59 protein-coding genes, 2 tRNA genes and 2 pseudogenes (1 of these 63 cut by a window edge) are annotated in these 53,488 nt (G+C 70.6%); 36 read left to right on the forward strand and 27 right to left on the reverse strand.

Annotation, left to right across the window (positions count from 1 at the left end; genetic code table 11):
- On the reverse strand, window positions 1-380 hold a 380-nt coding region (locus EXE45_RS05685; protein WP_137693772.1), incomplete at its 3' end, for a hypothetical protein.
- 132 nt (window positions 381-512) lie between these two features.
- Between EXE45_RS05685 and EXE45_RS05690 the strand changes: the two genes are divergently transcribed.
- The 6 genes from EXE45_RS05690 (at window position 513) to EXE45_RS05715 (ending at window position 5,029) form a co-directional block, all read left to right on the forward strand.
- Complete coding sequence (locus EXE45_RS05690) at window positions 513-1,382, forward strand: CbiX/SirB N-terminal domain-containing protein (protein ID WP_137693773.1); 870 nt, start codon at window positions 513-515, stop codon at window positions 1,380-1,382.
- A gap of 2 nt (window positions 1,383-1,384) precedes the next feature.
- Complete coding sequence (locus EXE45_RS05695; RefSeq protein WP_137693774.1) at window positions 1,385-2,614, forward strand: DR2241 family protein; 1,230 nt, start codon at window positions 1,385-1,387, stop codon at window positions 2,612-2,614.
- Window positions 2,615-2,714: 100 nt separating this feature from the next.
- Window positions 2,715-3,521: a prephenate dehydratase gene (pheA, locus tag EXE45_RS05700; protein WP_092920876.1), complete on the forward strand. Its 807-nt coding sequence runs from the start codon at window positions 2,715-2,717 to the stop codon at window positions 3,519-3,521.
- Between the two features lie 170 nt (window positions 3,522-3,691).
- Complete coding sequence (locus EXE45_RS05705; protein ID WP_137693775.1) at window positions 3,692-4,186, forward strand: fasciclin domain-containing protein; 495 nt, start codon at window positions 3,692-3,694, stop codon at window positions 4,184-4,186.
- Window positions 4,187-4,284: 98 nt separating this feature from the next.
- Window positions 4,285-4,560 (forward strand): winged helix-turn-helix domain-containing protein, encoded by a 276-nt coding sequence (locus EXE45_RS05710; RefSeq protein ID WP_092920878.1) that lies wholly within the window; start codon window positions 4,285-4,287, stop codon window positions 4,558-4,560.
- A 55-nt stretch (window positions 4,561-4,615) separates the two neighbouring features.
- Window positions 4,616-5,029, forward strand: coding sequence for a hypothetical protein (locus EXE45_RS05715; protein ID WP_394348145.1), 414 nt, complete (start codon window positions 4,616-4,618; stop codon window positions 5,027-5,029).
- A gap of 28 nt (window positions 5,030-5,057) precedes the next feature.
- Here EXE45_RS05715 and cysS read toward each other — a convergent pair whose 3' ends face one another.
- The 3 genes from cysS to EXE45_RS05730 all read right to left on the reverse strand — a co-directional run bounded on the left by cysS (window position 5,058) and on the right by EXE45_RS05730 (window position 9,795).
- A complete protein-coding gene (gene cysS, locus EXE45_RS05720; RefSeq protein WP_137693776.1) occupies window positions 5,058-6,578 on the reverse strand; it encodes a cysteine--tRNA ligase in 1,521 nt (506 codons plus the stop codon).
- A 484-nt stretch (window positions 6,579-7,062) separates the two neighbouring features.
- Window positions 7,063-8,325: a threonine ammonia-lyase gene (gene ilvA / locus EXE45_RS05725; protein ID WP_137693777.1), complete on the reverse strand. Its 1,263-nt coding sequence runs from the start codon at window positions 8,323-8,325 to the stop codon at window positions 7,063-7,065.
- An 84-nt stretch (window positions 8,326-8,409) separates the two neighbouring features.
- Complete coding sequence (locus EXE45_RS05730) at window positions 8,410-9,795, reverse strand: deoxyribodipyrimidine photo-lyase (RefSeq protein ID WP_137693778.1); 1,386 nt, start codon at window positions 9,793-9,795, stop codon at window positions 8,410-8,412.
- Window positions 9,796-9,906: 111 nt separating this feature from the next.
- On the opposite strand from EXE45_RS05730, the gene EXE45_RS05735 reads away from it, so the two are divergent.
- The 3 genes from EXE45_RS05735 to EXE45_RS05745 all read left to right on the forward strand — a co-directional run bounded on the left by EXE45_RS05735 (window position 9,907) and on the right by EXE45_RS05745 (window position 12,015).
- Complete coding sequence (locus EXE45_RS05735) at window positions 9,907-10,440, forward strand: Hsp20/alpha crystallin family protein (protein ID WP_092920882.1); 534 nt, start codon at window positions 9,907-9,909, stop codon at window positions 10,438-10,440.
- A gap of 62 nt (window positions 10,441-10,502) precedes the next feature.
- Entirely contained in the window at window positions 10,503-11,135 is a 633-nt protein-coding gene (locus EXE45_RS05740; RefSeq protein ID WP_137693779.1) for a protein-L-isoaspartate(D-aspartate) O-methyltransferase, read from the forward strand.
- 76 nt (window positions 11,136-11,211) lie between these two features.
- The gene (locus tag EXE45_RS05745; protein ID WP_092920884.1) at window positions 11,212-12,015 is read left to right on the forward strand and encodes a protein-L-isoaspartate O-methyltransferase; all 804 of its coding nucleotides are present in this window, start codon (window positions 11,212-11,214) and stop codon (window positions 12,013-12,015) included.
- A gap of 33 nt (window positions 12,016-12,048) precedes the next feature.
- On the opposite strand, the gene EXE45_RS05750 is transcribed toward EXE45_RS05745, so the two are convergent.
- On the reverse strand, window positions 12,049-12,525 hold the full coding sequence (locus EXE45_RS05750) for an Ig domain-containing protein group 1 domain-containing protein (protein ID WP_092920885.1): 477 nt from the start codon (window positions 12,523-12,525) through the stop codon (window positions 12,049-12,051).
- Between the two features lie 133 nt (window positions 12,526-12,658).
- Here EXE45_RS05750 and EXE45_RS05755 point away from each other — a divergent pair, with 133 nt between their 5' ends.
- The 4 genes from EXE45_RS05755 (at window position 12,659) to EXE45_RS05770 (ending at window position 15,124) form a co-directional block, all read left to right on the forward strand.
- Window positions 12,659-13,897 (forward strand): ATP-binding protein, encoded by a 1,239-nt coding sequence (locus EXE45_RS05755; protein ID WP_394348146.1) that lies wholly within the window; start codon window positions 12,659-12,661, stop codon window positions 13,895-13,897.
- Window positions 13,898-13,958: 61 nt separating this feature from the next.
- Window positions 13,959-14,363 (forward strand): CrcB family protein, encoded by a 405-nt coding sequence (locus EXE45_RS05760; RefSeq protein ID WP_137693781.1) that lies wholly within the window; start codon window positions 13,959-13,961, stop codon window positions 14,361-14,363.
- Window positions 14,360-14,722: a CrcB family protein gene (locus EXE45_RS05765; RefSeq protein WP_137693782.1), complete on the forward strand. Its 363-nt coding sequence runs from the start codon at window positions 14,360-14,362 to the stop codon at window positions 14,720-14,722. The genes EXE45_RS05760 and EXE45_RS05765 overlap by 4 nt, the downstream gene beginning before the upstream one ends.
- An 87-nt stretch (window positions 14,723-14,809) precedes the next feature.
- Entirely contained in the window at window positions 14,810-15,124 is a 315-nt protein-coding gene (locus EXE45_RS05770; RefSeq protein WP_167603376.1) for a hypothetical protein, read from the forward strand.
- Between the two features lie 48 nt (window positions 15,125-15,172).
- Here the strand turns inward: EXE45_RS05770 and cca are convergent, their stop codons facing one another.
- Window positions 15,173-16,603: a CCA tRNA nucleotidyltransferase gene (gene cca, locus EXE45_RS05775; protein ID WP_137693783.1), complete on the reverse strand. Its 1,431-nt coding sequence runs from the start codon at window positions 16,601-16,603 to the stop codon at window positions 15,173-15,175.
- 159 nt (window positions 16,604-16,762) lie between these two features.
- Here cca and EXE45_RS05780 point away from each other — a divergent pair.
- Window positions 16,763-16,835 (forward strand) — tRNA-Asn (locus EXE45_RS05780).
- A 68-nt stretch (window positions 16,836-16,903) separates the two neighbouring features.
- Window positions 16,904-16,978 (forward strand) — tRNA-Ile (locus EXE45_RS05785).
- A 79-nt stretch (window positions 16,979-17,057) separates the two neighbouring features.
- Here the strand turns inward: EXE45_RS05785 and EXE45_RS21220 are convergent.
- The 4 genes and pseudogenes from EXE45_RS21220 to EXE45_RS05800 all read right to left on the reverse strand — a co-directional run.
- Window positions 17,058-17,333, reverse strand: a pseudogene (locus EXE45_RS21220) (OsmC family protein); the annotation flags it as partial.
- A gap of 15 nt (window positions 17,334-17,348) precedes the next feature.
- The gene (locus EXE45_RS21225) at window positions 17,349-17,516 is read right to left on the reverse strand and encodes an OsmC family protein (protein ID WP_241989428.1); all 168 of its coding nucleotides are present in this window, start codon (window positions 17,514-17,516) and stop codon (window positions 17,349-17,351) included.
- A 243-nt stretch (window positions 17,517-17,759) separates the two neighbouring features.
- Entirely contained in the window at window positions 17,760-18,623 is an 864-nt protein-coding gene (locus tag EXE45_RS05795; protein ID WP_092920891.1) for a TIGR01548 family HAD-type hydrolase, read from the reverse strand.
- 88 nt (window positions 18,624-18,711) lie between these two features.
- Window positions 18,712-19,188: a UPF0146 family protein gene (locus EXE45_RS05800; protein ID WP_092920892.1), complete on the reverse strand. Its 477-nt coding sequence runs from the start codon at window positions 19,186-19,188 to the stop codon at window positions 18,712-18,714.
- 39 nt (window positions 19,189-19,227) lie between these two features.
- On the opposite strand from EXE45_RS05800, the gene EXE45_RS05805 reads away from it, so the two are divergent.
- The 3 genes from EXE45_RS05805 (at window position 19,228) to EXE45_RS05815 (ending at window position 21,324) form a co-directional block, all read left to right on the forward strand.
- The gene (locus EXE45_RS05805) at window positions 19,228-19,749 is read left to right on the forward strand and encodes an archaemetzincin family Zn-dependent metalloprotease (protein ID WP_092920893.1); all 522 of its coding nucleotides are present in this window, start codon (window positions 19,228-19,230) and stop codon (window positions 19,747-19,749) included.
- Between the two features lie 70 nt (window positions 19,750-19,819).
- Window positions 19,820-20,119 carry a DUF6432 family protein gene (locus tag EXE45_RS05810; RefSeq protein ID WP_092920894.1) on the forward strand — a complete coding sequence of 100 codons (300 nt, stop codon included), beginning with the start codon at window positions 19,820-19,822 and terminating at the stop codon, window positions 20,117-20,119.
- A gap of 47 nt (window positions 20,120-20,166) precedes the next feature.
- Complete coding sequence (locus tag EXE45_RS05815; protein ID WP_092920895.1) at window positions 20,167-21,324, forward strand: aminomethyltransferase family protein; 1,158 nt, start codon at window positions 20,167-20,169, stop codon at window positions 21,322-21,324.
- A 36-nt stretch (window positions 21,325-21,360) separates the two neighbouring features.
- Here the strand turns inward: EXE45_RS05815 and EXE45_RS05820 are convergent, their stop codons facing one another.
- From EXE45_RS05820 to EXE45_RS05850, 7 genes are all read right to left on the reverse strand, one after another.
- Window positions 21,361-22,536 carry an inorganic phosphate transporter gene (locus EXE45_RS05820; RefSeq protein WP_092920896.1) on the reverse strand — a complete coding sequence of 392 codons (1,176 nt, stop codon included), beginning with the start codon at window positions 22,534-22,536 and terminating at the stop codon, window positions 21,361-21,363.
- Window positions 22,536-22,664 (reverse strand): hypothetical protein, encoded by a 129-nt coding sequence (locus EXE45_RS21670; protein ID WP_255510253.1) that lies wholly within the window; start codon window positions 22,662-22,664, stop codon window positions 22,536-22,538. The genes EXE45_RS05820 and EXE45_RS21670 overlap by 1 nt, the downstream gene beginning before the upstream one ends.
- 456 nt (window positions 22,665-23,120) lie before the next feature.
- Entirely contained in the window at window positions 23,121-23,654 is a 534-nt protein-coding gene (locus EXE45_RS05825) for a metallophosphoesterase (RefSeq protein ID WP_137693784.1), read from the reverse strand.
- 377 nt (window positions 23,655-24,031) lie between these two features.
- Window positions 24,032-25,015 carry a replication factor C small subunit gene (locus EXE45_RS05835; RefSeq protein ID WP_137693786.1) on the reverse strand — a complete coding sequence of 328 codons (984 nt, stop codon included), beginning with the start codon at window positions 25,013-25,015 and terminating at the stop codon, window positions 24,032-24,034.
- 92 nt (window positions 25,016-25,107) lie between these two features.
- On the reverse strand, window positions 25,108-26,055 hold the full coding sequence (locus EXE45_RS05840) for an electron transfer flavoprotein subunit alpha/FixB family protein (RefSeq protein ID WP_092920899.1): 948 nt from the start codon (window positions 26,053-26,055) through the stop codon (window positions 25,108-25,110).
- Window positions 26,055-26,843, reverse strand: a complete 789-nt coding sequence (locus EXE45_RS05845; RefSeq protein WP_092920900.1) for an electron transfer flavoprotein subunit beta/FixA family protein — start codon at window positions 26,841-26,843, stop codon at window positions 26,055-26,057. The genes EXE45_RS05840 and EXE45_RS05845 overlap by 1 nt, the downstream gene beginning before the upstream one ends.
- A gap of 152 nt (window positions 26,844-26,995) precedes the next feature.
- Window positions 26,996-28,291, reverse strand: coding sequence for a hypothetical protein (locus tag EXE45_RS05850; RefSeq protein ID WP_137693787.1), 1,296 nt, complete (start codon window positions 28,289-28,291; stop codon window positions 26,996-26,998).
- 179 nt (window positions 28,292-28,470) lie between these two features.
- Between EXE45_RS05850 and EXE45_RS05855 the strand changes: the two genes are divergently transcribed.
- Together EXE45_RS05855 and EXE45_RS05860 are read left to right on the forward strand one after the other, a co-directional pair.
- A complete protein-coding gene (locus tag EXE45_RS05855) occupies window positions 28,471-29,811 on the forward strand; it encodes a hypothetical protein (RefSeq protein WP_137693788.1) in 1,341 nt (446 codons plus the stop codon).
- 144 nt (window positions 29,812-29,955) lie between these two features.
- Window positions 29,956-30,402 carry a type IV pilin gene (locus EXE45_RS05860; protein ID WP_092921349.1) on the forward strand — a complete coding sequence of 149 codons (447 nt, stop codon included), beginning with the start codon at window positions 29,956-29,958 and terminating at the stop codon, window positions 30,400-30,402.
- 52 nt (window positions 30,403-30,454) lie between these two features.
- Here the strand turns inward: EXE45_RS05860 and EXE45_RS05865 are convergent, their stop codons facing one another.
- A complete protein-coding gene (locus EXE45_RS05865) occupies window positions 30,455-31,144 on the reverse strand; it encodes a methyltransferase domain-containing protein (RefSeq protein ID WP_092920903.1) in 690 nt (229 codons plus the stop codon).
- 113 nt (window positions 31,145-31,257) lie between these two features.
- On the opposite strand from EXE45_RS05865, the gene EXE45_RS05870 reads away from it, so the two are divergent.
- Entirely contained in the window at window positions 31,258-32,178 is a 921-nt protein-coding gene (locus tag EXE45_RS05870) for a DUF6663 family protein (RefSeq protein ID WP_137693789.1), read from the forward strand.
- 32 nt (window positions 32,179-32,210) lie between these two features.
- Here the strand turns inward: EXE45_RS05870 and EXE45_RS05875 are convergent, their stop codons facing one another.
- A complete protein-coding gene (locus EXE45_RS05875; protein WP_137693790.1) occupies window positions 32,211-33,185 on the reverse strand; it encodes a C-terminal binding protein in 975 nt (324 codons plus the stop codon).
- Between the two features lie 168 nt (window positions 33,186-33,353).
- Between EXE45_RS05875 and EXE45_RS05880 the strand changes: the two genes are divergently transcribed.
- Window positions 33,354-33,632: a hypothetical protein gene (locus EXE45_RS05880; RefSeq protein ID WP_092921351.1), complete on the forward strand. Its 279-nt coding sequence runs from the start codon at window positions 33,354-33,356 to the stop codon at window positions 33,630-33,632.
- 75 nt (window positions 33,633-33,707) lie between these two features.
- Here EXE45_RS05880 and EXE45_RS05885 read toward each other — a convergent pair whose 3' ends face one another.
- The gene (locus tag EXE45_RS05885) at window positions 33,708-33,989 is read right to left on the reverse strand and encodes a helix-turn-helix domain-containing protein (protein ID WP_092920906.1); all 282 of its coding nucleotides are present in this window, start codon (window positions 33,987-33,989) and stop codon (window positions 33,708-33,710) included.
- Window positions 33,990-34,284: 295 nt separating this feature from the next.
- Between EXE45_RS05885 and EXE45_RS05890 the strand changes: the two genes are divergently transcribed.
- From EXE45_RS05890 to EXE45_RS05905, 4 genes are all read left to right on the forward strand, one after another.
- A complete protein-coding gene (locus tag EXE45_RS05890; RefSeq protein WP_092920907.1) occupies window positions 34,285-34,593 on the forward strand; it encodes a hypothetical protein in 309 nt (102 codons plus the stop codon).
- Between the two features lies 1 nt (window position 34,594).
- Entirely contained in the window at window positions 34,595-36,415 is a 1,821-nt protein-coding gene (locus EXE45_RS05895; RefSeq protein WP_137693791.1) for a ribosome biogenesis/translation initiation ATPase RLI, read from the forward strand.
- A gap of 96 nt (window positions 36,416-36,511) precedes the next feature.
- Window positions 36,512-37,255, forward strand: coding sequence for a creatininase family protein (locus EXE45_RS05900; RefSeq protein ID WP_137693792.1), 744 nt, complete (start codon window positions 36,512-36,514; stop codon window positions 37,253-37,255).
- A 65-nt stretch (window positions 37,256-37,320) separates the two neighbouring features.
- Window positions 37,321-37,587, forward strand: a complete 267-nt coding sequence (locus tag EXE45_RS05905; RefSeq protein ID WP_092920910.1) for an HAH_0734 family protein — start codon at window positions 37,321-37,323, stop codon at window positions 37,585-37,587.
- Between the two features lie 27 nt (window positions 37,588-37,614).
- Here EXE45_RS05905 and EXE45_RS05910 read toward each other — a convergent pair whose 3' ends face one another.
- The 3 genes and pseudogenes from EXE45_RS05910 to EXE45_RS05920 form a co-directional block, all read right to left on the reverse strand.
- Complete coding sequence (locus tag EXE45_RS05910) at window positions 37,615-38,244, reverse strand: L-threonylcarbamoyladenylate synthase (protein ID WP_137693793.1); 630 nt, start codon at window positions 38,242-38,244, stop codon at window positions 37,615-37,617.
- Between the two features lie 72 nt (window positions 38,245-38,316).
- Window positions 38,317-38,826, reverse strand: coding sequence for a redoxin domain-containing protein (locus EXE45_RS05915; protein WP_137693794.1), 510 nt, complete (start codon window positions 38,824-38,826; stop codon window positions 38,317-38,319).
- Between the two features lie 115 nt (window positions 38,827-38,941).
- Window positions 38,942-39,190 (reverse strand): annotated as a pseudogene (locus EXE45_RS05920) (glutaredoxin family protein); the annotation flags it as partial.
- A 166-nt stretch (window positions 39,191-39,356) separates the two neighbouring features.
- Here EXE45_RS05920 and EXE45_RS05925 point away from each other — a divergent pair.
- Window positions 39,357-40,781, forward strand: coding sequence for a hemolysin family protein (locus tag EXE45_RS05925; protein WP_092920914.1), 1,425 nt, complete (start codon window positions 39,357-39,359; stop codon window positions 40,779-40,781).
- 309 nt (window positions 40,782-41,090) lie between these two features.
- Here the strand turns inward: EXE45_RS05925 and EXE45_RS05930 are convergent, their stop codons facing one another.
- On the reverse strand, window positions 41,091-41,822 hold the full coding sequence (locus tag EXE45_RS05930) for a DUF5781 family protein (protein WP_092920915.1): 732 nt from the start codon (window positions 41,820-41,822) through the stop codon (window positions 41,091-41,093).
- Window positions 41,823-41,969: 147 nt separating this feature from the next.
- Between EXE45_RS05930 and EXE45_RS05935 the strand changes: the two genes are divergently transcribed.
- Window positions 41,970-43,034, forward strand: a complete 1,065-nt coding sequence (locus EXE45_RS05935) for a hypothetical protein (RefSeq protein WP_137693795.1) — start codon at window positions 41,970-41,972, stop codon at window positions 43,032-43,034.
- A 45-nt stretch (window positions 43,035-43,079) separates the two neighbouring features.
- Here the strand turns inward: EXE45_RS05935 and EXE45_RS05940 are convergent, their stop codons facing one another.
- Together EXE45_RS05940 and EXE45_RS05945 are read right to left on the reverse strand one after the other, a co-directional pair.
- Window positions 43,080-43,799: a queuosine precursor transporter gene (locus EXE45_RS05940; protein WP_137693796.1), complete on the reverse strand. Its 720-nt coding sequence runs from the start codon at window positions 43,797-43,799 to the stop codon at window positions 43,080-43,082.
- Window positions 43,792-44,007, reverse strand: coding sequence for a ribbon-helix-helix domain-containing protein (locus tag EXE45_RS05945; protein WP_096393831.1), 216 nt, complete (start codon window positions 44,005-44,007; stop codon window positions 43,792-43,794). The genes EXE45_RS05940 and EXE45_RS05945 overlap by 8 nt, the downstream gene beginning before the upstream one ends.
- Window positions 44,008-44,153: 146 nt before the next feature.
- Here EXE45_RS05945 and EXE45_RS05950 point away from each other — a divergent pair, with 146 nt between their 5' ends.
- The 4 genes from EXE45_RS05950 to EXE45_RS05965 all read left to right on the forward strand — a co-directional run bounded on the left by EXE45_RS05950 (window position 44,154) and on the right by EXE45_RS05965 (window position 48,538).
- Window positions 44,154-44,735, forward strand: a complete 582-nt coding sequence (locus EXE45_RS05950) for a biotin transporter BioY (RefSeq protein ID WP_092920919.1) — start codon at window positions 44,154-44,156, stop codon at window positions 44,733-44,735.
- A 30-nt stretch (window positions 44,736-44,765) separates the two neighbouring features.
- On the forward strand, window positions 44,766-45,524 hold the full coding sequence (locus EXE45_RS05955) for an energy-coupling factor ABC transporter ATP-binding protein (RefSeq protein ID WP_092920920.1): 759 nt from the start codon (window positions 44,766-44,768) through the stop codon (window positions 45,522-45,524).
- Entirely contained in the window at window positions 45,521-46,234 is a 714-nt protein-coding gene (locus EXE45_RS05960) for an energy-coupling factor transporter transmembrane protein EcfT (protein ID WP_137693797.1), read from the forward strand. The genes EXE45_RS05955 and EXE45_RS05960 overlap by 4 nt, the downstream gene beginning before the upstream one ends.
- A gap of 123 nt (window positions 46,235-46,357) precedes the next feature.
- On the forward strand, window positions 46,358-48,538 hold the full coding sequence (locus tag EXE45_RS05965; protein ID WP_137693798.1) for a (Fe-S)-binding protein: 2,181 nt from the start codon (window positions 46,358-46,360) through the stop codon (window positions 48,536-48,538).
- 34 nt (window positions 48,539-48,572) lie between these two features.
- Here the strand turns inward: EXE45_RS05965 and EXE45_RS05970 are convergent, their stop codons facing one another.
- Window positions 48,573-48,869 carry a hypothetical protein gene (locus EXE45_RS05970; protein WP_092920923.1) on the reverse strand — a complete coding sequence of 99 codons (297 nt, stop codon included), beginning with the start codon at window positions 48,867-48,869 and terminating at the stop codon, window positions 48,573-48,575.
- 230 nt (window positions 48,870-49,099) lie between these two features.
- Here EXE45_RS05970 and EXE45_RS05975 point away from each other — a divergent pair, with 230 nt between their 5' ends.
- The 4 genes in view from EXE45_RS05975 to pstB are tightly spaced (at most 48 nt apart) and all read left to right on the forward strand, a layout consistent with a single transcriptional unit that may run on beyond the window.
- The gene (locus EXE45_RS05975; RefSeq protein WP_137693799.1) at window positions 49,100-50,125 is read left to right on the forward strand and encodes a PstS family phosphate ABC transporter substrate-binding protein; all 1,026 of its coding nucleotides are present in this window, start codon (window positions 49,100-49,102) and stop codon (window positions 50,123-50,125) included.
- Window positions 50,126-50,173: 48 nt separating this feature from the next.
- Window positions 50,174-51,175 (forward strand): phosphate ABC transporter permease subunit PstC, encoded by a 1,002-nt coding sequence (gene pstC / locus EXE45_RS05980; RefSeq protein WP_137693800.1) that lies wholly within the window; start codon window positions 50,174-50,176, stop codon window positions 51,173-51,175.
- Entirely contained in the window at window positions 51,176-52,798 is a 1,623-nt protein-coding gene (gene pstA, locus EXE45_RS05985) for a phosphate ABC transporter permease PstA (protein WP_092920926.1), read from the forward strand. It abuts the gene before it with no gap.
- Between the two features lie 3 nt (window positions 52,799-52,801).
- Window positions 52,802-53,488, forward strand: the 5' portion of a protein-coding gene (pstB, locus tag EXE45_RS05990) for a phosphate ABC transporter ATP-binding protein PstB (protein WP_092920927.1). 150 nt of this gene lie beyond the right edge of the window; the window shows 687 of its 837 coding nt (coding positions 1-687); the start codon lies at window positions 52,802-52,804; its stop codon lies off the right edge, out of view.

A 53,488-nucleotide genomic window follows, 5' to 3' on the forward strand; every position in this document is an offset into this window, starting at 1 on the left:
ATCCTCGCGGCGGGGTCGACGTCGCCCGCCGCGAGGATCGCCGTGCGGTCGCCGCCGTCGACGACCCCCGCGCCGCCGACGCGGAGGAGAGGGACATCACCCGGGTCGCCGTCGTCCGCGTCGGCGGCGTTCGCGTCGTCGACCACGCCCACGCCGCTCCGCATGGTGACGCTCGCGGTGCGCGCCTCCGTCTCGTACGCCGGGAGGTCCTCCCGGAAGCGGCGGAGTGCGGCCGCGATCGCGTCCGGGTCGCCGTCGAGGTCCGCCCGCTCGGCGAGCCAGGTCGCGGCGGCGCTGTGGTTCACCAGTCCGGCGCGGAGCGCGTCCCGGACGAACGGGTTCGCTCGGACCGCCTCCCGCGTCTCGGCTGCCAGCGACATGCGCGAGGCTGCGCGTCGGGCGGGCAAGATCGTTTCGGTCGCGCCGGGGATCCCGCCCCGGAGACGGATCGGAGATTCTCGTCGCCCCGCAGCCTCCGAAGTCCCTAAGAGCGGCGCGCCCCCAGCACGGGTATGCAGTCGCTCGTCATCGTCGCGCACGGCTCGCACCTCAACCCCGAGTCGAGCGCGCCGACGTACGACCACGCCGACACGATCCGCGCCGCCGGTGCCTTCGACGAGGTCCGCACCGGCTTCTGGAAGGAAGAGCCCCACTTCCGAGAGGTGCTCCGTACCGTCGAGGGGTCGGAGATCTACGTCGTCCCGCTGTTCGTCTCGGAGGGGTACTTCACCGAGCAGGTGATCCCCCGCGAGCTCCGGCTCGACGGGTGGGACGTCTCCGAGTGGGACTCCGACGGCCTCTCCGCCGACCAGGCCACGCTCGTCGCCGAGGACATCGACAGCGAGGTCCACTACTGCGGCCCGGTCGGGACCCACCGCGCGATGACCGACGTGATCGTCCGGCGGGCGGAGTCCGTGACGAACGACGCCGACGTGGGCGACGGGTTCGGGCTGGCGGTCGTCGGTCACGGCACCGAGCGCAACGAGAACTCGGCGAAGGCGATCGAGTACCACGCCGACCGGATCGCCGAGCGCGACCGCTTCGACGAGGTGAAGGCGCTGTACATGGACGAGGAGCCCGAGGTCGACGACCTCCCGGAGCACTTCGAGAGCGACGACGTCGTCCTGGTCCCCCTCTTCATCGCCGACGGCTACCACACGCAGGAGGACATCCCGGAGGACGTCGGCCTCTGCGAGGACCACACCGAGGGGTACGACGTGCCCGAGACCGTCGACGGCACCCGGATCTGGTACGCCGGCGCGGTGGGAACGGAGCCGCTCATGGCCGACGTGGTGTTGGAGCGCGCCGCCGACGCCGGCGCCGACATCGGCGGGGCGCTCGACGACGTGCGCGAGACGACCCGCGTCGCCACGGGGGACTGACCGTGGCCGACTCCACCCCCGGGACCGACGGCGGCGAGGCGGGCGAAGCGGGCGAGGCGGACGACGACGGACCCGAACTCTCCGACGTCGACCTCCCGAGCGACGCGTTCGACGCGGTGCTCGACGCGCTCGACGACCGCGACCCCGGCGAACCCCTCCAGTTCGAGGGGTTCAGCGTCGCGCGCGGCACCAAAGGAACCGACGAGGACCTGCCCGGCGGCACGCCCGACGAGTACGTCCTCGCCGCCGGCGGCCGCCCGACGGGGATGAGCGAGCGCGACCTCCACGAGGCGCTCGCCGAGCGCGCGCCCGCCGTCACCGACTGGTACGTCTTCGAGCGGGTCGTCGGCGAGTTCGGGCCGCGCCGCGCGTTCCTCCGCTGGATCGAGGACGCCGACGGCGAGACCGTCGCGACCCGGTACGCGGCGCTCGCCGAGGGGATCGAGCGCGCGTGGGGGGAGCTGAAGATCACGGCCACGATCACCGACCGCGGCGAGCGCCGCTACGACGTGCGCCACGCCGACGACGCCGGCGTTCCGGTCGACGAGCTCGACGCGTACGAGGACCCGCTCGACGCGCGCGAGCTGGTCACCTTCGACGAGAAGGGGCGGTACCGGCCGCTCAAGACCGCGCCGTCGCTCGCGGGCGGCTGGGTCTTCCCCGACCTGGGCCCCCGCGACCTCTACGAGGCGGTGGAGACGATCTACCCCGCGACGGTCGCCAACTGGCACCGCGAGCGCGAGGGCGAGTTCGACGTGACCCACTGGCGCGAGACGATGGAGCGCCAGTCGGGCATCTACGGCGTCGTGAAGACCTGGGACCGCGGCGAGGGCAACGAACACGTCGACTGGGTCGCTGAGGCGTGCTGCGACGACTCCCAGTGTCTCAAGCGGCGGGAGTGGGAGTACGACGAGGAGACCGACCTCGACGTCGACGGCGGCGACGGCGTCTTCCCCTGTCGCGAGCCCTGCTCCGTCGTGGTGTCTGCCGCGCGCAAGTGGACGCGGCTGGAGAGCGAGCAGCCCCGGACGTACGAGTTCGAACTGACCCCGAGCGAGAAGGAGCAGGTCGAAGACATCATCGACGCGGTCGCCGACGGCCGGATCGACGAGATCCGCGAGGCCGACACGAAGGAGGGCGCGAACCGCTACCGGACGCGGTTCCTCCGGGCGAAGCTGTTCGACGACGAGGGGAACCTCGGCGGCGTGCCGACCGATCCGGACGAGGAGTGACCGCTGCGGCGGCCGGCGCCGAACCGCGCTACACCGACCCGCACCGGAAACATCGCCGCGCCCCGCAGGCTTTTCTCGCCGCCCCCGATACGATGGGGTAATGAACGCCGTCACGCTGGGCCCCGCCGGCACGTACTCGCACCGCGCCGCGCGCGCCGTCGCCGCCGAGGTGTCGTTCCGGGAGTCGGTCACCGCGATCGTCGACGCCGTCGCGAGCGGCGAGTTCGAGCGCGGGGTCGTCCCCATCGAGAACAGCATCGAGGGGTCCGTCACGGAGAGCCTCGACGCGCTCGCCGACTACGACGTGGCGGTGACCCGCGAGGTCGTCACGCCGATCCGCCACGCCCTCCTCGCGCAGGACGAGGAGTTCGAGGCCGTCGCGAGCCACTCGCAGGCGCTCGCGCAGTGTCGCAACTGGCTGGAGGCGAACTACCCGGACGCCGGCCTCGAAGCGGTCGCCTCAACGGCCCGCGGGGTCGAGCGAGCCCGCGAGGACGCCCGCGTGGCCGGGATCGGCCACCCCGATAACGCCGGCGACGACCTCGAGATCCTCGCGGCCGACATTCAGGACCGAACGTCGAACGCGACGCGCTTCCTCGTCGTCGCGCCCGAGTCCGCGCGCTCCGACGCCGGCGGAAAGACCACGCTGATCGTCTACCCGAACGCGAACTACCCCGGCCTCCTCCTGGAACTGCTGGAGGCGTTCGCCGACCGCAACCTCAACCTCTCGCGGATCGAGTCGCGTCCGAGCGGCGAGCGCCTCGGCGACTACCTGTTCCACTTCGACGTGGACGCCGGCCTCTACGAGGACCACATGGCGGCCGCCGTCCGGGATATCGAGGCCATCGCCGACAAGGGGTGGGTCAAGGTGCTCGGATCGTACGACACCGAACACGTGCTGGACTGAGCCGCCCCACCCGGCCGCGGCGGGATTCCGGACCCGCCTCTCCCGGCTCGGTCCCCCGCCCGAAGTCGGTAATATTGGCGGAGATTTGGGTCTCTTTCGTGGGGAAGTCAGGTTGCTTTCACCAAATTGTTAAATAAATTCTGAAACGTTCTCCCGGGCGGGTGTTTCCCATGAACGCTGGCAGACGGACGGTACTGAAGCGCGTCGGCGCGGGAACAGCGGCGCTGATCGGCGGCGCGGGGGCGGCCGCAGCGAAGCCGCCGAGCCGGGGCGACACGATAGTCGACGTGGCCGCCGCGGCCGACGGCTTCGACGTGCTCGTCGCCGCGGTCCGGGAGGCGGGGCTCGTCGGCACGCTGAACGGGAACCGACAGCTGACGGTCTTCGCCCCGACCGACGCGGCGTTTAACGACGCTGGGATCACGGTCGACAACGTCGACGCGGTCGACGACGAGTTCCTGACCGACGTGCTCACCTACCACGTCGTGCCGGGCCGTCGGAAGGCGAACTCAATCGTCAACGCGAGCCAGGTGCCGACCCTGAACGGCGCGAAGGTCGACGTCGACGGCACCGACCTCAACGGCGACCAGGCCGACATCGTCGACACGAACATCGAGGCCTCGAACGGCATCATCCACGTCATCGACGGCGTGTTACAGCCGTAGGCGACGGATCAATCGTGTCCCCGCCGGCGTTACGCTCTCCCCGCTCCCCGTGCGGGTATCCCCGCGCTTATTACCCGGTCCTCCGATTGGTACTCTCGATGGAGGCGGTCCTCTGGCAGGTGTTGGCGGGTACCCGGGGCGGTCCGAACCGCGCCCGGCTGCTCCGCGCGCTCGACGAGCGCCCGCGGAACGCCAACCAGCTCGCCGAGGACCTCGACCTCGCGTACAAGACCGTCAGACACCATCTCGACGTGCTCGAGGAGAACGGCGTGATCGAGAGCACCGACCAGAACTACGGTGCCATTTACCTCCCCACGGACCGGACCCGTACGCACTGGGACACCGTCGAAGAGATCGTCGACCAACTGGAATGAGTGTGACCTACCCCCCGAACGCACCGACCGACCGCGGAACCGGAGGGCGCGCGCCATGACTGCGACCCTCGGCGTGACGACCGCCGCGACGACCCTCGACGTAGCGACGACCCTCGACGTAGCGACGGCCAGCTTGGACGTAGCGACGGCCAGCTTGGACGTAGCGACCGCCGGCATCGCGACGCTCGGCGGCGCGACGCTCGGCGTGGCGCGGGTCGCCGCGGCGCTGAACATCCTGCTGCTGCTCGTCCTCGTCGGTATCTGGGGCCGGAACTACCTCGAGATCCGGTCGAAACACACCCTCGGCTCGGCGGTGTTCGCGCTCCTCCTCCTCGCCGAGAACGCCCTGGCGCTGTTCTACTACCTGAACCCGCCGCAGATGTCGACGCCGGCGCTCCGGGCGATGATGTACCTCCAGATCCTGGAGTTCGTCGGGATCGCCTTCCTCGTGTACGTGACGTGGGACTGAGCCGCGTCGGCCCCTTGACCGAGTCGCCCTACTCGAACCGGTACGTCGCGCCGTCCGGCCCGTCCTCGATCTCGACGCCGACCTCCCGGAGGGCGTCGCGGAGCTCGTCTGCGCGCTCGTAGTTCCCCGCCTCCCGCTCGGCCTCGCGCACGTCGAGCACGAGTTCGACCAGCTCGGCGGCGAGGTCGACGTCCCCGTCGGTCGTCGACCCGAACTGGAGGCCGAGCACGTCGCCGCCGAGCTCCTCGAACGCCTCGACCGCCTGGCGGAGGCCGCGGTAGTCGTAGGCGGCCTCGGCGTCGGTCCCGGCCGCACCGTCGTTCGCGCCCGCCTCCTCGACCCCGTCCACGTGGCGGTTCACCGCGTCGGTGAGGTCGAGGAGCGCCGCGGTCGCCTCCCGGAGGTTGAGGTCGTCGTTCATCGCGGCCGCGAACTCCTCGCGCGCGGTCGCGACCGTCTCGCGGAGGTCGCCGTCCTCGGTCTTCGCGCGGGCCTCCGTGGAGTCGAGCGCGTCGACGGCGCGGTCGTGGGTGCGCGAGAGCCGCTCCCAGCGCTCCTCGGCCTCGGCGATCGTCTCCTCGGTGAGCGCCTGCTCCGAGCGGTAGGCGGCGCCCGCGTAGAAGGTCCGGATCACGTTGACGCCGAGCTCGTCGAGCGCGTCGGGGACGGTCCAGAAGTTGCCGATCGAGGAGGACATCTTCTCGCCGTCCATCTCCAGCAGGCCGACGTGGAGCCAGTGGCGCGCGAACGCCTCGCCGGTGGCCGCCTCGGACTGCGCGATCTCGTTCTCGTGGTGGGGGAACACGAGGTCGCGCCCGCCCATGTGAACGTCGAGCGTGTCGCCGAGGTGCGTCGTCGACATCGCCGAGCACTCGACGTGCCACCCCGGGCGGCCCTCGCTCCACGGCGACGCCCACGTCTCGCCGTCGGGCGTCTCGGCGCCGTGGTCGTGTTTCGCGTGTTCGCGCGCCGCGGACTCGCTCACGCCGTCCGCCTTCCAGAGGGCGAAGTCCGCGGGGTTGCGCTTCTCCGACCGCTCGTCCGGGTCGCCCTGCGCCTCGAGCGCGTCGAGGTCCTGGTTCGAGAGCTTCCCGTACCCGTCGAAGGCGGTCACGTCGAAGTAGACGGAGCCGTTCGACTCGTAGGCGTACCCCTTCTCGATCAGGGTCTCCGTCAGGTCGATTATCTCCGGGACGTGTTCGGTGACGCGCGGGTACACCTCCGCCCGCTTGAGGTTCAGCCCGCGCATCGAATCGAAGACGCTCGCCGTGAACGTCTCGGCCACGTCGCGCTCGGCCGCCCACTCGTCGCGCTCGCCGACGCGGGCCGTGATCTTCTCGTTGACGTCGGTGACGTTCTCGACGTGGCGCACGTCGTAGCCGACGTGTTCGAGCCACCGGTGGAGCACGTCGGCGTGGAACCACAGGCGGGCGTGGCCGAGGTGCGGGTTGTCCGACACCGTCAGGCCGCAGACGTACAGCGTGACGTCGCCGTCCGCGGTGAACTCGACGCGCTCGTCTGCCAGGGTGTCGGTAACGACGAGACTCATTACGACGTGGTTGCCGGGGTGCGCGTTTCAAATCGTCGGATCGAGCGAGACGAGGACCGATACGACTCCGCCGTCGGTTCGTCTGCCCGGGCGTGGATATTCGATATTGACCGCGGATCGGCGGCGAGCACCACCAAAGCCCCAGCCGATCGGATACAAATAACCCACAGTAGATCGACGGCGAACGCCTCCAAAGCCCCAGCCGCGAGGGCGCCGTACGCTCGCTGCGCGCTTCACTCGGTCGCTCACTACGTTCGCTTCCTCGTTCCAGTGCTTACGTCGCCTACGGCGCCCTCGTGGCTGCCCCTTTGATTCCCACCCCGCACAGCACCGCAACCGCGCCTCACACCTCCCCAGCCTCGTCGGCCGGCCTCCGCTTCGCTCCGGCCGGCCGACTCCCTCGCACGCGCTCCTCGCGGGCCACGGGCCCGCTCGGAGGCGCGCGCCACCGCAATTCTATTTATAAATAGACAACTGCCTACTCTCACGCCTCCCGCGTCGTCCACGTCACCTCGTATCCCGCCTCGCGCACCGCGGTCAGGACGCGGTCGACGTGGGCGGGGCCGTTCGTCTCCACCTCGAACACGAGGTCGGCGTCGCCCACCGGCAGGTCCGGGCGGCTGCGCTCGTGGCGCACCGTCCGGATGTTCGCGCGCTCGCCGCCGATCAGGGTCGCGATCTCTCCCATCGTCCCGGGCGTGTCGTCGATCCGGACGGAGAGCTCGATCAGCTGGGCGCGGTCGACGAGGGCGTGCGTCACCACCTCCTTCAGCGTCGTCACGTCGATGTTACCGCCGCAGAGCAGCGGGACCACCGTCTCGCCGGCGAGGTCGAGCTCGTCGACCGCGTCGTCGTTCAGGAGGGCGGCCGCGGCGGTCGCGCCCGCGCCCTCGACCATCTGTTTGGCGCGCTCCAAGAGGAGGAGGATCGCGCTTGCCACGTCGTCGTCGCTCACGACGACGGCGTCGTCGAGGTGCTCGTCCAGCAGGCCGAAGGTGAGCTCGCTCAGCCCGCCGGTCGCGATCCCGTCCGCGATGGTGTCGGGCTCGTCTCGCGTGACGAGCTCGCCGGCCGCGAGGCTCTCCGAGAGCGTCGACGCGCCCTCGGTCTGGACGCCCACCACGCGCGTCTCGGGCGAGCGCGCCTTCACCGCGGCCGCGACGCCGCCCGCGAGCCCGCCGCCGCCCACCGGGACGAGGACGGCGTCGGCGTCGGGCACCTGCTCTATCACCTCCAGGCCGAGCGTCCCCTGCCCGGCGACCACGTCCGGGTCGTCGAACGCGTGGACGAACCGCGTCCCGGGGTCGTCGGTCAGCGTCCGGGCGTGTGCCATCGCCTCCGGGAACGCGCTCCCGCGGAGCACGACCTCCGCGCCGTACGCGCGGGTCGCCTCGATCTTCGCCGCCGGCGCCGACTCCGGCATCACGATCGTCGCGTCGATCCCGGCGTCCGACGCCGCCAGCGCCACTCCCTGAGCGTGGTTGCCCGCGCTCGCGGCCACGACGCGCTCGATCGCGGGATCGTCGGTCCCCGCTCCGGATCCGTCGACGGCCCGCGAGATCGCGTTGTACGCGCCGCGCGTCTTGAACGAGCCGGTGCGCTGGAGGTGTTCCATCTTCAGGCGCACGTCGGCGCCGCACCGGTCGCTCAGCGACCGGCTCCGCTCGACGGGCGTGCGCTGGACGATGTCGGTGCCGGCGATCCGCTCGGCGGCGGCCTCGACGTCGTCGATCGTGACGGGAGACATGGCGGAGCCGTTCTCGTGCGCCCCCGAAAAGGACTCGGATACGGAACGGAGTCAGAACCCTCGCGTCGCCGCGTCGACCGGACCCTACCGCTTCCCGAGCGCCTCCTCGAAGACGCGCTGGGCCCGCTCGTACCCCTCGTTCCGGTCGACGATCGGATGCGGGTAGTCGGGCGCCAGCTCCTCGCGCTCCGCCCGCGAGAGGGTCGGCCAGTCGACGACCTTGCCCGCGGGCACGTCCGCGAGTTCCGGGACGTACGCCGTCACGAAGCGCGCGTCCGCGTCGTACTTCGACATCTGGCTCACCGGGTCGAAGATGCGCACGTCGACGGAGTCGGTACCGGTCGAGGCGGTCCACTGCCACGCGCCGTGGTTCGAGGCGTAGTCGTGGTCGATCAGCTGCTTGGTGAAGTAGCGCGCGCCGCGCCGCCAGTCGATCAGGAGGTGTTTCGTCAGGAAGCTCGCGACCACCTGTCGCGGGCGGTTGTGAATATACCCCTCCGCGTTCAGCTGCCGCATCCCGGCGTCGACGAGGGGGTAGCCGGTCTCGCCGCGCGCCCACGCCTCGAAGTCGGCGTCCGACTCGCGCCACGCGATCTCGTTCGGGAACGACTTGTAGTTGGACACCGCGAGGTCGGGGTTGTAGTACAGCAGGTGGTACATCTGCTCGCGCCACGACAGCTCGTAGCGGTACTTGTCGACGTTGCGGCGTTCGCTCCCGGTCGCGGCGTCGTACGCGTCGCTCGCGCCCGCCCACAGCTCTCGGATCCCAATCGCGCCCGTCGCGAGGTACGGCGACATTCGGGAGACCGCGCGTGTCGGCGCCTCGACGGCCCGCGAGAGGTCGTCGCGGGTGTCGTTGTAGGAGGTGATCCCGCCTTCGAGGAAGCCGTCGAACCGCTCGCGGGCGGCCTCGTACCCCGCCTCGGGGAGGTCGATGTCGGCGTCGGGCTCGGGGACCGTCTTCCCGTCGCGCACGTCGGCCAGCGCGTCCGGACCGGGCGCCGCGTACGGCCCGCGCTTCGGCACGGCCTCCCAGTCGTCGTGGAACTGACTGTGGTTCGGGTAGCGATCCGCTAGCCGCCCGGGGTCGACCAACACGAGGTCGGTCCGCGAGTCCGTCTCGACGCCCGCGCCGGCGAGCGCGTCCTCGACCGCCCGCTGTCGGTTCCGACGGGCCGGTCTGTAGTGCTCGTTGTAGTACACCGTCTCGGCGTCGTACTCCGCCGCGAGGTCGACGAGGACCTCGCTCGGGTCGCCCGCGCGGACGACTAGGTCGCTCCCGAGTTCGCGGTACCGTTCCTCCAGCCGCTTCACGTGCCGGAGGAAGAGGGCGCGCTGACGCGCACCGACCGCCGCGAGCAGGTCGGCGTCGTACACGAACGCCGGCACAATTTCCCCCTCTCGGGCCGCGGCCGCGAGGCCGGCGTTGTCTCGCATCCGAGCGTCCCCGCGGTGCCAGAACAGGCGCATACGATCGCCTGGGGCGCGAGCGGATAGTGTCTGTCGCCCGCCCGCGTGACCGTCGACGGACCCCGGTACCGCCAGTACGTTCAAGACGCTCCGTCACGAATCCTGACCTGTATGACCCGACGCGATCCCTTCGACGAGATCGAAGACCTGCTCGAACGGATGGGCCGCGAGTTCGAGGAGCTCGGCGGCACGCTGGAGGGGACCGGTCCCGAGGTCCCGCGGTTCCCCGGCGCCCGCGAGGTCGACGTCGACGTGATCGAGGACGACGAGGCGATCACCGTCGTCGCCGACCTCCCCGGATTCGACCCCGCCGACGTCGACGTCGAGTTCCGCGACGAGGCGCTCGCGATCTCCGGATCCCGCGAGGAGTCGAGCGAATTCGACGTTGCGGACGCGGGCGACGACGCCGGTGAGGCCGACCCGGACGCCGCGTCCGACGCGGCCGACGGCGCACGCGAAGCCGACGACGAGGCCCGCTACCACCGGCGCGAACGGCGCTTCAGATCCGTCTCCCGTCGGATTCCGATCCCCGAACCGATCGAGGCGGACGCGGCGACGGCGTCCTTCGACGCCGGCGTGCTCACCGTCAGGCTCCCGAAGCGCTCGCCGGACGACGACCGCGGCCACACGATCGACGTCAGTTGACCCTCGGCCGCGCCGTCGCCACCGTCGATGCTTTCTCCACGTTTCCCGTGTTACCGTCTCGCATGAACGACGCCGACCGCGCGGCCGCCAGGCGCGAACTGGTGCGCGCGCTCCGCGACCGCCTCGACGCGAGCGAACGGACGCTGTCGGCGATCGGCGCCGTCCCGCGCCACGAGTTCGTTCCGGAGCCGCAGCGCGCGTCGGCGTACGACGACCGTCCGCTCCCGATCGGTCACGACCAGACGGTCAGTGCGCCGCACATGGTCGCCATGATGACCGATCTCCTCGACGTCGAGCGCGGGGACCGCGTCTTCGAGGTGGGAACCGGCTGCGGCTACCACGCGGCGGTCGTCACCGAGGTGGTCGGCCCGGGGAACGTCTTCTCGGCCGAGCGCGTTCCGGAACTGGCCGCGGACGCCCGCGAACGGCTCGATCGCCTCGGCTACGACGTGACCGTCGCGGCCGAGGACGGTCGCGAGGCGTTCGCGGACGAGGCGCCGTTCGACGCCACCTACCTCACCTGCGCGGCGCCCGGGTCGGTACCGGACCCGATCGTCGACCGCGTCCGGACGGGCGGTCGCGTCGTCGCTCCCGTCTGCGAGGGCGGTCGCCAGCGGCTCGTCCGGCTCACGGCCCGTGAGGACGGGATCGACCGCGAGGACCACGGTGGCGTGCGGTTCGTTCCGATGCAGTAGTCGGCCGTGCCACCGGCGTGACCGGCACCCGTCCGGCGAACGCACAGTTTTAGAGGACCGAGTTCCGAGTGCGGTCATGGACGACGCGTCGCTCAGGGCGGACATGATCGAGGGGCTCGAACACCAGATCGGCGAGCCGATCGAGCCGCCCGTGCTGACCGCCCTCCAGCGCGTCCCGCGCGACCCCTTCGTCGACGACTCGCCCCGCGGCGGCGCCGTTGACGGCGACGACCCCCACTCGCTCTCGCTCGCGACGCTGGTCCGACTGGTCACCGCGCTCGACGCCGAGGAGGGAGATTCGGTCCTCGTTGTCGGCGCGGGGATCGGCTACTCGGTCGCGATCCTCGCCGAGATCGCCGGCGCGCGCCGCGTTCACGCGATCGACATCGACCGCTCCGCCGTCGTCGCCGCGCGATCGAACCTCGACGCGGCCGGCCACGAAGCGGTCCTCGTCGACCGCGCGGACGGCGCCGACGGTCTCCCGGCGTACGCGCCCTACGACCGGATCCTCCTCGAAGCCGCGGTGGTCGAGCCGCCGCGCGCCCTCCGCGAACAGCTGGCGTCCGACGGCCGAATCGTCTACCCGCGCGGCGCGGGCGTTCAGACGATCGCGGCGATCGAGCCGTCGTCGACCGCGACGTCGGGCGCGCCGGCTGCTCCGCCGACGAACGACGGCGCGGACGACGACCCCGCGCCCGCCGGGTTCGAGACCGTCGAGACGCACGGGCCGGCGCGACTCCGGCCGATGCTCGCGGACGGCGAACAGCCCGGCGTGGAGCGAAACCGGACTCGACGGGAGGACGCCGAACGCGCCGAGCGCGGCCGTCGCCGTCGCCACGGTTGGGAACAGGACTGGATCGACTGGGACGACCGGCTCTGACCGACTCCCTCGCGGCGCGAGCCCGCACGCCGCTCACTCCTCGACGACGAGCACCTCGGTGTTCTCCCGCTCGTCGACGTAGTCGCCCGTAGCCGGCGGTTTGATGTCGATCGTGAGCGTCCCCTCCGCCTGATTCGGACCGAGTTCGGGGGCGACCTCCACGCTGGCGACCCCTTCGCCGTTCGTCCGTGCGGTGGCGACGCCGTCGACCTGCGCGGAGCCGCCGCGCACGATGACCGTCGCGTCCGCGACGCGGGAGCCCTCGGGACCGACGACGGCGACGGTGAGCGACTGATCGCCGGGCGTGGTGACCTCCGGCTGTGGCTGCGCGTCCAGTTCGGTCGCGGCCAGCCCGTCGATGTCGCCGATCATCCCCATCATCACGCTGAGGCTGGCGACGCCGACGACGAGCGCGATGACGAGGCGGACCGGGAGCCCCTCGATCGCCCGGGTGTCGGTGCTGAACGTCCGGCGATTCGCGGTGCGCGAGTCGTGTGTTCGATCGGACATACGCCGCGCTGGCCGCGGCATGGGTTATAAAGAGTCGGACGGGGCGGATCGGACGCCGGTGACGGTGATCGCGATCACCGAACCCGACCGATCACCCGACCGTTTTTACCGGATGCCGAGGCCAGCCGACCCCATGTACGTACTCGGCCGCGCCGAGACCGATGGCGCCCCCGGCGCCGAGACCGGTGGCGACTCCGACGCCGAGACCGGTGGCGATCCCGGCACCGAGGCCGGTGGCGATCCCGGCACCGAGGCCGATCTCGACGCCGGGAGCGACCGCGACGGCGAGACTCACCGGCCGCCGCACACCGCCCGGATCGGCTCCTTCCTCGCTCGCGACGGGAGCGCCGGCGCGTCGGTCGGTGTCGACCTCGACCGCCCGCACGCGGGGGTCGTCTTCGGGAAGCGCGGGACCGGGAAGTCGTACACCCTCGGCGTTCTCGCCGAGGAACTCGCCGACGCCGACGGCGTCGCCCCGGTCGTCGTCGACCCGATGGGCGTCTTCGCCGGCCTCGAAGCGGTCGGCGGTCGCGTCGTCGACCCCGCGGTCCGTCCCGCCTCGATACCGCCCTCGGAATGGCCGGACTTACTCGCGCTCGACCCGGCCAGCGGGCCCGGGAGCCTCGTCTGGCGCGTCGTCGCGGACGCGGTCGACGACGGTAACGGAGACGCGGTCGGTGCCGACGGCTCCGCGGACCCCGGACGAAGCGGGGGCCCGTCCCCGTCGCTCGCGGCGCTCCGCGAGGCGGTCGACGCGGCCGACGCCCTGGCGGAGACCCGCCGCGCCGCGGTGAACCACCTCCGGCTGGCGGCGTCGTGGGGCGTCTTCGACGCCGACGCGCCGCCGGTCGCGTCGCTCGCGGCGGACGGCGACCCCGCGGTGCTCGACCTCGCCGGCGTCCCCGACGCGGCCGCGGCCGCCGTCGTCCGCGCGGTCGCTCGGGGGCTCTACGACGCGCGGATCGACGGCGGTCTTCCCCGGCTCCCGTGGCTCCTCGTCGACGAGGCCCACGCCTTCTTCGACGGGATCGCGGAGCCGGCGCTCCGGACGCTCCTCACTCGTGGTCGCGCGCCCGGCGTCTCGCTGGTCTGTGCGACCCAGCGCCCGGCCGCGCTGCCGAGCGTCGCCGTCTCGCAGTCCGACCTCCTCGTCTCCCATCGGCTCACGGCCGCGCGAGACGTTGACCGGCTGGCGGAGGCGGAGGCGACGTACCTCGCCGGCGACCTCGCCTCGCGGCTCCCGGAGGGGATCGGCGAGGCGCTCGTCGTCGACGACGCCACCGAGACGGTCCACACGGTCCGGATCCGCGAACGACGTACGCCGCACGAAGGGGAGAGCCCGCGCGCGAGTCGGCTGTCGGGTCCGGGGTGACCGAGCGCACCGGGGCCGAACGACTCCGAACGTACAAGCGGCCCCGGGGTCACCGACGCGTATGGAACGAACGCCGTACGGATTCCTGCTCGTCGCGGTCGGCGGGTTCCTCGGTGCGGTCGGCAGACACGCGGTCGACCTCGGGATCGCCCGGGTCGTCGCTGCGACCTCCTCCGGTGGCGGTCCGGCGATACTCGGCGGAACTCCCACCGGCACGGGGACGCTCGTCGCGAACGTCGCCGGGTCGTTCGCGCTCGGACTCCTGTTAACCCGCGCGTCGAGCGGCCGGATTCGACTGCTCGTCGGGACCGGCGCGCTCTCGTCGTTCACGACGTACAGCACGTTCGTCTCGGACGCGGTCGCGCTCGGAACGCCGGCGGGCGCGTGGTACGTCGCCGTCAGCTACGCGACCGGATTCGCCGCGGCCGCGGTCGGCCTCGCTGTCGGGGGGCGGCAGCAGCGATGACCGCCGCTCCGCTCGTCGCGACGGCACTCGTCGGCCTCGGCGGCGCGCTCGGGGCCGCCTCCCGCCACGCGGTCGGGCTTCGCGTCGGAGGGCGCCGATCGGTCCTCCTCGTCAACGCGCTCGGGAGCTTCGCGCTCGGAGCCGTGTCCGCCGCACCCGTCGGACCGACGGCGACGCTGCTCTTCGGCGTCGGCTTCTGTGGCGCGTTCACGACGTTCTCATCGTTCGCGGTCGGGACCGTGCGGGCGGCGAGCGAGACGGGAACCCGGGCCGCCGGGACGGTCGCAGCGACGAATCTCGGGGCCGCGTTGGCCGCGTTCCTGTTCGGTTCGATTCTCGTCGGTCGGACCCTCGGATGAACGGCGGCCGCTCCGGCGGCCCGAGGCCCGTTCCAGGTCGGACCGACAAGCGATAGGTACAGGATCCTCCGTCACCTACCCGTGGTCGTGACCGACACCGACCGCTCCGTCGACGGCGAGTCGACCGATACGGCCGACTCGGGGCCCCTCCCCGACGACGCGGACCTCGATTCGATCCCCGAGTTCGGCGACCTCTCGATCCTCCAGCGCGCGTTCGTCGCCGCCGCGCAGAACCCCTCGCGCGGCCTGCTGGTCGTCGGCCTGTTCGCGTTCGCGCTCGCCTTCTACGGGGCGTTCTGGCTGTCGTTCCCCCGCGCCGCCGGTCTGCTCTCCGCGGTCGCGGCGATCGTCGCCGCCGTCGCGGCGCTCGTTTACTTGCTTCTCGACCGCGTCGCTCGCTGACGCCCGCTCTCTCGTCGCCGTCTCGGTTCGAACCCCCTCGGCGGCGGATCAGGGTCGCGGCTCGTAGAACTCGCGGAGCGGCCGACCGAACGCGGGCGCGAGCGTCGCGACCGCCCCGCCGACCAACACGTCGCGGTCGTCGAACGCCGGCTCTACCTGCGCCCCGAGCGCCACGTCGCTCGCGGCGTCGCTCTCCAAGTACTCCCGGACGGTGGCGAACTCGCGCTCCCGCTCGACGACGTACCGGTCTCCGTCGATGAAGGGTCCGTAGGTGTCGGGGTCGACGTCGTCGACGTACGACTCGTAGAAGCTCGCGGCGTGTTTCCGTACCGCCACCGGGGGGCCGTCGTGGCGCTCGACGGCCGGCCGCTCGGTCACCTCCAGTTCCGCGTACAGCGCGGCCCGCGTCGGTCCGTCGGACCCGTCACTCTCGGTCGTCTCCCCTGGATCGTCCGCTCCGGCGGTGCCCGTCGCTCCCGCGGCGTCCGTCATGGCGGTCGCTCGGAGGACGTCGAAGCCGTGCTCGTTGAGGCCGCCGACGATCCCGTCCAGCGAGCGCCGGAGCTGCGGCCACAGTTGGTCGTCGACCACGTCGGGCGCGTCGAAGAGGACCGCGACCGGCGTCGTCTCCCGTCGATCGAGGTGGTCGCGCACCTCCGCGGAACTGAGCGGTTCCGGCTTCTCCGGCTCGAAGAAGCCCTCGCCCGGGGCCGCGAGCAGCTCCCGCGCGTAGTGCTGGAACCGCGCGAGGTTCGTCGCCGACAGCACCGCGGCGACGTTCCGCGTCGGATCGGTGGGGTCGACGACGACCAGCGGGTCATCGAACGTGCGCTCGGCGTGTCCCTCGGGATCGAACTCCACCGGCGGGTGCCAGCTCCGCGCGGACTCGACGAGGGGGACGAACCCGCCGAGCTCCAACACGAGCAGCTCCGTGAGGTACCCCGAAAAGCCCTCGGTGCGGAGGTCGCTCCCGTACGCGCCGATCCCCTTCAGGAACGCCTTCGCCAGCACCACGTCCGCCGCGAGGTCGTCGTCGAGCCGCGCGGAGAGGTACGCGTCGTGGAACGGCGTGCGGTCGACCGCGGAGACCAGCTCCGCCGCCCGCTCCACGTCGTGACAGGGGACTAAGTCGACGTCGAACCCCTCGTGGCTCCCCTTCACGTACGGGTGTTCGGCGTACTCCTCGTGGCCGTCGGGGAGGACCGCGTGGCCGACTTCGAGGCCGTACTCCTCTAACTCGGCGCGGTCGAGGTCCGCGTCGAACCGGACGAAGAGATCGATGTCCCGGTCGCCCGCGACCCACGTGCCGCGCGCGGTCGACCCGACCTGGACCACGTCGGCCTCGACCGGGAGGTCGGCGATGGCCTCGCGGGCCCGCTCGGTCAGCTCCGCGGCCGTCTCGCGCAGCCGCTCGCGCTCCTCGGGCTCCGGGAGGACCCGCTCGCGCACCCGCGACAGCACCGCCTCCAACTCGTCCATACCGAACGGTCTCGCGGTCCGGCCGAAAACGTGTCGGTCGGATCGGGGCCGCGCTGAGCGCGCTCGCGGTAGCGTTTCTCTCCGCTCTCGTCGGGCGGATCCCGCTCCGTCGGGCGGAAACGAAAGCCCTATCAAAACGACGCGAGTACCCGGAAGTGAGCCGAAGTAGCTCAGTTGGTAGAGCGCCTCGCTGTTAACGAGGCGGTCCCAGGTTCGAGTCCTGGCTTCGGCGCCTTCTGTTTCACCCGCTTCGCCGCGAGTCGGTACGCTCAAAAACGTCTCGGACGTACCGACGAGTACGGGCCCTTAGCTTAGTCCGGTTAAAGCGACTCGCTCATAACGAGTTGATCGCCGGTTCGAATCCGGCAGGGCCCATCCACGGTATACCCGTTACCGGACGGTCCCTCCGCGGATCAGATCGTCCGGTCGCCGAAAACGCGGCGCCCGACGCCGTTTACTCCCGTCGAAGCGTCACGTCGGTCGCGGTCTCGTTCGCCAGGTTGTCGCTCACCGGACAGCGCGCCTCGACGGCGGCGGTGAACTCGGCTAACGTCTCGTCGTCCACGTCGCCGGCGAAGTCGACGTCGACGGACGCCTCCACGCCCTGGTAGCCCGCCCGGGGCTCCTCGGCGCGGCCGAGGTGCTTGCGGGGGTCGAACCCGCCGGCGACCTCGACCGCGACGCCCTCGACGTCGAGGTCGAAGTCCGGCGCCACCGCGCGGACGGTCGCGTTGAGGCAGCCGGTCTAGGCGGCGAGCAGGTACTCGACGGGCATCGCGCCCTCGTCGTCGCCGCCCATCGCCTCCGGGTCGTCCATCACCAGTTCGTGGTCGCGAGCCCGGGCGACGAACTTCGACTCGCCGTCGCTCTCGCCGCTGACCTCCATCCGCTGCGTCGCGTTGGCGTCACTCATCGACTGCGTTAGCGGACGAGGGCGCATAAACCGTCGAAGCCGGTCCGGTTCGTGCCGGTGACCGTGACGCCGCCGCCTCGCGCAGAAGCAGCCTCGAAGCGCTGAGAACGTTGGTTCCGCTTCGCTCGTCGTCTGACGCCACCACGACGCGTCACGGACACCGGAGATTCTTGCGAGCGCGCCCCCGGAACGATCTCGGACCGCTCGACCGTCAGGGAGCCGCGGCCGCGAGCGCGCCGCCGGCTACTCCAACAGACCCACCAGTTCGTTCACGTCGTCGACCACCGCGTCGGCGCCGTTCTCGGCGAACTTCTCGCGCCCCCCGTCCCCGGTGAGTCCCCCCGTGAGGACGCCGATTCCGTAGTAGACGCGCGTCTCGTCCGTCTCGTCGGCGTTACGCGCGGTCCGCACGTCGTCGAGGGTGTCGCCGGCGAACGCGACGCGGTCGGCGTCGAACCGCTCCGCGAGTTCGACGAGCGCCCGCGGGTGGGGTTTCCCCGCCTCCCAGTCGTCCATCGTGAACCGGCGGTCGTCGGGCACGTCGAGGCCGACGCGCTCCAAGGCGATGTCCGCCTCGGCGGCCGGTCGCCCGGTGAGGACGCCGACGTCGAACCGCGCCGTGAGGTCGGCGATCGTCTCGGGGTCGACGAGGGTCGGCTCGTCGCGGATGTATCCGTCCGCCTCGACCGGCGGCTCGCCGCCCTCCAGCTCGCGGTACAGCTCCGCGCCGAGGTACAGCGCCTGGAACGTCTCCCGGAGGGCGTCCCGGTCCCACTGGTCGCGGACCCGGGCCTGCGCGACTCGCGGGAGGTCGCCGACGACCTCCTTGGCGGCGTCGAGGCCGCCGCCGAGCTCGCGGACCCGGTCGGTGAACTCGTCGACGTCCATCCGGAGCCCCTCGCGGCGGGCCAACACGAACAGCGCGGCGGCGTCGGTCAGATCCCAGTCGTTGTTGAACCCGCCGGCGTCCTTGAACGCCTGGACGGCGTTCCGGTCGATCGGCTTGCCGCACACCCGGTCGACCGACTCGAGGATCGCTCGCCGGTAGGAGTCCGCCACGTCGACCAACACCCCGTCGATGTCGAGGATCACTGCGTCGACCTGCATACCGCTACCCCGGCTGGCGGCGGAATGAACGTTCGGGTTCGCGGCCGGCGTCGCCGGTTCGGTGCCCCGCCGCCCGGTCCCGCGCTCGTCAGCGCGCGACGTACATAACGGTGCCCGATTCCGTCGACCGCCGAGAAACGTCGACCACCGGCTCTTCGAACCCGAGCGTGGTGAACAGGCAGGCCGCGTCGAGCAGCTCGGCCAGCGCGACGGTCGGCCGCTGGAGTTCGGCGGGGAGGTTCCGCGCGTACACGGCGTCGAAACCGCCGCCCTCTGGTGCGTCGAGTCCGAGCGTCTCCCGGACGGACCGGTCGCCGTCCGCCGCCGCCAACGTCGTCACGTCCGCGGCGGCGACTCGGAGTGACCCCCCGGCCGACGCTCGCGTCTCCGTCGCCGCGTCCCGTACCGCCTCGCTCACCTCGACGTCGAACGCGACGACCTCGCGGCCGCGGTCGACGAGCGCCCGGGCGACGCCCGGACGCCGTCCGATCCCGACCTCGATCGATCGCTCGTATCCGTCGAGCGCGTCGACGAGCGCCCGCTCCGACGGGGGTGTTGCTGCCACGGCGCGGGCTTTATGACCGCGGCGGCCAAAAGCGGTTCCATGCTCGTGGACATCGTCCCGGTCGGAGAGGTTACCCCCCGAGTGAAGCGGGAGGCCTCCGGCGCGCTGCGTTCCGTGTACGACTGCGACGTGACGGTCCACGACGATCAGGCGATCCCCGACTCCGCGTTCGACGCCGACCGCGACCAGTACCGCGCCGAGGACCTCATCGAGACGGTCACCCGGGTCGGCGGCGGCGAGAAGAACATCGGCATCACGCCCGAGGACCTCTACTACCGCCGCCGGAACTACGTGTTCGGCCTCGCGTACCTCAACGGCAGCGGCTCCGTCATCTCCACGCACCGCCTCCGGACCTCCTCCGACGGCGGCGTCTCCACCAAGCCCGCGGCCGACGTGTTCGCCGACCGCGTCCGCAAGGAGATCGTCCACGAGATCGGGCACACGCTCGGGTTGGAACACTGCGACAACAGCAAGTGCGTGATGTCGTTTTCACCCACCGTCCGCGAGGTCGACGTGAAAGAGGAGAACCTCTGTGGCACCTGCTCTCGGCTCGTTCGCTGACGCTGCGAGTCGACGGTCTCCCCCCTTCCCCGCCGGTAGACGTAAACTCCGTCCCGCACAAAGGGTAGGTATGGCCGCAAAGCCGGAATACCGCGACCGGCCCGACGTCGAGGTCGCGCTGCTCGACGCGCTCGTCGACCGCGGCGACGAGGGGATGACCGTCCTCGAACTCCGCGCAGCCGTCGACGCCGACATCGACGCCGTCGAAGAGGGGCTCTCGGCGCTGAAAGACGACTCGCTCATCCTCGTCGAGACCGAGGAGAGCGTCCGGGTGTACGCCCACGAACGGGTCGTTCCCGACCCGGAGGCGGCGACCGACGACCCGTCGGCGGGGCTCGTCGACGCGATCCGCGACCGGATCGGACTGTAGCCGTCGGAGACGGCGGCCTTTTGACCCTCGATCGCCTCCGTCCGACCATGACGCTCGTCTCCGGCACCCACGACGCGCACGGCGCGGTGTACCGCGACCGCGGCGGTCGCGAGGTGGTCGACCACTACGGGAAGCCCGTCCGCGTCGGGAAGGCGGTCCGCAAGGTCGCCGGCGTGATCGAGATGGGATACGGCGTCCTCGCCGTCAGGGGGGACGACCGCGTCGAGTTCGTCGACAACGCCGTCTCCAACCGCGTCCCGGCCGAGGACGGGGAAGGGACGTACGCCCTCCTGCTCGACCCGCAGGGCGGGATCGAGACGGACATGTACGTGTACAACGCCGACGAGCGACTGCTCGTCTTCCTCCCGCCGGAACGGGTCGAGTCGGTCGCCGCCGACTGGGCGGAGAACGTGTTCATCCAGGACGTCGAGATCGACGACGTCTCCGACGAGTTCGGCGTGTTCGGCGTCCACGGCCCCAAGTCGACCGAGAAGGTCGCCTCGGTCCTCGGCGGGCCGGGCGCGCCGGAGGGGCCGCTCTCGTTCGTCCGCGGGTCGATGGTCGACGCCGGCGTCACCGTGATCGCGACGGACGCGCCGCTGGGCGAGGAAGGGTACGAGATCGTCTGCGCCGCCGCCGACGCGAGCGACGTGTTCGACACGCTGATCAACCGCGGGCTCAACGCCACGCCGTTCGGCTACCGGACGTGGGACGCGCTCGCGACCGAGGCCGGCACGCCGCTCTTCGAGTACGAACTGGCGGGGACGGTCCCGAACGTCCTCGGCCTCCGGAACGCCCTCGACTTCGAGAAGGGGTGCTACGTCGGTCAGGAGGTCGTCTCGCGCGTGGAGAACCAGGGCCGACCGAGCCGGCGGCTCGCCGGCCTCGAACTCGACGCCCTCGCCGAGGCGGTGGCCGGCATCGACGCGGACGCGAACCCGAAGGGGATCGACGACGCGCTTCCGGCGTCCGGGGCGGCCGTCTTCGACGGCGACGAGGCGATCGGCGAGATCACTCGGACCGCGGTCGGCCCCGCGACCGACGTGCCGATCGCACTGGCGCTCGTCGCGTTCGACGCCGACCTCGGTCGGGTCACCGTGCGCGTCGACGGCGACGAGGTCGGCGCGACCGCCGTCGACCTCCCGTTCGTCGAGGGGAGCGCCGACTCCGCGCGGCTGCCGACGTATCCCGAGCCTCGGGCCTGAGACGGGCGGAAACCGGCGGACCCGTCCGAGAGCCCCTCACACCACGAAGTCGACCGCGGAGTAGACGCCGAACCCGAGCGTGAACGCGCCGACGAGCGACCCGATCCACGCGAGCACCGTGTACCCCATCTTCCTGCGGCTCACGCCGGCGTCGCCCGCGGCGTAGCCCGCGCCGACGATCGCGGAGACGATGATCTCGTTGAACGAGACGGGGATCCCGAAGGCGACGGCGGTCTGCGCGATCGCGAAGGAGGGAATGAGCGCCGAGATCGACCGCCGCGGGCCCATCGAGGCGTAGTCCTGCGAGATCGCCTTGATCATCCGCGGCGCGCCCGTCCACGACCCGGCCAACAGCCCGATCCCCCCGCCGACGAGCAGCGCCCACAGCGGGACCCCGACCTCGCTGAAGATCGGGACGAGGGGACCGATCGCGAGGCCGACCTGCGACCCCCCGGCGGAGAACGCGACGAGGCCGCCCATCGCCAGCAGGAACCGGCGCTGGGCGCCCTCGCGGTCCCGGCCGAGGTCCGCGTACACCGCGACGGTGACGAGCGCGGCGACCGCGAGACTCACCGCGGCCGGGCCCGCCGCGCCGATACCGAGCCCCGATCCGAGCGCGGTCGCGACCGAGGCCTGTTCTCCCGCGGGACCGAGCAGCGCGAACCCGACGTTCGCGAGGATCGCGCCGACGAGCCCGGCGAGCGCGGCGGTGAGCGGTCGTTGCGGAATCGCCTCGCCGGTAAGTCCGCGCGCGACGACGTACGCCACGCCCCCGCCGACGAACGGCGTGAGCACCCACAGCGTCATGATCTCGGCGTACTTCGGCCACGCCGGATCGCCGCCCATCGCGAGGCCGACGCCGACGACCGCGCCGGTGACGGTGAACGCCGTCGCGATCGGGTACCCGGCGAAGACGCCGACGGCGACCAGCGCGGCGGCCGTGACGAGCGCGACGATGGCCGCCGCGGCCGTGAGCGTCACCCCGCCGATCAGTTCGGTGCCGACCGCCTCCGTCACATTCGCGCCCTGGAGTATCGCGCCGAGCAGTCCGAGGACGCCGACGATCAGGCCGGCGCGCATCACGGAGATCGCGTTCGCGCCGACAGCGGGGGCGAACGGGGTCGACCCCGACGATCCGGCGCCGATAGACCACGCCATGAAGAGGCTCGCGGCGGCGGCGACGAGCAGGGTCGCCGCGGTGGCGACGACCATCAGCTCCGCCCGTCGTTGTACCCCTCGTTCAGCCCCGTCACCGTCCGCCGGACGAGGAGGAACCCGAAGAAGAACAGCCCGAGAAGACCCACCAACAGGAGCACGAACAGCGGTTGGACCGGGAGCATACGCTCGAATCCGTCGGCACGCGGTTATAAGTTTCGAGGCGGGCGGACGCGCAATCCCCGGAGTCCCGCGGCGCTCGCTCGACTCGTTCGGTGACTAAAACGCTCCTTTGTCTCTCAGCCACGTATATGTTGTCAGCCGCGTTACGTACTGGTGCGACCCCCCGCTTCGGCCCTCACCCGATCGAACCCGCCGACCGACGCGCCGGCGGTCGGACTCGCGCCCGCTCCCTCCCTGCCCGACTCCCCTCCGACCGATCGGCGCGACCGACCGCCGGCGACCGAACCCGCGCCGATCCGGGTCCGTCACCGCGCACACGATCGTCGGTCGCCCCGGCCGGACGCGGGGCGTCGCGTCCGGTTCCCGCTGACGCGGACGCCGACGCGCTCCGCCCGCTTCTCGTCGTGCCTCCCTCATCCGCTGTTCCCCCGTCCGCCGCTCTCTCGTCCGTCGCTCCGTTACTCGGCGTCGTCGCCCTCGATCCCGAACGTCTCGAAGGTCTCGCCCTCCGTCGTTACCAGTTTCCCGTCCACCCCGGTCTCGCCATCGCCTTCGACCGGGATCAGTTCCGCGTGGGCCGCGCGATTGCCTCGCGGCTGCGCGTGGCTGCCCGGGTTCAGTATCGGCAGGCCGCCCGAGTCGTCGAACCGCGGGCGATGGCTGTGGCCGCAGATCACGGCGTCGGCGTCGCGGCCGCGACCGAGCATGACGAGCCCGGTGTCGCCGCTGCGGTGGCGGTGCGTGACCGCGAACCGAACCCCGGCGTACTCGACGGTCCGCACCTCGGGGACCCGGTCGCGGATCGCCGCGTCGTCGTTGTTGCCGCAGACGGCCCGGAACTCGGCGGCGGCCGACCGGAAGGCGTTCAAGACGGGCTCGCGGTAGAAGTCGCCGGCGTGGACCACGAGGTCGGCCTCCCGGACCGCCTCCGCGGTCCGTCCCTGAAGCTTCGACTCCTCGCGTGCGTGCGTGTCGGAGACGACGACGAGCATACCGACCCTCCGCGCCGACGTGTTTTAAAAGCGTGCCTGCTACGGCGGCGTCGCCGGCGGCTCTGCCGCCGGCTGCCAGAGGCGCGTAGTGCCTCCCTGCGTGCCGACGAGCGCCCGGAGGGCGCGAGTCGCACGCGCGAGGGAGCGGTGAGCGCTCGGAGAGCGCGAACCGCGAGGCTGGGGAGGCGTGAGGCGCCGTTGCGGTGCCGTGTAGGGCGGGTCAGAGGGGCAGCCGCCCTCGCGGCTGGGGCTTTGGAAGTGTCCACCGTCGATCTGCTCTCACTCATTTATAAACGAGCGGCTGAGGCTTTGGAAGCGTTCTCCGCCGATCCGCTACTAACTGTTTACAAAAGAACGAGCCGAGAGCCGGGACCAGCTTATTCGTCTAACGAAAGCGCCGCGAGCAGCGACTCCAGTTGGACCTGCTCGTTGGCGCCCTCGGCGATCCGGTAGTCGGCCTCACCGATGCGCTCCATGAGCCGTACCGCCTCGCGCTCGCTCAGGTCGAACTCCCAGACGGAGCGGTGGAGCTGGTCGATCACGTCGCCGCCGGCCATCCCCGTCTCCGTGAGCAGCGTGTCGAGGGTCGACCGCGCCCGCGCGAAGTCGCCGTTCAGCGCGTCGGTCACCATCGACTCGATCTCCTCCGGCCGGGCGGTCGCCGTGATCGCGTACACGGCCTCCTCGTCGACCACGTCGCCGGTCGTCGCCGCCGCCTGAAGCGAGTTGATCGCGCGGCGCATGTCGCCGTCGGCCGCGTAGACGAGGGCGTCGACGCCCGCGTCGGTCACCTCGATCTCCTCGGCGGCCGCGATCTCGCTGACCATCCCGCCGACCGCCTCGTCCGAGAGCGGCGAGAACCGGAAGACGGCGCAGCGCGACTGGATCGGGTCGATGATCTTCGACGAGTAGTTGCACGAGAGAATGAAGCGGGTGTTGTCGGAGAACTGCTCCATCGTGCGGCGGAGCGCTGCCTGTGCATCATCCGTGAGGCTGTCGGACTCGTCGAGAAACACGATCCGGAAGTCGCCGCCGAACGAGGAGCGCGCGAACCCCTTGATCCGGTCGCGGACGACGTCGATCCCGCGCTGGTCGGAGGCGTTCAGCTCTAAGAAGTTACCGCGCCAGTTGTCCTCGCCGTAGATCTCGCGGGCGATGGCGGTGGCGGCGGTTGTTTTCCCCACGCCCGCAGGGCCTGAAAAAAGAAGGTGCGGCACGTCGTCCTGCGCGATGTAGCTCTGGAGCCGCTCGACGATCTCCTCTTGGCCGTGGATGTCGTCGAGCGTCTGCGGCCGGTACTTCTCGATCCAGATCTCCCGGCCGGTCGCGGTCGCAGCCGTCTGCTCGTCGGCCTCGCTCATTGCCCGATCGGAGGGTCGGCGGGGTGATAAACGAACCGAGACTCGGCCGGTCCGGCGGGGGCCTCCCCCGGCGCGGCGCGGGACCGGTTCGCCTACGCGAACTCGTCGATGAGTTCGGGCACCACGTCGAAGAGGTCGCCGACGATCCCGTAGTCGGCGATGTCGAAGATCGGCGCGTTCGGGTCGGTGTTGATCGCGATTATCGTGTCCGAGCCCTTCATCCCGGCGACGTGTTGAACCGCGCCGGAGATGCCGACCGCGATGTACACGTCCGGCGTGACGACCTTCCCCGACTGGCCCACCTGCCGGTTCTTCGGCAGCCAGCCGTTGTCGACGATCGGCCGCGAGGCGGACAGCGTCGCGCCGAGCGCGTCCGCGAGCTCCTCGACGAGCTCGAGGTTCTCCTCCTCCTCGATGCCGCGGCCGACCGAGACGAGCACGTCGGCGTCCGCGATATCGACGTCGCCGCCGCCGACCTCCTCGAAGCCCGTAACGCGGGCGCCCGACTCGGGGAGGTCGACCTCGGCCGTCTCGACGGTCGCGTCCCCGACTCCCTCCGCGGGCGGCCACTCGCCGCCGCGGACCGTGAGGACGAACCGGTCGCCGGCGACGTCGACGGTCGTCTCGACCTTCGAGCCGTACATCTCGCGGGTGACGGTGAGCCCGTCGTCGTAGTCGAACCCGACCGCGTCGGTGACGATCGGGACGCCGAGCGCCTCCGCGAGGGCGGGCGCGTAGTCGAGCCCGTTGACGGAGTTCGGCAGCACCACCGCGCCGGCGTCGACCCGGTCCGCGAGCGTCGAGACGGCCGCCTGGTAGGCGTTGTGGTCGAACTCCTCGCCGTCGTCGACGGCGTGGATCGCGTCGACGCCCTCGCGGTTGAGCTCCTCCGCGAACCCGTCGACGTCGCCGCCGACGACGGCCACGTGGAGGTCGCCGCCGCGCGCGTCGGCGAGCTCCCGGCCGGCCGCGATCGCCTCGTACGTGACATCTCGGAGGTCTCCGCGGCGGTGTTCGGCGGCGACGAGCACGTCGGCCATCACGCGCCCACCCCCTTGTCGCGGAGGACCTCGGCAAGGCGCCCCGCAGACTCGCCGGCGTCGCCCTCGATGATCTCCGCGTCCGACTCGCTCTCCGGCTCGTACATCTCGGTGATCGTCAGCGCGCTCTCGACGTCCGCGGCGGTCAGGCCGAGGTCGTCGAGGTCCTTCGCGGCGATCTCCTTGCGCTGCGCCTGTCGGATCCCGCGAAGGCTCGCGTACCGGGGCTCGTTGAGCCCGGTCTGGACCGTCAGCACGGCCGGGAGGTCGACGTCGGTCAGCTCCTCGACGCCGCCCTCCAGCTCGCGGTGGACGTGCGCGATCCCTTCGTCCGCGTCGACGTCGAGGCGGTTGACGACCGCGGCGTGCTCGAAGCCGATCCGCTCCGCGAGCGCGACGCCCGTCGCGCCGAAGCCGGTGTCGGCGGCCTGGACGCCGCCGAGGACGAGGTCCGGCTCCTCCTCGTCGACGACCGCCTCGAACAGGTCGACCTTCGAGGCGACGTCCGCGAACGACCCCTCCAGCGCCTCGTCCCAGACGCGGACGGCGCGGTCGGCGCCCTTCGCGAGCGCCATCCGGATCGTCTCGTCTGCGCGCTCCGGGCCGACGGTGACGGTCACGACCTCGTCAGCGATCCCGGCCTCGGCCAGTTGGACGGCGGCCTCGACGGCGTAGTCGTCCCACTCGTTGAGGTCGTACTCGAGGTCGGAATCGACGATTTCGGTCCCCTCGATCGCGAAGTCGTCGTCCGCCTCCGCGACCTCCTTGACGGTCACCAGAACCTTCATGATCGATACTCGGGCGGTCGCCCTGTAATGGTTTTCGGAACTGGAGGCGGCGGGCGAACGGTTTCCGCCCCCGCCGGCCGACGATCGGGCCCGAAACCGATGGGTCGGCGTCCGCTTCGGATCTCGTCGCGCTCGACGGAGGGGACGGCCGGTCAGTCGCCGCGGCCGTCTCCGCCGTCGCGGTCGTCTCCGTCGTCACCGCCCTCGTCGGGCAGCGAGATGAGGTTCTCGCGGCCGAGCCGGAGCTTCTCGACGCGGTCCTCGTCGGCCATCGCCGAGAGCAGCTGGGACACCTTCGCGTCCGACCAACCGGTCTCCGAGACGATGTCGGCCTGTCGCATCCGACCGCCGTTCTCGTCGAGGAGCCGCTCGACGCGCTCCTCGTCCGAGAGCAGCGAGAGGTCCGGCTCGTCGTCGCCGTCGCCGGGTCCGTCGGTCCCGTCGTCGCCGTCGTCGCTTCCCGGACCGCGGGCCGCGTCGGGGTCCTCCGTCGGGCCCCGCTCGGCGTCGCCCGTCGCCGCGTCGTCGCCGTTCGCGATCGGATCGCCGACGCCGTCCTCCCCGTCGTTGATCCGGCGGTACCCGACGACGCTCACGGCGACGAGGGACGCGGCGAGGACGATCACGGCCATCAGCATACCCCACGGGGGGCCCGCTCCGGCGGGGCCGTACACTATCCGCACGGGTTCGCCCCCTTCGAACGTCTGGGGGCCTTCGATGATCACGTCGCCGTCAGAGAGCTGCGTCACGGCGGTGCTCGGCGTTCCGGTGACGGTGTACCCCTCCGGCGTCGTCACCTCCAGCGTCTGGGCCGCTTCGAGGCTGCGCAGCCACGTCTCGTTGCCGGGCGTCGTCAACGCGTCGCCGAGGACGAGGCTCTCGCCGTCGCGCTCGAGGAACGCCGTCCAGGTGAACGTCAGCCGCAGTTCGCCGACCGCGGCCGCCTCCTCCGTGGCGATGTCGAACTCGGCGGGGTTCTCGTACACCTCGAACTCCCGCGAGACGTCCCGGATGGCCATCTGCCGGCCGACGTTACGGCCCGCCTGGCGGCGGAACCCCTCGAACAGCTCCGCGCTCGGACCGATCTCGCCGGCGCGGAAGCGCTCGCCGGCGGTCTCGAACGCGGCCGTCTCGTTTTCGTCCGCCAGCGAGTACCGCACCGCGACGGTCCAGTCGGCGCTGCGGTCGGGGTTCAGTTCGATCCGGATCCGCGTGGTCGACGGCGACGTGATGGCGTCGTCGGTCTGTCGTCGAACCGGTTCCGAGGGTGCTTCGATCGACTCGGGACCGACCGAGGCGTCGCCGCCGACCGAGGCGGTCGGCGGGATGTCGTCAGCGCCGGAGGGGGAGGGGGTCGTGCCCGCGCCGCCGACCGCGCCGCCGGCGCTCGCGACCAGTGCGAGCGCGAGGAGCGCGACCAAGAGCGCGCGAAGAGCGGGGTTCCGCATACGTCTCGGGTCACTCGCGCGCCGGGCAAAACGCTTTCCATCCGATACTTTTTGACGGGTCTCCACCCGAATTTCTCGGCCGAACGGACCGGACGCGGTCGCGGACGCCGATCCGCATCGATTCCGTCGGTCGGCCGCAGTGGGTGGACTTTTTGTATCGCGGGCCAAACCCTCGGACGATGAGAGCCCTCCAGATCGCCGCGGTCACCGTCTTGCTGCTCGTGGCCCCGGTCGCCGGCGTCACCGCGCCCGGCGTCGTCTCACCGTCCGTCGACTCCCCGGCCGCCGATTCGACGCGGTCCGCCGGCTCGGCTCCGTCCGCCGGCTCGGCTCTCGGTACCGATCTACGGTCGCCGGTCGTCCCGTCGTCGCCGGTCGCCGGACAGACGATGCCCCAGATCGACCGAGCGAACCTCACGCTTCGGACGCTGTCGACGCCGCCGGGCGCGGAGACGCGAGTCAGTATGTACGCCCGCGGCCCAGATCTCGGGTCGTCGCTCGGGTTCGCGACCGCCGACGCCGACGCCGCCGTCGAGACCGCCGCGGTCGTCAGCCGGATCGAGCGCACCGAGACGAACGTGGAGCGGCAACAGCAGATCCTCGCGGAAATAAACCGCGTCGAGCGCGCGGAGGTGGCGCTCAACAGCCGTCAGGCGAACGCCTTCAGCGCGCACGCCGCCGGCGAGATCACCGACCGCGAACTGGTCGACAGGCTCGTCCGCGTGGCCGCGACCGCCCGCGAGTACGACGAGCGGCTCGACGAGATCGACGCGCTCGCCGAGGCGACCGACGACTTCAGTTCGCCCGCTCGGCTCGACGAGCTTCAGGTGGCCCTCCAGGTGTACTCGGGGCCGGTCCGCGACCACGCCCTCGCGATCGCCCGCGGGCAGTCCCCCCCGAGCGACCTATACGTCGCGTCGAGCCAACGAGCCGTCGTGCTCGCGACGATCGTCGACGGTCACTACGTCCGCGAGGTGTTCCGGACGGACCGCTGGGACCGCGGCGGCGGCCCCATTTCGAACAGCGAGGCGATCGAGATCACCGAGGCGGCCTACCCCGAGACGGCCGCGCTCCGCGAACCCGACGCCTTCGGCGCGGGCGCAGTTCACCGAATCACGATTCCGCACGAGATCGGCACGCTCCGCACCTTCGTCAGCGGCGGAACCGAGCAGGTGTTCGTCGAACACCAGCGGATCGACCTGTCCGCGTTCCCCGACAGCGAACCGGTGTCGGAGACCGGCGACGGGTTCAACGTCACCGTCGAGCGGACGTATCCCGGCGGTCCGGTGACCGTCACGGTCCGCGACGAGGAGACGGGCGAGCCCGTCTCCGACGTCATCGTCACCAAGTCGGTCGGGGACGGCGATAGCAGAACCATCGGGACGACCAACGACGCGGGCGTCGTCCGGACGCTCTCGCCGGCCGAGACGTACCGCATCACGGTCGTCGACGAGCCCCGCGTCCTCGTCGTCGGTGACATCGAACCCCTCCCGACGCCGAGGCCGGTCGGCGGCGGGTGACCGCCCGCCTCGGGTCGTCGCCGTCCGAGCCGTCGGTCCTCGGTCTGGATCCGTCCTCGGGTCGTCGACTGCGGGGTCGACCCTTTTAGGTAAAACCGACACAGTACCGCCGTGTCACTAGCTGTTCGTCGCGCCGATCGGGGGATTGCGCCGGTCGCGGGCGTGCTGTTGATCGCGATCACGGTCGTGTTGGCCGGCGGCGTCGCGACCGCCGCGCTCGGCGGTCCGAGTCCGACGGTACCGCCGTCGGCGGTGCTGTCGCTGTCGGCGACCGACGACCGGATCGCGATCGACCACCGCGGCGGCGACCCGATCGACGTCGCGGCCGTGACGATTCGCGTCAGCGTCGACGGCGAACCGCTCGACAGTCAGCCGCCCGTCCCGTTCTTCTCGGCCGCCGGCTTCCACCCCGGACCGACCGGTCCGTTCAACGCCGCCAGCGACGACACGTGGCGGGTCGGACAGACGGCGTCGTTCCGCGTCGCCGGGACCAACGACCCGACGCTCGCACCGGGGAAGACGGTCACGGTGAGGATCACGACCGACGGGCAGCCGGTCGCGACGCTGGAGACCTCCGTCGAAGCGGGGTGAGAACGCTCGCGGGCCGGACTCTCGATTCCGGCCGGGTCAGCCGCCGGTGCTCCTACTCGGCATCGACCGTCGAGGCGTCCGCGTCGGCGGCGGTCGACCCCGACTCGCCGTCCGTTCCGTCGCCGCCCGGGACCCGAGCGACGGTCGTGATCGCTCGCGGGCTCTGCGGCGTCGCCCGCTGGATGTGGTGTTCGAACTCCTCGTAGCCGGCCGCCTCGAACATCCGGTCGGCCTCGTCGGCGTCGTAGAACAGCATGATCGCGTCGGCCACCCGCTGGAGGACCGGGTTGTGCGGGTAGTCCGGACCGACGACGAGCACCTGCCCGCCGGGCACCGCGACGCGGCGGAGCTCGCGGAGCCCCTCGACGGGGTTGGGCCAGTACTCGATGGAGCCGGACGACCAGACGACGTCGAACGTGTCGTCGCGGAACGGGAGCCGCTCGGCGTCGCCGCGGTAGAAGTTCACCCGGTCGTGTCTCCCGAACTTCTCGAACGCCTTCTCCATCTGGTGGACGCTCTGGTCGAGGCCGTGAACGTCGTCGGCGTGTTCGAGCAGCCCCTCCGTGCCGAACCCGGTGCCGCAGCCGACGTCGAGCACCTTCGGGTCGTCGCCGAACTCCAGCCACGAGAGCGCCTCGGCGCGCATCTCCTCGGTCCAGTTGAAGCGGTTGACCCGGTCGTACACCTTCGAGAGGTACTTGTAGAAGATCCGGGCGTTGGACTTGTTTTCGAGGATCCCCATTTACCGGTTCCTTGGGTCGCCCGCCCCATAACGACACGGATCCGCGGGCGGTTCGGAGCGCTCCGACGCGCCGCTTCCGACCGGCTTTTCAGCCCGCCGCCCCACCGACGGGTATGGACCCGACGACGAGCGGCCGGTTCCGCGTCCACGACCGCCGCCGGCGGCCGGACATCGACGACGACACGGACGCGACCGCCGATTCCGCTGCGGTCGACGACGGCGGCGCTGCGGCCGCCGACTCCGCCCCGAGTGCCGCGGACCCCACCTCGGCCGCCGCCGACTCCGACGGCACCGCCGATGAGTTCGTCCTCGTCGAACTCGCGGACGGGCCGGTCGACCCGACCGATCCCGACGCCGCGGACCGATACGACCCCCTCTACGCCACCGCGGAGGGGTACGAGGGAGACCTCGCGGACGCCGTCGACGCGCTCCGCCCCGGCTTCGTCGTCGACGCGACGCTGGCGTGGACCGACGGCTCCGCCCGCTTCCGCGAGGTCGAGGTCGTCCGCGAGACGCGGTTCCGCTTCGCGGACGCCGTCGAAGGGATGTTCGAGGCGGCCGTCGAGACGTGGCGACAGATCCGCGCCGAGGGCGAGCCCGTCGGCTCGATCACGACCCGCTCGAACGACGGCGACCCCAACGGCGCGCTGTACCTCTTCGCCGACGCGCCCGGCGGCGACACCTTCGACGAGGTCCGCACGGGGCGGCTCCCGATCGAACCGCTCGTCGCCCGCGTGAACGATTCCCGAGACGACGACGACCCGCGAGAGGTGTTCGTGTTACGCCCCGCGGACCACGAGTTCGTCGCCGTCTACGTCGTCTTCGACCGCGACGGCGTCCTCGCGCAGACGGTCCGAGACACGTACGACCTCGGCCCCGGCCTCGCGGCGGGACTCGACGCGAGCTACCCGGGCGGCGGTGACGGCGACCCCCTCGTCTCCGACGGTTCGGACGGCCCGGGAGAGGGCGACGAGTTGGACGGGGACGACGAGTTGGACGGGGACGACGATTTCGACGCGCTCGACCGGCTGTAGCCCGTCTCGTCGTCCCGCGACGCGCCGCCGCGCTACAACCAGTCGGCGTCCGGGTCGACCCGGCCGTCCGGCGTCTCGCCGTTGAGAACGGCCGCCACGTCGGCCGCGCCGCTTCGGTTCAGGTCGTCTCTCGCCTCCTCGCTGTACCACGCCGCGTGCGGCGTGACGACCGTGTCGTCGCGGCAGACGAGCGGGTCGCCTTCGGGCGGCTCCTCGGCGAGGACGTCGAGGCCGGCGGCCTTTATCTCGTCCGCCGCCAGCGCGTCGAGCAGCGCGTCGGCGTCGACGACCGGGCCGCGGCTCACGTTGACGACGACCGAGTCCTCGCTCAGCCGCGCCAACGCGTCGGCGTCCACGAGTCCCCGCGTCGCGTCCGTCAGGGGCGCGTAGACGCCGACGTGGTCGGCGCGGTCGAACAGCGTCTCGAAGCCGACCTTCTCGACACCGTATTCGGCCATTTCGTCGCCGTCGACGAAGGGATCGTACGCGACGAGGTCGGCGTCGAACCCCGAGAGCTGCTCGGCCGCGCGCCGCGCGATGGGGCCGAACGAGAGCAGTCCGATCGTCGACGCGCTCACGCGTCGGATCGGGCGACCGGTCTCCCAGCTCCACCCGCCGCCGGCGACGGCGTCGTCGTACGGTTTCAACGAGCGGAGGCAGACGAAGAGCAGCGAGACGGAGTGGGTCGCCACCTCGTCGGTACAGTAGTCGGGGACGCGAGTGACGGTGACGCCGCGCTCCGCGGCCGCCGCGACGTCGACGTTGTCGACGCCGACGGCCGAGCGAACGACGACCCGGAGGTCCGTGGCGTCGAGGGCTTCCTCGGTGACGGGCGTGTTGATGTCGGTGACGACCGCGTCGGCGCCGGTCGCCGCCTCGATCAGCCGCTCGGTCGACCCCAGCTCCGCGACCTCGACGTCGACCGGCTCGTCGATCGCGTCGGCCAGGACCTCGCGGTACGTCTCCGGGTCTATCATCGGGAACGCCGACAGCACGACTCTGGGCATACGTCCTCCTTCTCCGTCGCTCCACTTGACGGCTGTCACTGACGCTGTCAGGCCCTCGTACGTCCGTTTCGATCGTGATAGATGTCGTTCCGCGCGTCGCGTTCCGATGGCTCTTTGCGGTCGCCGGCCGTACGCGTCTCCGTGAGCGACGAGCGTTCGAAACCCCCGATGCTGGTCCTGTTGGAGTCGCTGTCGTTTTACCGCAACGTTCGGATCGGGGCGGCGGTCGGCGCGCTGCTCGCGGTCCTGTTGTACCTCGTCAGGACCCTGGAGCTGCTCGGGCCGGTGATCGACACGCGCGAGTACCCCCTGTTCGGACCGGACGTCTGGTTCCTCCTGTTGGCGTTCGTGCTGGCGGCCACGTCGGCGCTGTCGGTCGCCGTCGGCCTCACGGTCGTGACGGCGGCCCGCGGTGCTCGCGGAGACGGGGCGGAGCGCCCCGAGTGACGGATAGGCGGCGCTCGGCGTCGTCGGTACGGGCGGCCGAAAGCGGAAGCCGTCCGGACGACCGGCGGCCGAGCCTCAGTCGGCGGTACAGGAGGCTTCGCTCTCGTCGGCCGTGAACTCCTGTGCCGGCTCCGTGAGCTTGTAGAGGTTCTGCCTGGCGTCCGCGAAGTAGACGTCCTCGTCGACGACGTCGATCCCCTCGAGCCGTTCGAGCGCGTATCGGACGGTGCGTGCCGACAGCATCGACTCCTGGACGATCCCCTTCTGGGTCAGCGGTCCGTTGTACTCGAGCACCTTGAAGACCAGTTTGGCGCTCGGCGGGAGGTCGTCGAGGCCCTCCGTTTGGGTTGCTTCCATCGTTACGAATCGAAACCGCACACGCTCATAAATGTTGATGGAGTATTCCCGCTAGAACGCCGTTTACCGGATGTATATTCCGCATCTGACGACGAAATCCGCCCAAAGGCGGCAAAAAAATCCCCTTTTACCCCGCTGGACTGACTAGTCAGTCAGCGATTTCGCTCGCGCGCGCTCCGACGGCGACGTTCGTCGCGTCGGATCGACGAGGGGTGCCGGCTCTCCGAGGCGGTCCCCCCTCGCACCCGACGGCCGGAACGAACGGCTTTTCACGGGCGCTCGCGGATCCGAACGCATGAGCGACGACTCGGGCCTGTCCGACCACGCGCGCGGCGTGGTCGTCACGACAATCTGCTGTCTCGCCGGGATCGCGGCCGGCGTCGTCTCGGCCGTCTACGTCGGCACCGATCCGGCGTCCGCCGCGAGCACCACCGCGGTGTTCGTGCTGGGCGCGTTCGTCATCGTCCAGTACCCGGTGTACAAGGCGATCGGCGTCGGCGACCTCGGGATCAAGGACAACCTCTACGTGGCGTTCCTCACGTTCACCCTCTGGTTTATCAGCTACACCGTCCTGCTGACGTCCGCCGTCGACCTGGGGGTCTGAGATGGCCGACGACAGCATCGCGGTCGTGGACCTCGAGCGGTGCCAGCCCGACCGCTGTAACTACGAGTGTATGAAGGACTGCCCGCCGAACCGGACGGGCAAGGAGTGTATCACGGAGCGGGGGGAGGACGCCGAGGAGGGCGACCCCGACCAGATCCACATCTCCGAGGAGATCTGCTTGGGCGAGACGTGTGGCATCTGTGTCAACTCCTGTCCCTTCGACGCGATCGAGATCATCAACCTCCCCTCCGAACTCGACGACGACCCGGTCCACCGCTACGGCGACAACGCCTTCTCGCTGTACGGCCTCCCGACGCCGGAGCCGGGCAGCGTCACCGGCATCCTCGGGCCGAACGGGATCGGGAAATCGACCGCGGTCCACGCGCTCGCCGGCGAGACGGTCCCGAACCTCGGTGACCACACCGCCGACGGCGACTGGGAGCGCGTCCTCGATCGCTTCCGCGGCACCGGCCTCCAGAACTACCTCGAATCGCTGAAGGCGGGCGACGTGACCGTCGCGCGCAAGCCCCAGTACGTCGACCAGATCCCGAACCAGTTCGACGGTAACACCCGCGAGCTGCTGGAGCGGACGGACGAGCGCGGCGCGCTCGACGACCTCGTCGACCGGCTCAACATCCGGCCGGTGATGGACCAGGACATCGACTCCATCTCCGGCGGCGAGCTCCAGCGCGTCGCCATCGCGGCGTGCCTCGCCCGCGACGCCGACTTCTACTTCCTCGACGAGATCACCCCGTACCTCGACATCGGCCAGCGGATGACCGTCGCGCGGCTCATCCGCGAGCTCGCTGACGACGACGCCGCCGACCGGTCGATGCTCGTCGTCGAACACGACCTCGCCATCCTCGACCTGCTGGCGGACACCCTCCACGTCGCGTACGGGGAGCCGGGCGCCTACGGGGTCATCACCGACCCGAAGTCCGTCCGGAAGGGCATCAACGAGTACCTGAAGGGGTACCTCGACAACGAGAACATGCGGATCCGGCCGTCGGCGATCACCTTCGAGGAGCACGCGCCGCGGGTCGCCTCGCGGAGCCAGACGCTGATCGAGTACCCCGACCTCCGGAAGTCGTACGGCGACGGCGAGTTCGAGCTCCGCGTCGAGGGCGGCGAGATCAACCGCTCCGAGGTGCTCGGCGTCGTCGGTCCGAACGGGATCGGGAAGTCGACGCTCGCGCAGCTGTTCACGGGTGACCTGGAGCCGGACGAGGGCGCGCTCGACTTCGCGCTCGACATCTCCTACAAGCCGCAGTACATCGACATCGACCAGCACATGCGGGTCGACGCGTTCCTCTCTTCGATCACCGACGAGTTCGGCACCTCGTACTGGAACACGGAGATCGCCCAGCCCCTCCAGCTGGAGCGCGTGATGGAACAGAACCTCTCGGACCTCTCGGGCGGAGAGCGCCAGCGCGTCGCCATCGCGGCGTGCCTCTCCGACGACGCCGACCTCTACCTGCTCGACGAGCCCTCCGCGCACCTCGACGTGGAACAGCGCGTGCGGGCGACGACCGCGATCCGCCGGTACGCCGAGAACCACGACGCGACGGTGATGGTGATCGACCACGACATCTACATGATCGACCTCCTCGCGGACCGCCTGATGGTGTTCGACGGCGAGCCGGCCGAGCGCGGGCGCGCCGCGCCGCCGCAGGACATGCGCGACGGGATGAACGAGTTCCTCGCCGACCTGGAGATCACCTTCCGGCGCGACGAGCGCACCGGGCGCCCCCGGATCAACAAGCCGGGGTCGCAGCTCGACAGCCAGCAGAAGCGCGACGGCGAGTACTACTACTCCTCCTGAGCCGGCTTCCGGTCCGGCCTCCGCCCCCTCCCCGGCGGTCTCCTCCGCCTCGCCGCTACCCCGAGCTTTTCCTCGCCCGCCGCCGGACGCCCCGCCATGCCAGAGACGGACGCCGACCTGTTCGGCATGACCTGGGAGGACGCCGGAGACGCGATCGACGGCGCCGACTTCGCGGTCCTCCCGACCGGTAGCACCGAGCAGCACGGCCCGCACCTCCCGGTGTCGACCGACACGCTCCGCGCGGACCACCTCACCGCCGAGCTGGTCGACGCGGCCGACGAGTTCGACCTCGACCTGTTGCGGCTCCCGACGCTGCCGTACGGCCAGTCGGAACACCACATGCGGTTCCCGGGGACCGTCACCCTCTCGACGGAGACGTACGTCGACGTGGTCCGCGAGATCGGCGAGTCGGTCGCCGAACACGGCGTCGACCGACTGCTGATCGTGAACTGCCACGGCGGGAACCGGGAGCCCCTGTCGATCGCCGCCGACCGGCTCGGCCGCGACACCGATCTCACGGTCCATTTCGTCCACTGGACCGACTTCGCGGAGGAGGACCTCGAGGAGGCGTACGGCGAGGGATGGGGACACGCCGGCGACCACGAGACGAGCTTCGTCGAGCTGTACCGCCCGGACCTCGTGCGGTCGGAGAAAAAGGAGCCGCAGGAGGCGGACGAGATGCCCCGAACGCGGAGCTACGAGTACTTCGACGAGGTGACTGAACTGGGCGGGCTCGGCGACCCGACGAACAGCGACCCGGACGCGCTCGAACCGATCGTCGTCGCGACGACCCGGGAGATCCTCGGCGCGCTCGTCGAGGACTTAGACGCGGGCTGGTGAGGGCGCCCCGCGATCCGATCCGCGGTATCGAAGCGATTAAGCCCGGAACACGCGAACCCCGGCACATGCAACACCTCATCATCCGCGGCGACCCCGACATACGGAAGGACGCGGTGATCGAGCACGACGGCGAGGAGCTGGTCTGTTTCGGCATCAACGTTCAGGGCGGCTGGCACGGCCCGGACGAACCGCAGCTCTGGTGTACGGTCGGCACCGAAGACGAGCGCGAGGCCTACGACAAACGCGAGTACGTCCCCCACTGGCTCGACGTCGAGACGGTCGACGCCGAGGACCTCGACGTGATCAAAGCGAAGGGCGACCTCTCCGTTTAACGCCGCGACCGGTCTTTTCGAACCTTCCTACCCGTCCACCGGCGGGTCCGCAAGCCACGCCTCGATGGCGCCGGCCATCGCGCCGCGCCGGTGGATAGTCCCCGAGTCGGGGTCGACGACCGTGCTCTCCGTGCCGGGCGCCTCCCCGCCGTCGATCACGGCGGCGACTCCCTCGCGGATCCGGTCGCTGAGTTCGCTCGGGTCCGTGACGCTGCCGGTGCCGGAGACGTTGGCGCTCGTCGCGGTGAGCGGACCGGTCTCGCTCAGGAGCGCCCGCGCGAGGTCGTGGTCCGGCACGCGGATCCCGACGCGGTCGCGGCCGGCGGTGAGCGCGTCCGGCACCCGATCGCCGCGCTCGACGACGACGGTCACCGGCCCCGGGAGGAACGCGCGGGCGAAGGCGACGGTCAGCTCCGTCGGTCGAGTGTAGCGGAGCGCGGCGTCGACGCTCGCGACGCCGAGCGAGAGGGGTTTCGACCGGTCGCGGCCCTTCAGGTCGAAGACGCGTTCGACGGCGTCGGAATCGAGCGCGTCGGCGCCGAGCCCGTACACCGTCTCGGTCGGATAGACCACGGGGTCGCCGCGCTCGACGGCGGCGGCCGCCGCGCGCAGCTCGTCGGATCGGTCCGGCCGGTCGTCGCTCGTGTCGGCGGTCACGCGCGTTCGTTCGGCGCCGAGTTGAAAAAGGGTGACGAGTGTGTGCGCGTCAATCGGTGAGCCCGACTCCGCTCAGTCGACGAGGTCCGCGACCGCGTCGTCGATCGCCTCGGCGTCGGGGAACTCGGGGTGTTCGCTCGCGACCCACGCGTGTTCGACGGTGCGGTCGGCGTCGAGGAGGAACACGGCCGGCCGGCTCTCCGTGATCCCGGTCATCCCGTCGATGTCCTGTGCGAGGCCGTACTCCTCGATCACGTCCGCGCCCGGGTCGGAGAAGATCCGGACGCCGTCGCCGCGGTCGGCGAGCAGGCGCTTGTGGGCGTACGGCGTCGAGATCGAGACGCCGAGCACGTCGACGTCGTCGCTCCACCCGTGGTCGTCGACCGTGTTGTAGAGGTACGTCCCCTGGAAGGCGCCGTCCATCGGGTGGAACAGCAGGAGCGTCGGCCCGTCGACGACGTCGGCCAGCGCGCGGTCCTCCCAGTACTCTCCGTTCACCAGGGGGCGGGTGAAGTCTGGCGCCGTGTCGCCCTCGGCGACGTGGTCGGTCTCGGGCAGGGAGACGACGTCGAAGTCGGGCATCTCAGGCACCTCCCTCGGCGTCGACTGCGCGGCCCCCGTCGGTCGCCGCGTCGTCGACTGCGCGGCCCCCGTCGGTCGCCGCGTCGTCGACTGCGCGGCCCCCGTCGGTCGCCGCGTCGCCGTACGTTCCCTTCAGGTACTCGACGATGTTCGCGCTCTCGGACATGGTGACGCCGGTCTCCCGGTCGACGATCGCCGGCACGCTCCGGGCGCCGGAGACGCGCTTGACGACGTTGCGCTCGGAGTGCATCGGTTCGACGTACCGGGAGCGGTACTCGAGGTCCAGTTCGTTCAGCGTCCGGACCACGCGCTCGCAGTACGGGCACGCCTGAAGCCGGTACAGGGTGATCTGTGGCTCGCTCATACGTCTCGATTCGCCCGCGAGACGGGTAATCGTGTCGGCAGCGGCACCCTCGAACGCGGCGCGTCCGGGCGACCGTCGGAACGCGCCGCTCGGCGACCGCGAAGGGACGCGCCGCGGGTACTCGAAGGGAACGCTTTAATCGCGGGCCGACGGAAGACAAACGAACATGGGCTTGTCGTCTACTGCGCCGCTGGTCGACGTCCTCCAGGTACCGATGCCGGGTGACAGGGTCATCACCCTCCTCGGCGTCGTCGCGATCCTGCTTTTAGTCGGGCTCTCGGCGTTCTTCTCCTCGTCCGAGATCGCGATGTTCTCGCTGCCGCAACACCGCATCGACAGCCTCGTCGACGAGGGGGTGACGGGCGCGAAGACGATCAGCGACATGAAACAGAACCCCCACCGCCTGCTGGTGACGATCCTCGTCGGCAACAACATCGTCAACGTGGCGATGACCTCCATCGCCACCGCGCTGTTCGGGATCTACCTCTCCCGCGGCCAGTCGGTGCTGGCGACGACGTTCGGCATCACGACGCTCGTACTGATCTTCGGGGAGAGCGCGCCCAAGTCGTACGCCGTCGAGCACACCGAGTCGTGGGCGCTCCGGATCGCTCGCCCGCTGAAGGCCTCCGAGTACGCGCTGTACCCGCTCGTCGTCCTCTTCGATTACATCGTGAAGGGCGTCAACGCGGTCATCGGCGGCTCGGCGGCGATCGAGTCGACGTACGTCACCCGCGACGAGATCCAGAACATCATCGAGACGGGCGAGCGCGAAGGGGTCATCGAAGAGGAGGAGCGGGAGATGCTCGACCGCATCTTCCGGTTCAACAACACCATCGCCAAGGAGGTGATGACGCCGCGACTGGACGTCACGGCGGTCGCGAAGGAGGACTCCGTCGAGGAGGCGATCGAGACGTGTATCCAGGCCGACCACGAGCGCGTCCCCGTCTACGAGGGGAACCTCGACAACATCATCGGGGTAGTCACCGTGCGCGACCTGGTCCGCGAACTCCGCTACTCCGAGGGGACGCCCTCCTTAGAGCGGGTGGTCAAGCCCACCCTCCACGTCCCCGAGTCGAAGAACGCTGACGAGCTGCTCGCGGAGATGCAGGACAACCGCCTCCAGATGGTGACGGTGATCGACGAGTTCGGCACCACCGAGGGGATCATCACCCTCGAAGACATGGTCGAGGAGATCGTCGGCGAAATCTTAGAGGGCGACGAGGAGGCGCCGGTGGAGTTCGTCGACGACAACGTCGCCGTCGTTCAAGGCGAGGTGAACATCGACGAGGTCAACGAGATCCTCGGGATCGACCTCCCCGAGGGCGAGGAGTTCGAGACGCTCGCCGGCTTCGTGTTCAACCGCGCCGGGCGCCTCGTCGAGGAGGGGGAGGAGATCGAGTTCGACCAGATCCGGATCCGCATCGAGCGCGTCGACAACACCCGGATCATGTCCGCTCGCGTCACCGTCCTCGACGGCGTCGGCGCGGCGGACGACTCGAGCGCTCCGGTGGAGTCGGTCGATTCGACCGACGAGGGCGGCTCCGTCGAGGCGGACGGCGACGGCGCCCCGGCCCGGAACGACGTGGAATAGGACGCGGAACACGACGTTTTTGAGGCGGAGCGATCGTTCATAAATTCTGACGGCGGATCGGCTACGGACCCTTCGGGTCCCGCACCGCACGGCACCTCACGCCTCCCCAGCCTCGTCGCTGGCGCCGCCGGCGCCAGCGACTCCCTCGCGCGTGCTCCTCGCGCCCGCTGGGCGCTCGGAGGCACGCGCCACCGCGTGATTCCTACCGGATAGTCGCAATCGGGTAGTTCGGCCGCCCGCGAGCCGCTCCGCAGCCCGACCGTTCGTGTGTCCGTGAGCCGGTTCGTGTCCGTGAGCCGCGTTCCGGTTTCAGACGGCGTACGCGCGGGCGGCCGCGACGAGCGCCTTCCGGTAGTCGCTCTCGGAGGGGTCGTGGCCGAGGTCGAGGAATCGCCCTTTGAACGCGTCGACGTCGACGGCGTCGGTGTCGCTGCCGGCGGCGCGCGCGAGGTCGTAGATGCGGTGGTCGGGGCCGGCGATGTCGTGTCGCTCGATCAGCGCGAGCGCGAACGCGGCGTTGACGGCCGTGATCTCGGGGTCGGCGCCGGCCGTCACCGGCGGCGATCCGGTGCGCGACACGTCGGGCCGGTCCGCGACCGCGGCCGCCAGCGTCGACTCGAGGAACCCGAGGAGCTTGTCCGCGGGCGCCACCGAGAGCGTGATGTCGTCGGCGTAGATGTCCTTCATGTGGTTCGCGATCTGGTAGCAGTGCGCGAGCTTCCGGCGCTCGACCTCCTCGCCGGAGAGGCCCAGGTACAGCGCCTCCTCCGTCGACTGGAGGTGAGAGGGGTGGCCCTCCTCGTAGCGCGCCATATGCGCGAACTCGTGGATCGCCAGCTCGCGCGCCATCGCGCTGGTGGCGGCCCGTCGGGAGACGTTCAGGACGTGGTGGTCGTCGTAGTGGCCGGCCCAGGTCCGCTCGTCGGGGTCCTCGCGGACCACCACGCGGACCGGCGCCTCCACGGAGTGTTCGGTCTCGAAGAGGTCCGCGGCGCCGAGGAACGGATCGGGGGGAACGTCTCCCTGGACGCGAAGATCCATGCGTACAGTTCGCACGGGGGGAGGCGGTAAGTCTCTTGCGCTCGTGGAACCCCGTCCGCCGACGCGCCGGGGGCTCGGCGTGCCGCTGTCCCGAGACCCCCGCCGAACCGGCGTACGCTTTTGAGCCTCCTGTCCGAACTCCGACCCATGCGAATCTACGCGGCCTACGACGACGGGCTCCGGATCGTCGACCCCGAGACCGGCTCGGTCGAGACGCGCCTGTCCGGCCAGCGGGTCGAGTGCCTCTCCGTCGCGAGTCCGGGTCCCGCCGACGAGGCGGGGACGCTCGGGGACTCGTCCCCGCGCGTCCTCGCGGGGACGTTCGATGCGGGGCTGTTCCGCTCCGTCGACGGCGGGAACCGGTTCGCCCGCACCGCCGACTCGATGCTGGGACCCGAGGGCTCCGGACCGGACGCGGTGACCGCGGTCGCGACGAGCCCGCACGACTCCGGGATCGTCTGGATCGGCACGGAGCCCTCGCGAGCGTACCGCTCCGCGGACGGCGGGGAGACGGCGGAGCGGGTCGGCGGGCTGCCCGACCTCCCGTCGGCGCGCGAGTGGTCGTTCCCGCCGCGGCCCGACACGCATCACGTGCGGTGGATCGAGCCCTCTCCGGCCGACCCGGAGCGGTGGCTCTTCGGCATCGAGGCGGGCGCGCTCGCCGTGACGCCCGACGGCGGCGAGACGTGGACCGACCGCCCGCCGGGGTCGCGCCGCGACACTCACGCGATGGCGACGCACCCGGACGCGCCCGACCGCGTCTACGCCGCCGCCGGCGACGGCTTCGCGGAGAGCGGCGACCGCGGCGACTCGTGGCGCGTCCGCGACGCCGGCCTCGATCACGGCTACGTCTGGGGGCTCGCGGTCGACCCCGGCGACCCGAACACCGCCCTGGTCAGCGCGGCCGCGAGCGCGACCGCCGCCCACCGCCGCGGCGAGGCGTACCTGTACCGCTATCGTCGCGATGCGGAGGGTGAGGTTGCGACGACGGGGCCGGGAGGCGACGCGGGCGCGTTCGAGCGCCTCGACGACCGCGGGGTCCCGACGGGCGAGGGGACGTACCGGGCGGTGTTGGCGGCCGGGCGATCACCCGGGGAGGTCTGGGCGCTCTCGAACCGGGGGCTCTTCGTCACCCGCGACGCGGGCGACTCCTTCGAACGGGTTCCGGTCGACCTCCCCGACAGCCCGGGACGAGCGCTGGCGGTCGCCTGAGCGCTGTGAGAGCGGGACGGACGAACCTGAACGCGGTCGGCCCGGTCAGTCCCGGACCGCGCCGACGACGAGGTAGACGACCGGCGTGTCGAGGACGGCGATCGCGAGCTTCAGCAGGTACTGGCCCACTCCGAGCGCGAGCAGCACGCTTCCCGGGAGCGGGTTCCCGACGCCGAGCAGGAGCGGCGCGGCGTAGAAGGCGACGCCGACGAAGATGGCGGTGTCTATCGCCTGGCTCGTGGCGGTCGAGCCGATGTTGCGGAGCCACAGCATCCCCTCGCCCGTGCGGTCGCGGATCGCGTGGAAAACGAACACGTCCCAGTTCTGGCTGACGACGTACGCCAGCAGGCTGCCGGCGACGACGTTCGTCGCCGGGCCGAGCGCGGTCTGGAAGGCGGCCGATATCCCGGGGTCGTTCCCGGGCGCCGCGAGCGTCGACCACACCAGCGCCAACACGAGGAAGTTCGCGAGGAACGCGACGTTGACGACCACCTGCGTCGCTCGCCGCCCGTACAGCTCGGCGTAGCAGTCCGACGCGAGGAACGTGAGCGCGTACGCGAGCGCGGCGCCCGGCAGCAGGATCTCCGTCCCGACGATCGGGAGTGCGAACGGCAGCGGCAGCGCGAGCACCTTCGCGGCGGTGACCTGTGCGGTCGCGAGCGCGACCGTGAACAAGGTGATCAGCGCCACCGCCGCGACCGCCGACCGGTCAAGCGGGTCGGCCCGGAAGGGACTGTTCTCGCTGCCCGCGGTCCGGCTACTCATCGGTCTCCTCCGCCGCTCCGGCCGCGGTCGACGCGGAATCTCCGTCGAGGCGGTCGTGTCGGGCGTCGATCTCGTCGAGCAGGTCGAGGTTCTTCCGGATCGACGCGCGCACCGCGTCGCTGCGGTTCACGAACTTCCCGTCGTCGCCGACGTGCTCGTCGAGGTCGGCGAGCAGCTCCGCCGGAATCTCGACGCTTATCTTGGGCATACTCGCGTCGTGGACGCCGGCCGGGCATGAACGTTATTATCCGAGGATTATCGAGGGGGCCTCTCGGTGCTCGAACTCGGATTCGGCCGAGCCGCTCCAAACTCGTAAACCGCTACGTTAAAGTGAGTTTACGAGTCCGTTCGGGTATGGCAACGAACACGGAGTCCGTCGACCTCGTCGGCGACGAGGCGGCGACGAACCTCGCGCGCGCCGCGCTGTTCGCGGCGCTCGTCGGCGCGTTCGCGTACGTCACGTTCCCGAACCCGGTCTCGCCGGTGGACGTGACCCTTCAGGTGCTCGGCGTCTTCCTCGCGGGGATCTTCCTCGGTCCGGTGTGGGGCGGCGCGTCGCTCGTGCTCTACCTCGCGGCCGGGGCGCTCGGCGCGCCCGTCTTCGAGGGCGGGTCGGCCGGCGTCGGCGCCCTCGTCGGGCAGACGGCCGGCTACCTCTGGTCGTACCCGATCGCCGCGGCGGTCGTCGGCGCGGTCGTCCACCGCGGCGCGGCGCTGCGCGACCTCCGTTCCGTCGGCCTCCCGTCGCTCGTCGGCGCGATGGTCCTCGGCACCGTCGTCATCTACGGGTTCGGCGTCGCCGGCCTGGCGATCGTCCTCTCGCTCGGCCCGGTCGAGGCGATCGCCGTCGGCGCCGTCGCGTTCCTCCCGGCCGAGGCCCTGAAGATCGCCGCCGCCGTCGGCGTCGTCAGGTCCGACGCGATCGCCGCGGCGTGAGGCGACCGTGAGCGCACGCGGGGCGGGACCGTGATCGACCTCGACGGCGTCACGTGTCGGTACGGGCGGGGCGAAGACAACGCCGAGAGCGAGGGCGCAACCGCCGCGGTCGACGAGGTCTCCCTCGCCGTCCCCGACGGCGAGTTCCTCGTCGTCGCGGGCGCGAACGGCTCGGGGAAGACCACCCTGGTCCGGACGTTCAACGGGCTCGTCGAGCCGGACGCCGGGCACGTCTCGGTGAACGGGACGCCGGTCGAGGAGGACCTCGTCGCCGCGCGCTCGGCGGTCGGGATGGTGTTCCAGGACCCGCGCGACCAGCTGGTCGCCGCCACCGTCGGCGCGGACGTCGCGTTCGGGCCGGAGAACCTCGGGCTCTCGCACGACGAGATCGACCGGCGGGTCGACGAGGCGCTCGCGGCCGTGAACATGGCGGGCCGGGAGCGCGAGCGGATCGACTCGCTGTCGGGCGGCGAGCGCGAGCGCGTCGCGATAGCGGGGGCGCTCGCGATGGAGCCCGACCACCTGGTCCTCGACGAGCCGTTCACCGGCCTCGACGAGCCCGCCCGGCGGTCGGTCGTGGCGCGGCTCCGGGCGCTTCACCGCGAGGGGACGAGCGTCGTCGTCGTCACCCACGACCTCCGCGACGTGGCCGCGCTCGCAGACCGGATCGTCGGACTCGCGGACGGGCGGATCGCGGTCGACGCGCCGCCCGAGGAGGCGGTCGAGTCGCTCCCCGGGCTGGACGTGCGGGTGCCCGAGGGCGGCGGCATCGGTACCCAGACCGAATGACCCTCTCGTTCGTCCCCGGCGACTCGCTCGCCCACCGGCTCGACCCCCGGTCGAAACTCCTCGTTCAGGTCGCCTTCGCGGCCGTCGCGTACGCGTACACCACGCCGCGCGGGCTCGCCCTCCTCACGCTCGTCGCGGTCGGCTGCCTGCTCGCCGCCGACGGCGGGCCGCGGGACCTGTGGGGCTATCGGGTCGCGTTCCCGGTCCTCCTCTTCGCTCCCCTCGTCGCGGGCGCGACGCTCGGCGCGCCGTGGTTTCGGGTCGAGCGCGCCGCCGTGACGGGGCTCGCGAGCTACCGCGTCCTCCTGCTGCTCGTCGTCGCGGCCGCCTACGTGCGGTCGACCCCGGTCCGGGAGTCGCGCGCGGCGGTCCAGCGGACGGTCCCGGGTCGACCGGGCGTCTTCCTCGGCGTCGGCGTCGCGCTCGTCTTCCGATTCCTCCCACTGTTGAAACGCGACCTCGCGGCGACGCGGGCGGCGGTCCGCGCGCGGCTCGGCGCGGAGCGCCCCCGGCGCGAGCGGATGCGGCTCGTCGCGGTCGGCGGGCTCTCGCGAGCGTTCTCCCGAGCGGACCGGCTCGGCACGGCGCTCGTCGCCCGGTGTTTCGCGTGGAACCCGACGCTCCCGCGGCTGGCCTTCCGCCGCGTCGACGCCCCGGCGCTGGCGCTCGCCGCGTCGATGTTCGCGGCCGCGGTCCTGCGGCTCGCCTGACGCTCCGCGGCAGGCGCGCTTCGCGGGCGCTGCGCCGTCGTCGGGCCCGGAACCGCGTGAACGCCGAGCGACGACCGCCGCGTTGTGGCAAGTTTTAACCCGACCGTATCCCGGTGATCGATCATGATTCCCCTACAGGCGGCCACCCGCGAGACCTTCTGGACTATCGGTCCGGTGGGGAAGGCGGCGTTCTACTGGCTCGCCGCCGTCGCGGTCCTCGTCTTCCTCTACGGCGTTTACGCCCGGTTCGCGGCGTACGCGCGCGGGAGCGCTGACCCGCGGGATCGACTGTCGAACCTCCCCGGTCGGGTCGTCGCGGCGACGAAGACGGTCCTCGCGAACGAGAACCAGTTCGACGGCGACCTGTACACGGGCGTGATGCACACGTTCGTCCTGTGGGGGTTTCTCGTCTTACTCGTCGCGACGACCATCCTCGGGATCGACATCGACCTGTACCGCCCGCTGACGGGCGAGTCGTTCTGGGTCGGCGAGTTCTACCTCGCCTACCAGTTCGCCGTCGACGCGTTCGGCCTGCTGTTCGTCGTCGGCGTCGGCATGGCCGCCTACCGCCGCTACAAGACCCGCGAGGACCGACTGTGGGGAAAACACACCTCCCTCGAGGACGACGCGTTCGTCTGGACGCTGTTCCTGCTCGGCGTCGGCGGCTTCCTCGTCGAGGGCGTGAGCATGGTCGGCCAGGCGCAGCGCGCGACCGAGACCGTGAGCTTCGTCGGGATGGCGCTCGCGACCGGGCTGGAGGCGGCCGGGCTCACGGCCGCGGGCGCCGAGGCGATATACGGCGTCCTCTGGTGGAGCCACTCGCTGCTCGCGTTCGCGTTCGTCGCGTGGATCCCGTACGCGAAGCCGTTCCACATGATCTCCTCGTTCGCCAACGTCGTCGCCCGCGACGAGAAGGCGGGCGCGCGGCTCCCGAACGTCCCCGCCGACCTCGATCACACCAACGCGGAGTCGCTCGACGACTTCACGTGGAAGGAGCTGATGGACGGCGACGCCTGCACGAAGTGCGGGCGGTGTACCGACGCCTGCCCCGCCGACACGGTCGGTCGCAACCTCGACCCGCGGAACGTCATCCTCGACCTGAAGGCGTATCGCGAGTCGGTGAGCGACGATCCGGTGGCGGGGAGCGGGGGCGAAGCGATGGCGACGGACGGCGGCGTCGCGAGCGCAGATGGTGGTACAGTCCCCATCGTCGCCGACGAGGGCGGCGTGGTCGACGCCGAGTCGATGGAGTCGTGTATGTCCTGTATGGCGTGTATGGACGCCTGTCCGGTCGACATCGAACACCTCACCTCGTTCACGAAGCTGAACCGCCAGCTCGTCGACGAGGGGGCGGTCGACTCGAACCTCCAGGACGTGTTTCAGGACGTGATGCAGAAGGGGAACACCTTCGGCGAGCCGCAGTCGGCGCGGGGCGACTGGACGGACGACCTCGACGACGGCGTCGAGGTCCAAGACGCCCGCGAGACCGAGGTCGAATACCTCTGGTACGTGGGCGACTACCCGAGCTTCGACGACCGGAACAAGAAGGTCGCCCGGGCGCTCGCCCGCCTGTTCGACGAGGCCGACGTGTCGTTCGGCGTCCTCTTCGACGACGAGAAGACCGACGGCAACGACATCCGTCGGATCGGCGAGGAGTTCCTCTACCTCGAACTGGCGGGCCACCACGTCGAGACGTTCGCGGACTGCGAGTTCGAGAACGTCGTCTGTACCGACCCGCACTCGTACAACACCATCAAAAACGAGTACCCCGAGGTCGACTTCGCGGAGTTCGCGGACGACCCGATGATGCCGTTCGACCGCGAGGAGCCGTGGAACCCGGCGGGAGAGATCGACGTGTTCCACTGGACGCAGGTGGTCGAGGAGCTGGTCGAGGACGGTCGGCTCGGCCTCTCCGGCGACGAGCTGGACTACACCGTCACCTACCACGACCCCTGCCATCTCGGCCGGTACAACGACGAGTACGAGGCGCCGCGAGAGCTGATCCGCGCGACCGGCGCCGACCTCCACGAGATGCCGCGCTCGCGCGAGGACTCCTTCTGCTGTGGCGGCGGGGGCGGCGGGCTCTGGACCGAACACGAGGAGGACGTCAAGCCGAGCGAGGAGCGCCTCCGCGAGGCGGTCGAGGACACCGACGCGGGCGCCGCGATCGAGAAGTTCGTCGTCGCCTGCCCGATGTGTACGACGATGTTCGAGGACGGCCGGAAGACGGGCGACTTCGAGGACGAGGTGGAGATCGTCGACGTCGCGGAACTGCTGATCGAGGCGGTGGCGGCGGGCTCGTAGCGGGCGGCGGCCGGCTTTCGCGTGGCCGTCGAGACTACGCGCGTCGCGACCGCTGGCCCGCCGCGTCGTCGGTCCGCCGCAACAGCGCCCGTCCGGGGGCGCGGTCGCGGACGGGCGCGTCGCCGAGGTAGTCGACGAGCGCGTCGCGGAGCAGGGCGACTCCCTCGTCGTCGAGCGCCGCGCCGCGCTCGATCGACTCGATCGGACGGCGGTACGAGAGGTCCTCGTCGGTCGCGCTCCGCGCGGCGTTGAGCAGCGCGGCGTGAGCCACCCACGCCTCCTCTCGGGAGGTCGTCGGCGCCGGCGGCCCGTCGGTCGTAGGAGGCGTCATTCGTCCGGCTTCTCCCGGTACGAGGACTTAAAACCACGTCTCGGTTTCCGTCTCGGTTCGGCGTCGTCGCCTCTCGACTCCGACTCCCCGGAGCCGTCTTCGATCCCAAATCGCGATTTTCCGGATCGCTATATAGAGTATATATCTTCACATAGCCGTACCGGGTCGTACGGGTCGCCCCGTACCACTCATAGCATACTACTTAATCGAACGACGACCACCGTTCGGTGATGGCTTCTAGCCACGACGCGGACACAGCGGGGATCACGCGGCGCAAATCGCTCGCGGCAATCGCCGGTGCCGGGGCGCTCGGGCTCGCGGGCTGTACCTCCGGAAACGGCGGCTCCGGAAACGGCTCCGGCGGCGAGACCCTCTCCGGAGACATCCGGATCTCCGGGAGCAGTACCGTCTATCCGGTCGCTCAGGAGGTCACTCGCCAGTTCGCCGAACAGCACTCCGAGGTGAGCTTCAACCTCACCCGGGACGGCAGCGGGGGCGGGTTCAACAACGTGTTCATCCCCGGCGACAGCGACATGAACAACGCGAGCCGGCCGATCACCGAGAACGAGCTCCAGCGCTGTCGCGACAACGGCATCGAGCCGGTCGAGTTCTTCCTCGCGCAGGACGCGCTCACCGTCGTCGTCAACAACGAGGCCGATTGGATCGACTCGATCTCGCTGGAGGAGCTCCGGACCATCTGGTCGCCGGACACCGCGCCTGAACTGTGGTCCGACGTCAACTCGGACTGGCCGGACGAGCCGTTCGACCTCTACGGGCCGGCGAGTACGTCGGGGACGTACGACTACTTCATCGAGGCGGTCATCGGAGAGACCGAGGCGGACCAGGACATCCGCAGCGACTTCGAGGGCACCGAGGAGGACGACCTGATCGCGCAGGGCGTCTCCGGGAACCGGTACGCGCTCGGCTACCTCCCCTTCGCGTACTACACGAACAACCCGGACACGGTCAAGGCGCTCAGTCTCAGCGAGGGCGGCAGCGACCCGGTCGAGCCCAGCCTCCAAGCCGCACAGAGCGGGAGTTACCCGCTCGCTCGGCCGCTGTTCAGCTACGGCCACATGGGCAAGATCCAGGAGAAGAACCACCTCCAGGCGTTCATCGAGTTCTACATCAACGAGGCCGCCAAAGACTACGTCGCCGAGGACATCGGCTACGTGCCGGCCAGCCAGGACATGGTCGACAGCAACCTCGCCAACCTCGAGGAGGCGATCGCCGGCGAGTACGAGTACAGCGCGTAACGTCCGAAGGGGAACGCTGATTACACACCTCACGTTTTACCAATCTGAATGAGCAACGAATCGGACAGCGGGGTCGGGTCGCTCCAACGGAGCGGGTTCGTCGTCCGTAAGGAACGGCTCTACGGCCGCCTGATAGCGGCGAGCGCCGGCTTGACGATACTCGTAACCGTCGGGATCATCCTCGCGCTGTCGGGACGGGCGCTCTCGTTCTGGTCGCAGATATCGCCGATCGCGTTCTTCACCGGAACGAACTGGAGCCCGGTCATCGCGAACTCGTACGGCGTGCTCCCGCTGATAAGTGGAACTCTTATCGTTACCATCTTCTCGGCGTTGATCGCGCTCCCAATCGGCTTGGCGGCGGCGGTATACCTCAGCGAGTACGCGAGCGATACGGCCCGATCGATACTGAAGCCGGCCCTGGAGATCCTCGCCGGCGTGCCCACCGTGATCTACGGTTACATGGCGCTCGTGTACGTGACGCCGCTGATCGACGGCTTCCTCCCGATCTCCGTGCAGCTCGTCCCGGCCGGCGTCCCGATCCTCCCGGAGTTCACGCTCGTCATGCCCTCGCTCGGCACGTTCAACGCGCTGTCCGCGAGCGTCGTCGTCGGGATCATGATCATCCCGATGGTCTCGTCGATCAGCGAGGACGCGCTGAGCGCGGTTCCGGACAGTCTCCGGCAGGGCGGCTACGGGCTCGGGTCGACGAAGTTCGACGTCTCGACGCGGATCGTCGTCCCCTCGGCGACCTCCGGCATCGTCGCCTCGTACGTCCTCGCGATCTCGCGGGCCATCGGCGAGACGATGGCGGTCACGATGGCGATGGGAATGAGCCCGCAGATGCCGTACTTCCCGAACGTCCTCCGCAACCTCGCGGAGTCGAGTCAGACCATCACGGCGGCGATGGTCCAGATCGCCGGCGCCGACTCCTACGGGAGCGGCCCCACCTACGAGGCGATGTTCGCGCTCGGAATGACGCTGTTCGCGATCACGCTGATCATGAACGTCCTCGCCGAACTGGTCAGACGGCGCTTCCGGGAGGAGTACTGAATGGCGACCGAAGACTCCACCGGCGACCAACTCGGCCGAAGCGCGGCGCTCCGGCTCCAGCAGCTGAAGGGACAGCTCTTCGAGGTCGCGCTCGTCGCGGCGACGCTCGTCGGGATCGTCTCGCTGCTCGTGTTGTTCGCGTACATCTCGGTCGACGCGTTCCGGCCGGGGACCGCGTCGCCCGCGTGGTTCCTCGTCTACCTCGGCACCCTCGTGGCGCCGACGGCCGCGTTCACGCTGTACGCCCGTCGGAGACCGGCGGTGCGGACGGCCAACGCGGTGGCGTTCGCGGCGGTGTTCGGGGGGCTCCTCTTGAGCGCCGTCACGTACGCCGTCGTCGACGCGCTCAGCCCCTACGACGTGTTCATCTACGGCGTCTTCGCCTCGCTCCCCCCGATGCTCGTCTTGGCGTACGACCGGACGACCGAGGGTCAGGCGTACACCGGACCGCTCATCCTCGTCTCGATCCTCGTCGGCATCGGCGTCGCGGCCGTGGTGGACGGCCCGATCAGCGGGCCGCTCGGGATCGCGGCGGAGTGGATCATGTACTTCGGCCTCGTCACCGTCCCCGCGGCGCTCCTCGTCGGGACGCTGACCGCCTCGCGCCGCGGCCGTCGCACCGGTGCCGTCGCCGGGGGAGCCGTCGCCGCGGGCGGGCTCGCCGTCGCCGGGGCGTCGATCGCGACCGGGGCCAACGCGTCCCTTCTGGTCGTCCTCTTCTCGGCGTTCGTCGTCCCCACGGGCTACGTCGTCCGGCGGTCCGTCCGAACCAATCCCGCGGGACGTGTCGGCCTCGCCGGGCCGTTCGTCCTCCTCGGCGGCGCGCTGCTCGGAGCGGCGCTCGTCGAGCGGTTCGGGATCGAGACCCCGGACACGTTCCTCACGCCGACCCTTGTCCTGGAGTCGTGGGACGGGCTGACCGCGAGCAACGCCGGCGTCTATCCGCAGATCGTCGGCTCGATCATCATCGTCGGGTTCATGGCGGTCCTCGCGTTCCCGGTCGGGATCGGCGCGGCCATCTACCTCGAGGAATACGCGCCGAACTCCGGATTCCGCGGCCGGCTCGCGACGCTGTTGGAGGTGAACATCTCGAACCTCGCCGGCGTCCCCTCGGTCGTGTACGGGCTGCTGGGGCTCGCGCTGTTCCGGCGGACGCTCGGGTTCGGGACCGGCATCGTCGTCTCGGCGTCGGGGACGCTCGGACTGCTCATCCTCCCCATCGTCATCGTCTCGACGCAGGAGGCGCTGCGCTCCGTCCCCGACGACCTCCGGCAGGGCTCGTACGGCATGGGCGCGAGCCGGTGGCAGACGCTCCGCGAGGTCGTCCTGCCCGAGGCCATTCCGGGGACCCTCACCGGAACGATCCTCGCGTTGGCGCGGGCGATCGGCGAGACCGCGCCGCTCGTCATCATCGCGGTCGCCACGACGACCTACAGTCCGCCGAGCGGGCTGTTCTCCAGCGCGACGGCGCTCCCGCTACAGATCTTCGCCGCGTCGGCCAACGCGAAGCCGGAGTTCCGACACGGGGTCGTCCCGGCGGCGGCCGTCGTGTTGCTCACCCTGATGCTGCTGATGAACGCGACGGCAATCGTTATCCGAAACAAGTACGGACGTGAGACCTAACCAATGAGCGAATCAGACAGTTCCCCGAAGATCCAGACGACCATCGAGACCGGCGACGAAGCGTCGCGGGACGCCCCGCTCGACGCACGTGACACGGTCATCGAGACGCGTGACCTGAACGTCTACTACGGCGACGAACAGGCGTTAGACGGCGTCTCGATGGAGATATTCGAACACGACGTGACCGCACTGATCGGCCCCTCGGGCTGCGGGAAGTCGACGTTCCTCCGGTGTATCAACCGGATGAACGACATGATCGAGGTGTGCCGAGTCGAGGGCGACGTCGAGTTCGGCGGTAAGAACGTGTACGACGACGACGTGGACCCGGTCGCGCTCCGACGGAAGATCGGGATCGTGTTCCAGAAGCCGAACCCGTTTCCGAAGTCGATCCGCGACAACGTCGCGTACGGCCTGAAGATCCAGGGCTACGAGGGCGACGTCGACGAACGCGTCGAGGAGTCGCTGAAGGCGGCCGCCCTCTGGGACGAGGTGAAAGACCAGCTCGACTCCTCGGGACTCGACCTCTCCGGCGGGCAACAACAGCGGCTCTGTATCGCCCGCGCTATCGCGCCCGATCCGGAAGTCATCCTGATGGACGAGCCGACCTCGGCGCTCGACCCCGTCGCGGCCTCGAAGATCGAGGACCTCATCGACGACCTGGCCGAGGAGTACACCGTCATCATCGTCACG

It is taken from the genome of Halorubrum sp. SP9 (assembly GCF_005435015.1).
GTDB lineage: Archaea > Halobacteriota > Halobacteria > Halobacteriales > Haloferacaceae > Halorubrum > Halorubrum sodomense.

Excerpts from the sequence above, each read along its gene's own strand:
- EXE45_RS05690 (WP_137693773.1), top strand. The coding sequence starts at position 513 with ATGCAGTCGCTCGTCATCGTCGCGCACGGCTCGCACCTCAACCCCGAG.
- pheA (WP_092920876.1), top strand. The coding sequence starts at position 2,715 with ATGAACGCCGTCACGCTGGGCCCCGCCGGCACGTACTCGCACCGCGCC.
- EXE45_RS05705 (WP_137693775.1), top strand. The coding sequence starts at position 3,692 with ATGAACGCTGGCAGACGGACGGTACTGAAGCGCGTCGGCGCGGGAACA.
- EXE45_RS05710 (WP_092920878.1), top strand. The coding sequence starts at position 4,285 with ATGGAGGCGGTCCTCTGGCAGGTGTTGGCGGGTACCCGGGGCGGTCCG.
- EXE45_RS05715 (WP_394348145.1), top strand. The coding sequence starts at position 4,616 with ATGACTGCGACCCTCGGCGTGACGACCGCCGCGACGACCCTCGACGTA.
- cysS (WP_137693776.1), bottom strand. The coding sequence starts at position 6,578 with ATGAGTCTCGTCGTTACCGACACCCTGGCAGACGAGCGCGTCGAGTTC.
- ilvA (WP_137693777.1), bottom strand. The coding sequence starts at position 8,325 with ATGTCTCCCGTCACGATCGACGACGTCGAGGCCGCCGCCGAGCGGATC.
- EXE45_RS05730 (WP_137693778.1), bottom strand. The coding sequence starts at position 9,795 with ATGCGCCTGTTCTGGCACCGCGGGGACGCTCGGATGCGAGACAACGCC.
- EXE45_RS05735 (WP_092920882.1), top strand. The coding sequence starts at position 9,907 with ATGACCCGACGCGATCCCTTCGACGAGATCGAAGACCTGCTCGAACGG.
- EXE45_RS05740 (WP_137693779.1), top strand. The coding sequence starts at position 10,503 with ATGAACGACGCCGACCGCGCGGCCGCCAGGCGCGAACTGGTGCGCGCG.
- EXE45_RS05745 (WP_092920884.1), top strand. The coding sequence starts at position 11,212 with ATGGACGACGCGTCGCTCAGGGCGGACATGATCGAGGGGCTCGAACAC.
- EXE45_RS05750 (WP_092920885.1), bottom strand. The coding sequence starts at position 12,525 with ATGTCCGATCGAACACACGACTCGCGCACCGCGAATCGCCGGACGTTC.
- EXE45_RS05755 (WP_394348146.1), top strand. The coding sequence starts at position 12,659 with ATGTACGTACTCGGCCGCGCCGAGACCGATGGCGCCCCCGGCGCCGAG.
- EXE45_RS05760 (WP_137693781.1), top strand. The coding sequence starts at position 13,959 with ATGGAACGAACGCCGTACGGATTCCTGCTCGTCGCGGTCGGCGGGTTC.
- EXE45_RS05765 (WP_137693782.1), top strand. The coding sequence starts at position 14,360 with ATGACCGCCGCTCCGCTCGTCGCGACGGCACTCGTCGGCCTCGGCGGC.
- cca (WP_137693783.1), bottom strand. The coding sequence starts at position 16,603 with ATGGACGAGTTGGAGGCGGTGCTGTCGCGGGTGCGCGAGCGGGTCCTC.
- EXE45_RS21225 (WP_241989428.1), bottom strand. The coding sequence starts at position 17,516 with ATGAGTGACGCCAACGCGACGCAGCGGATGGAGGTCAGCGGCGAGAGC.
- EXE45_RS05795 (WP_092920891.1), bottom strand. The coding sequence starts at position 18,623 with ATGCAGGTCGACGCAGTGATCCTCGACATCGACGGGGTGTTGGTCGAC.
- EXE45_RS05805 (WP_092920893.1), top strand. The coding sequence starts at position 19,228 with ATGCTCGTGGACATCGTCCCGGTCGGAGAGGTTACCCCCCGAGTGAAG.
- EXE45_RS05810 (WP_092920894.1), top strand. The coding sequence starts at position 19,820 with ATGGCCGCAAAGCCGGAATACCGCGACCGGCCCGACGTCGAGGTCGCG.
- EXE45_RS05815 (WP_092920895.1), top strand. The coding sequence starts at position 20,167 with ATGACGCTCGTCTCCGGCACCCACGACGCGCACGGCGCGGTGTACCGC.
- EXE45_RS05820 (WP_092920896.1), bottom strand. The coding sequence starts at position 22,536 with ATGGTCGTCGCCACCGCGGCGACCCTGCTCGTCGCCGCCGCCGCGAGC.
- EXE45_RS21670 (WP_255510253.1), bottom strand. The coding sequence starts at position 22,664 with ATGCTCCCGGTCCAACCGCTGTTCGTGCTCCTGTTGGTGGGTCTTCTC.
- EXE45_RS05825 (WP_137693784.1), bottom strand. The coding sequence starts at position 23,654 with ATGCTCGTCGTCGTCTCCGACACGCACGCACGCGAGGAGTCGAAGCTT.
- EXE45_RS05835 (WP_137693786.1), bottom strand. The coding sequence starts at position 25,015 with ATGAGCGAGGCCGACGAGCAGACGGCTGCGACCGCGACCGGCCGGGAG.
- EXE45_RS05840 (WP_092920899.1), bottom strand. The coding sequence starts at position 26,055 with ATGGCCGACGTGCTCGTCGCCGCCGAACACCGCCGCGGAGACCTCCGA.
- EXE45_RS05845 (WP_092920900.1), bottom strand. The coding sequence starts at position 26,843 with ATGAAGGTTCTGGTGACCGTCAAGGAGGTCGCGGAGGCGGACGACGAC.
- EXE45_RS05850 (WP_137693787.1), bottom strand. The coding sequence starts at position 28,291 with ATGCGGAACCCCGCTCTTCGCGCGCTCTTGGTCGCGCTCCTCGCGCTC.
- EXE45_RS05855 (WP_137693788.1), top strand. The coding sequence starts at position 28,471 with ATGAGAGCCCTCCAGATCGCCGCGGTCACCGTCTTGCTGCTCGTGGCC.
- EXE45_RS05865 (WP_092920903.1), bottom strand. The coding sequence starts at position 31,144 with ATGGGGATCCTCGAAAACAAGTCCAACGCCCGGATCTTCTACAAGTAC.
- EXE45_RS05870 (WP_137693789.1), top strand. The coding sequence starts at position 31,258 with ATGGACCCGACGACGAGCGGCCGGTTCCGCGTCCACGACCGCCGCCGG.
- EXE45_RS05875 (WP_137693790.1), bottom strand. The coding sequence starts at position 33,185 with ATGCCCAGAGTCGTGCTGTCGGCGTTCCCGATGATAGACCCGGAGACG.
- EXE45_RS05880 (WP_092921351.1), top strand. The coding sequence starts at position 33,354 with ATGCTGGTCCTGTTGGAGTCGCTGTCGTTTTACCGCAACGTTCGGATC.
- EXE45_RS05885 (WP_092920906.1), bottom strand. The coding sequence starts at position 33,989 with ATGGAAGCAACCCAAACGGAGGGCCTCGACGACCTCCCGCCGAGCGCC.
- EXE45_RS05890 (WP_092920907.1), top strand. The coding sequence starts at position 34,285 with ATGAGCGACGACTCGGGCCTGTCCGACCACGCGCGCGGCGTGGTCGTC.
- EXE45_RS05895 (WP_137693791.1), top strand. The coding sequence starts at position 34,595 with ATGGCCGACGACAGCATCGCGGTCGTGGACCTCGAGCGGTGCCAGCCC.
- EXE45_RS05900 (WP_137693792.1), top strand. The coding sequence starts at position 36,512 with ATGCCAGAGACGGACGCCGACCTGTTCGGCATGACCTGGGAGGACGCC.
- EXE45_RS05905 (WP_092920910.1), top strand. The coding sequence starts at position 37,321 with ATGCAACACCTCATCATCCGCGGCGACCCCGACATACGGAAGGACGCG.
- EXE45_RS05915 (WP_137693794.1), bottom strand. The coding sequence starts at position 38,826 with ATGCCCGACTTCGACGTCGTCTCCCTGCCCGAGACCGACCACGTCGCC.
- EXE45_RS05925 (WP_092920914.1), top strand. The coding sequence starts at position 39,357 with ATGGGCTTGTCGTCTACTGCGCCGCTGGTCGACGTCCTCCAGGTACCG.
- EXE45_RS05930 (WP_092920915.1), bottom strand. The coding sequence starts at position 41,822 with ATGGATCTTCGCGTCCAGGGAGACGTTCCCCCCGATCCGTTCCTCGGC.
- EXE45_RS05935 (WP_137693795.1), top strand. The coding sequence starts at position 41,970 with ATGCGAATCTACGCGGCCTACGACGACGGGCTCCGGATCGTCGACCCC.
- EXE45_RS05940 (WP_137693796.1), bottom strand. The coding sequence starts at position 43,799 with ATGAGTAGCCGGACCGCGGGCAGCGAGAACAGTCCCTTCCGGGCCGAC.
- EXE45_RS05945 (WP_096393831.1), bottom strand. The coding sequence starts at position 44,007 with ATGCCCAAGATAAGCGTCGAGATTCCGGCGGAGCTGCTCGCCGACCTC.
- EXE45_RS05950 (WP_092920919.1), top strand. The coding sequence starts at position 44,154 with ATGGCAACGAACACGGAGTCCGTCGACCTCGTCGGCGACGAGGCGGCG.
- EXE45_RS05960 (WP_137693797.1), top strand. The coding sequence starts at position 45,521 with ATGACCCTCTCGTTCGTCCCCGGCGACTCGCTCGCCCACCGGCTCGAC.
- EXE45_RS05965 (WP_137693798.1), top strand. The coding sequence starts at position 46,358 with ATGATTCCCCTACAGGCGGCCACCCGCGAGACCTTCTGGACTATCGGT.
- EXE45_RS05970 (WP_092920923.1), bottom strand. The coding sequence starts at position 48,869 with ATGACGCCTCCTACGACCGACGGGCCGCCGGCGCCGACGACCTCCCGA.
- EXE45_RS05975 (WP_137693799.1), top strand. The coding sequence starts at position 49,100 with ATGGCTTCTAGCCACGACGCGGACACAGCGGGGATCACGCGGCGCAAA.
- pstC (WP_137693800.1), top strand. The coding sequence starts at position 50,174 with ATGAGCAACGAATCGGACAGCGGGGTCGGGTCGCTCCAACGGAGCGGG.
- pstA (WP_092920926.1), top strand. The coding sequence starts at position 51,176 with ATGGCGACCGAAGACTCCACCGGCGACCAACTCGGCCGAAGCGCGGCG.